Genomic DNA, 57,671 nt, shown 5'->3' with positions numbered 1-57,671 from the left:
TAACCGCAGCAACGTATGACACTTACCATGGTGAAGCAATGTCACTGGGTGAGCGCACGCCTGCAGCACTACTTAACTATGGCGCTTCAGCGCGTTTAGCAGTGGCAGAATCGTTAACGAATATTGCCTGTGCAAACATTGGCTCTCTTGAAAATATTAAGTTATCTGCAAACTGGATGGCCGCAGCGGGACACCCAGGAGAAGATGCCGGTTTATACGAAGCGGTAAAAGCGGTGGGTGAAGAGTTATGTCCGGCACTTGGGTTAACAATTCCTGTAGGTAAAGATTCTATGTCGATGAAAACGACATGGAAGAACGAAGATGATGCTACAGAGCAATCTGTAACATCACCGTTATCGCTTATTATCACTGCGTTTGGTCGTGTTGAAGACGTACGTAAAACAGTGACCCCACAGTTACGAACAGATAAAGGCGATACATCGCTTATTTTAGTTGACTTAGGCGCGGGCAAAAACCGACTGGGCGCATCAAGCCTTGCTCAGGTTTATAAGCAATTAGGTGATACAACACCTGATGTAGATAGCCCAGAGCTACTAAAAGGTTTTTACAACGCAATGCAAGCACTTGTCGCTGATAGTAAGTTACTTGCGTACCATGACCGTTCAGACGGTGGTTTATTTACCACTATCGCTGAAATGGCATTTACCGGTCATACCGGTGTTACCGTTGACTTAGCAGATTTAACCGGCTCTGATATTGAAGCGCTTTATAATGAAGAGCTAGGTGCGGTCATTCAAGTTGCAAACAGTGATTTAGAGGCTGTAAATGCGGTATTTGAGCAGCATGGTGTTGCCGCAATTAGTCATGTGATTGGCTCGCTTAATAACGACGATAACATCGTGTTTAATCGTGGTGAGCAAACAGTACTTAATCATACTCGTACTGAACTTCGTACAATTTGGGCCGAAACAACGTATCAAATGCAAGCGCGTCGTGATAACCCAGATTGTGCTAAGCAAGAGTTTGACGCTAAGTTTGACGCAAAAGATCCTGGCTTAAATGTAAAACTTAACTTTGATTTAAATGAAGATGTTGCAGCTCCATATATTGCAACTGGTGCTAAACCGCAAATGGCTATTTTACGTGAGCAAGGTGTAAACTCTCATTTAGAAATGGCAGCTGCATTTAACCGTGCGGGCTTTGCAGCGGTTGATGTGCACATGAGCGACATTTTAGAAGGGCGCTTAACACTTGAGCAATTTAAAGGCTTAGTGGCGTGTGGCGGTTTCTCTTACGGTGATGTGCTTGGTGCGGGTGAAGGTTGGGCTAAGTCAATACTGTTTAATGACATGGCACGCGATCAATTCCAAAGTTTCTTCCACCGTGAAGACACCTTTAGCTTAGGGGTATGTAACGGTTGTCAGATGCTATCAACATTAAAAGAGTTGATCCCAGGTACTGAGCATTGGCCACGCTTTGTAACGAACAAGTCAGAGCGTTTTGAAGCACGCTTTAGCTTAGTTGAAATACAAGAGAATCCATCGGTATTCTTTAATGGTATGGCGGGCTCGCGGATGCCAATTGCGGTATCTCATGGTGAAGGCCATGCAGAGTTTGCAAACGAAGCAGCAACAAAAGCAGCACTTGCAAGTGGTACTGTAGCGGTTAAATTTGTTGATAACTACGGCAACCCTACAACGCAATACCCAGCGAACCCGAACGGCTCGCCAGAAGGTATCACAGGTATTACATCAACAGATGGCCGTGCAACTGTAATGATGCCACATCCAGAGCGTGTATTTCGTACTGTTGCTAACTCTTGGCACCCAGATGAGTGGAAAGAGGATAGCCCATGGATGCGTATGTTCCGTAATGCGCGTAAAAATGTAGGTTAATATACACACTAGATTCATGATCTGGATGTAAAATAAAAAAGGCTGCCTTGTGCAGCCTTTTTTGATTATAGTGATTAAAAAACATGTAAGGATAATATGTTTAAGCGCATTGGTTTAATTGTTGGCACTCTTTTACTGAGTCTATTATTACTCGGGTATGTATTTCGCTTGCCTTTACTACAATGGGCCATTGCCCCTGAACTTAAAAAAGCAGGTGTCACATTAAGCTGCCTCGATTTTTCAATTACCTCAAAGTTAAATATACATGCCGACACTGTGTGTTTAAATTACCAAAACCAACAATTACAACTCTCTGATATTACTGCAAATACAAAGCATGTCAGTGTTCAAAGTGCAATATTAACGCTCAATCCATTACCTAAAAGTGATAACGCTAATCAACCGGCTAAACAGCTTGAGATAGCGCTACCTTCAAATCGCCCACTCATTAATATTAAACAGCTTGTAGTAAACAGTAATCAGCTCAGTAAACCATTAAAATTTAGTGTATTAGAACCTGCGCTAAATCAATTTAATGTAACGGGCGATATAAATGCGAGTGCGATTTTAACCACCAATAAAATAAGTGGTCAGCTAGCAGTTGATGACATTTTGTTAAAACAGGTAATAAACACTAAAAACACCTTACTCGATGCTGTTAACTTTAATACTCAACAAGTGTTTAGTTTTGACGGGATTGAGCTTAAGTTGAACGGGGGGATTAGCGCTCAATTTGCTCATACGTTTGAGCAATGCCAATTTAATTTATTAACCACTGGCCAGATGGCTACTCGCTTTAATTTAAATAACCAAGCGTTAATCCTAGATACCGGTTCACTTAATAACAAAATTAATTTAACCCCTCGCTGTACTGAGTTAATTCCACCAAGTAAGTACGCAGATTTTGTAAGCAAACAAGTTGCTTTAAATTGGCAGGTTAAGCTTTCTCAAGCTCTTCGCATAGAACAAGGGGAGCTGAGTATTCCAGTAATCAATTTGATGAGTGAAGGTAATAAGCACTTTGATATTTTAATAACAGATACCGCACTCCCTATTAACGCTTTGCTTGATAATATGCAGGCAAAGGTGTCTGCTCAAATAAACACGCCAGATATAAACAGCATTAATATAAGCGCTCAGCTAAATGGTACTAAAGTTAAAGGTGATTACAACGTTGAGCTTGAAAGGCTACCCGCATTTATCCCTGTTACTGCTAATATGCTTAATTTCAGTGGTTACTTTGAATTAAGTGAATTTATTGACTCAAAACCCGTCGGGTACACACAGAGTAAATTTTCCGTTGCTAGCTTTGAAGCTTTTGATGTAAAAGCAGTGCATTATCAAGGTGGTTTAACCGCGAAAATGGATAAACAACTAAATGCAGAAATTACATTAACTAATCAGTTAAAAAATGCGGCATATAAAGAATTTAAACTTACCAATATAAATAATAGTCTCACGGCAAAAGCAAACCTAGGTGTAGGTGAGTTATTTGCTCATTTAACTGCGAAAACGCAAATTAAGGCTCTTAATAGCGCTGATATAAGACTGAATAATATAAAAATAGACTCGAGTGGATTACAAAGCCGTGCACTTAAAGCGTCGCACCATGCGTTTATAGATGATATTGAGTTGGTGGTAAATCATCATATATCGTCACAGGCGCATCCGTTTGAGGTGATTGTGCCAGCGCAAAGTGTGTTGCCATTAAACACCTTTATTAATCAGTTTTATCCACTTGCTAAGCTGACAAAAGGTACTTTTAACGGCAATATTAGTGGCGATGTCAATTTACAAAGGGCATCCTTTGATATAGATATTCGCCAATTAAGTGGACTTTATAATGACTACCTTGCAAGTGATTTTAGTAGTGTATTTAGCGGGGAGTTTAATTCAGGTAGGCTTAATGTAAAACCGACTACCTTTCATTTAAATGAGTTTAGAGCGGGCGCAGTTATCAAAGGCCTTAAAGGGCAATGGCTCGTCAATAACAATAATGTGCTTGTTAGTAATGTTGAAGGTAATGTGCTTGGCGGTACATTTTTATTAGATAACTATACGCTTGGACAAGAAACCCAAGTTAGCACTGTAACGTTTAATAATATTGATGCAAGTAAGCTGATCACCCTTGATGATAAGTCGGGTATTACTTTAACAGGACGTTTGGCTGGTACACTGCCGGTGAGCGTTAATAAAAATGGTGTGCACATTAGCCAAGGCAGTCTGTTTAGCCAAGGTGAGGGCAATTTAAAAATTAGCAATAATGCTGCATTTGATTCTGTGATGCAGCAACAGCAAGAGTTGCAACCTGTACTGGGGTTATTGACTGATTTAGATATTCAAAAACTCAATAGCAGCGTTGTACTTAAAAATGATGGTTGGTTAAAGCTTGGAGTTAATTTACAAGGTTATAATCAGCAAGCGCAGCAGCAAGTTAACTTTAATTACAACCATGAAGAAAACATATTTACGCTTCTACGGGCACTGCGTTTAAGTGATGAAATTACACAAAAAGTTGAGCAACAATTTTCACAAAAAGGAAATGGGCAATGAGACAGTCGTTATCGATAAAAGTGCTGCTCGCGTTAGCAGCAATATCAGCACTAAGTGCGTGCACGCATCGTGTTGAGGTGTCGGCTAAAGAGCCAATCACTATTAATTTAAATGTTAAGGTTGATCATGAAATTCGTGTCAAAGTAGATAAAGAGCTCGATAATTTATTTAGCGATGACAGTGAGTTATTTTAAGGAGCTAGAATATGAATATTAAAAATAAATTAAATATAGTAACCCTAATTAGTGCCGTTTGTATGTCATTTTCAGTTTGGGCTATGAGTTTAGATGAAGCTAAAAGCCAAGGCTTAGTTGGTGAAAACAGCTCAGGCTACCTTGGATTAGTTGTACAAAATACAGAAGCAAAAGCGGTTGTTGATGACGTTAACGAAAAACGTAAGGCACAGTACTTAAAATTAGCTAAAAAGAATAACTTGTCACTTGCACAAGTTGAGGCATTGGCAGCGGCAAAAACAATCGAAAAAACGCAAAGCGGCCACTACATTGAAGTAAACGGTAGCTGGGTCAAAAAATAAAGTTAATGGGTTAACTAAAGGTATTAAAAGCCGAGCTTATACGCTCGGTTTTTTACAGTTTTCTAATAATTGTTGCCAAAAATCAATGCCTTTTCGGCGTGCTAAGTTTATATTATGCTCAGGAATAGACTCAGGTTCGTCATAATTTTCAAGTGCTTCACTCATACTTGCTTCACGAATTAGGTGCAAGGTAGGAAACGGCGCTCTATTTGTGTAGTTGGCCGCATCGGTTTCATCGCTATCGGCAAATACATAATCGGGGTGAAAATTTGCAATTTGATATTTACCTTCAAAGCCTTGTGCAACCAATAGCGCATTTGCTAAATCGACTAAATCTAAAAAGTCTTCAAAGTCACTAAAACCGTTATCGAACATGATTAGCGTGGTTTCTCGTTCTCTCTCGCGGTCAAGCTCGATACATTGCTCAAGCATATCCATTACAGCATCATCGATAGTATTGGCGTTACTTACAATGTAATGAATACAGTTGTTTTCGACTTCTTTACGGGCAAACGGGCAAAAGTTATATTTTACAATAACGGATGAAACCCATTCTCGGGTTTGGCTAATAGCTATGTTAGTCACTGTTTTGGCTCTAAGTATTGATTAATAATAGTGAGTGTTTTTTTTATGGCGCCTTGGTTTTTAGCAACACATTGCGCAGCTTTTGTGCCGAGCGTTTGGCATGCCTTTTTATTTTGGCTAAAAGTAATGAGTTGTTGTGCCAGTTCATCTGCATTTTCTACCACGCATGCCCCTTTAAGCTTTGTTAACTCAGGATAGACATGATCAAAGTTATAGGTATGAGGGCCTGTTATTACACCAATCGAAAATGCGGCTGACTCAAGCGGGTTATGACCACCACGACGAATCAAACTACCGCCAATATAACTAACACTAGCCGCGCCGTATAAACACTGTAATTCACCTAGCGTATCGGCAAGTAAAACGTGTTCGTTTTGGTAATTATTTTGGCTACGACGACTAAAGCTTAAAGTACTTTGTGTGAGTAGTTCAGCCACTTTATCAAATTGCTCGGGGTGTCGCGGGGCAATAATCAATAAAGCATCAGGCTGCTTTTTTAACAACTGCTGGTGGGCATCGAGTATTAATTCATGCTCTATAGGGTGAGTAGAGCCTGCCACCCATATAAAACGTTCTTGGCTATTATAGTGCTGTTTGAGTGCGCTCACCTTTGTTAGTTGCTCTTGAGTAGGGCTAATATCAAACTTGATTGAACCTGTAACATGGCTTTTTGAAGGCTCAAGCCCAAGTGCAATAAAACGCTCTGCATCTGTTTTGTTATGACTGGCTAACGCAGTAATAGAGTGCATAATACGGTGAGTTAACTGCGCAACCTTTTGATAACCCTGCTGCGACTTTTCAGAAAGTCTCGCATTAACAACCAATACCGGGATTTTTTTGTTATGCGCATTAGCCATAATATTTGGCCACAATTCAGTTTCTAAAATACACAGTAACTGCGGTTTTACGCGTTTTAAAAATCGAGCAGTGGCAAAAGGAAAATCGATAGGTAAATAACTAGTAGCGACGGTATCTTTAAATTGTGCTGTTATTTGTGCGCGGCCAGTCGGGGTATTACAAGTGATCAGAATATTGAGCTGCGGGTGCTCATTTTGCAACGCTTTAATTAATGGCGTAGCTGCTATTACCTCTCCTACAGAAGCACAATGAATAACAACAGGTTTAGTGTTATTAGAAAATAAACAGCGGCGTACAAAACCAAAACGTTCTCTAAAATGCGCGCGATAACCCGAATTTTTTTTACCACGTAATACATATAAATAAAATATGATTAAAGGGCTAATAATGATTAGTGCAAGTGAATAAAAAGTGCGTGCCATACTGAGCTTTGTTTAAGGTAATTGTAGCTAGTTTATCGTGAAACGGCTTATTTCTAAACATACAAAGTATAAAAGTTGGTTTGAGTTCATTTACTAGGGTATAAACTAAATCAATGTCATTCAAATCACGCTATTGCATCAGTTTCATGATTTTAGGAAATGCTTATGGTTACTTTTATAACAAAAACGATTTCCATGCAGTAAGCCTTTGATTTTAGTTTCTGTGAAACATCTAATTTAGTTATATAGAGGTGATTTGGCTATAAAATTATGGAATAATGAAATTAATTTTTCCTGCCATTTCAGTTCCAAGAGGAATATCTCATGTCAATTATAGATTCAGTGGCAACCAGCTACCTAGAAAGTTTAAACCGTCATCAAGTATTGTTTGAAACAATGGAGGCGTATCATCAAGAGGTAATGCAGTTGCTAGAAGCATGTCATAGTGCTTTACAAGCTGGTGGTAAGGTGGTTTGGTTTGGTAATGGCGGCAGTGCTGCCGATGCTCAGCATTTAGCTGCAGAGTTTGTGGTGCGTTATAAATTAGAGCGAGGCCCATTAGCGTCTATTGCTTTAACCACAGACACGTCTATTTTAACGGCGCACAGCAACGATTATCATTTTGATACTGTGTTTGAGCGCCAAGTACAGGCGCTATGTAAACCTGAAGATATCGTGATTGGTTTAACTACATCAGGTACCAGTAAAAATATCAATTTAGCATTAGAAGCTGCTAACAAAATAGGGGCATTCACGGTTGCATTTACTGGCCGTGACGGCGGGCAAGTAAAAGATATTGCAAAGTTACCTATTATTATTAAAAACGACGAAACCGCGCGTATTCAAGAAGCACACATGTTTATTGGCCATTGGTTATGTGAAGCCATGGATATGGTTGTTGCGGAGCAGCAGTAATGGATTTATCTTTACTAAAGAACTTATCAGCAGCACGTATTTTAGTGGTGGGCGACGTGATGCTCGATCGCTATTGGTATGGTGATTCAGGGCGTATCTCACCAGAAGCGCCAGTACCCGTTGTTAAAGTAAGTAAATTTGAAGACAAGGCTGGCGGTGCGGCTAATGTGGCTAAAAATATAGCCCGTTTAGATGGTAAAGTGGGGTTGTTAGGCCTTATTGGCGAGGATGAAAGTGGGCAAATTTTAGAAAATATTTTAGAAGGTGAAAAAATAAATTCACAGCTTGTCAGCGTGTGTGATTTACCGACTATTTCTAAAATGCGTGTAATTAGCCGTCATCAGCAAGTGGTACGTTTAGATTTAGAAGAAACTTTTAACGAATCACATAGCCAGCTTTTATTGAATCGATTAGAGCTTGTGCTAAATGATTACGACTTTATAGTGTTTTCTGATTACAACAAAGGCTCGCTATCGCTGATAAAAGAGATGATAAGTGTGGCCAAAAAAGCAGGTAAAACGGTACTTGTTGATCCTAAATCATCAGATTTACAGTTATATCGCGGTGCTGATTATATAACACCTAATTTAAATGAATTTAAATTAGCAGGCGGGCAAGTGGGCTCAGAAGAGACGCTTGCAAGTAGTGCACGAAACCTCATTAGTGATGCGGGTATAACGGCGATGTTACTTACCCGTTCAGAGCAAGGTATGTCGCTTATAAATGCCACTGAAAAATATGATTTTGCAGCTCAAGAGCTTGAGGTCAGTGACGTAACTGGCGCTGGGGATACTGTTATTGCAACCCTTGCCGTTATGTTAGGTGCGGGCATGACTGCCAAAGATGCAGTCGAAATTGCAAACTTAGCAGCCGGTATTGTGGTAAGTAAATTGGGCGCGGCTACAGTTTCTCCAGAAGAGTTAAGCCGAAAACTGGGGCAATATTTACAAGCAACTGGCGAGCATTATCAAACCCCGTTTGATGATGTATTGCAGCATATTGAATTTGCTAAGCAAAATGGTGAAACGATTGTATTTACTAATGGTTGCTTTGATATTTTGCATGCAGGGCATGTGCGTTATTTAGCGCAAGCTAAAGCCCGTGGGGACAGATTAGTGGTTGGTTTAAACAATGATGAATCTATTGCTCGTTTGAAAGGCCCTGAACGCCCAATAAACCCATTAGATGAGCGCGCCATGGTCCTCAGTGCACTTGCCTCCGTTGATTGGGTTATCCCGTTTGGGAGTGCTGATGAAAATGACACGCCAGCAAAACTTATCGAGCAAATAAGCCCTGATATTCTTGTCAAAGGCGGCGACTATACGGTAGAACAAATAGCCGGTGCGGAGCATGTGCTGCGCCATGGCGGAAAAGTCGAAGTGCTTGAGTTTTTAGATGGCTGTTCAACATCAAAAGTGATTAGCAAAATAAAAAGCTAGTTAGTGAAATCAAAAAAAGGGGATAAACTGCAGTTTATCCCCTTTTTTAATGTTATTAATGAAACTAAAAGTTGTATTCGAACTTAGCAAATGCAGACGTATCGTTTTCTGCTCCATCGTTATTAGAGGCAAGTCCGCCAAGGGTTAAGCGCCCTCCCATGGCAAGCATTCTATAACGTACTTCAAGCTGCTTAGAACTAAATGCGGTTTTTGTGATTGAGTTACCTAAATCTGGATTATTAGGGTAACGATCGCGGTTGTCGCTATTGAAGTCAATATCACGCAGTTTTACTTGCCAATCAGTTCCGTTAGAAAGTTGCCCAAGTACAGTAAGTACTAGTGACTGCGTATCATTATCATAAGTAGAGCCGATAGGACGGCCATGATAGCGATAGCCTGATTGATAATCTGTGTGCTCATAATAGCAGTTTTCGGTCGTTGACCCCGCAGAGCAAGAGACACCTGTATCAATATATTCTAAGTTGACTAGTAAATTCTGCTCGTAAACGCGATGTGTTGTTTGTAAGCCAAATAAATACGCTCTATCTGCTGGTTTAAATTGTGAGCTCGCATCTTCACCAATGGTACTTGCATAAATAGCATAAGGTTGATTGAACAACGTATCAGACCAGCGAATATCAATACCGGCTAATTGATTACCAATTTTTGACTGTAACTGGCTATCACAATTACTGGTGCCATCAACGCATTCTGTATCACCGGCAATCATATCGATAAAGTCACTAGCCGAGCTTGGTTGTCCTTTCCCTGCCCATTGTGCTGTCCAGCTTAATGCTATTTCTAATTGTTGAACGGGGCGAAAGTTAACACGAGTGCTCCATAATAACGCATCAGGAATAACGCGGTTTGATTCAAGTTTAGCCATTTTTGCAGTAAAGCTCCACTGACCAATCCAACTCAGCCAAGGTGTTTCAAATGCACTGCTTTGTTCTCTGCTGATACTTATTGCAGGAAGTGGTTTGGCGTTACCAGACATAATTAGACTGTTATCAACGCCTGGTCCCCAAAACTGTTCAACCGCACCGGCTCTAAATATCCAATTACCCAAACGATACGCTAAATAGCTATCATCAAGTGAGGTATCATTGCAGTCAGTCAGTGCTTGCTCATTGTTAACTATATCGTCTGTTGTTTTACCGTTGACTAAGCAGTTTTTGCCATCACTGCGGTGATTAAGCGCAATTTTAGCTGCAAAGTTATGTCCTAGGTAAGCATAGGCTGCTGTTAATTCTGACTCTTGGGTATTCGTTGCACCAAAGCTGGTGGTCGCTAATGGGTCTGAGCTGGCAAATGCAGAAAGTTGAACACTATGTGAACCACTGTTTTCTGACTTATAACGATGTTTTACACGCAATAACGCATCTTGTAAGCGAGGTGATAATTGCTCTAGTCCGGCATTATCGATATCAGCAATAAAGCTTTTCCACATTAACGGGTAAGTCGTTACCGGGGCTAAAATAACACCTGCATCGGCGAGTTGCTGGATATCCGCTCTTAACCCAAAATCATCAGGTTTAACCCAGGGTTCAGCATAAACAGGGGTACTCATTGCACAAAAAAGCGAAGAAAGTATAAAAATTTTGTTTCGCAAAGCTCAGATCCTTGTGATTGAAATTGCCGGTAAGTTTAGCAATCTAAGCATCTTATTGCAGTAATTAAATCTAAATTGGTATGTTAAATCATATAGAAAAATGCTTACCATCTATCGCTAAAAAGTTGCCATTGGTATACTGCAGGTCAAATAAGCCAGTGAGATTGTAATGAGCAAAAAACGACTTTTATTTATTCCTGTGTCATCACCAGAAGGTATTGGTGAATATATGCGCTCATTACAGCTGGCTCAAACTTTAAAGGCTGAGTATGGCAAGCAGTTAGATATTCATTTTATCTTAAATAAGCATACGGCTTATGCTAAAAGCTGCCCGTTTTCTAGCTTACTCTTAAACCAATCGGCAACAAAAGAAAATACGCACGTATGTCAGTTTATTGATCAATACAAACCAGATGCGGTGCTTTTTGATTGCGCAGGACGCGCTGAGCAAATGAAAGCGGCAAAAAAAGTGGGTGCTAAAGTTGTTTTTATTTCGCAGCATGCAAAAAAGCGGGCAAAAGGTTTAAAGCTTAATAGGACTGGTCTTATTGATACTCATTGGGTTGTACAACCGGATTACTGTATTGAACCTCTTTCGTGGTATGAAAAGCTAAAATTGAGCATGTTGCCTTTGGCCTATCCTGCTAATGTTGGGCCATTTACAGTATTTGCATCAGCGCAACAAAAATGCGATGCACTAAACCGTTATCACTTGAAAGAAAAAGAATTCTTTATTGTTAACGCGGGCTCTGGTGGTCATACAGTTAATGGCGTAAATTGCGCAGATATATATTTTCAAGCAGGGCTTGTTATTGCTAAACAAACAGGCTTGAAAGGCGTGGTGGTATTTGGCCCTAATTACACTAAGTCGCTACCTAAAACCAATGAGTTAATTTGTTTGCCAAGCCAAGAGGGAACTGAATTTTTAGCCTTACTCAGTCAGGCTAAAATTGCATTACTGAGCGCGGGTGATACTTTACTACAAGCTATTGCTTTGCAAACCCCAACCATTGCTTGTGCTATTTCAAAAGATCAGAGTGATCGAGTCGCACGTTGTGCAGCCACTGGCGTTGTTAAACAAACTGAGCTTGATATTTTAGACATCACTCAAAAAGTGCAAGAGCTACTTACTGAGCCAAATTATAACAATACACTCAGCCAATATATGTTGTTAGAAAATGTACATAGCTTTGATGTTATAACGAATGGTGTAAAAGTACTGTTGCAGGGGAATAAGCTATGAATATTGTCATTGTAATTGACTCTCTTGTTGGTGGTGGCGCTGAAAAGGTAATGCTTACATTAGCGCAAGAGATGGTATTAAAAGACCACAATGTGACTATCTTGTCATTGGCGCAAAATATTGAATATGACATTCCAACCACTTTGAACGTTGAAAGTTTATTTTCAGGTCGAGCAACAAAAGTAGATCGATTTTGGCAGATAAAAAAGAATATCAGAGTGTTAGAGACATGGTTTGAGCAAAAGTTACGGCAACTTGGGTCTATTGATATAGTACTTTCTAATTTAGATCGTAGTAATAACTTATTAGCGCAGAGTAAAATAAAAAATACCCATTTTGTTGTTCATAACTCAGTTAATGCAGAGCTCGCTAGGCAAAAAAAACTAGGCCCACTTTCATACTTATATCTTAAAAAGAGTAAACAAAATCTTAATGGTAAATCACTGATCTGCGTGTCCAAAGGGGTTGAAGAAGAAATACAACAAGGCAGCTTAATAACCCCAAGTGCTATTACCACTATTTATAATCCATTCAATTTTAAAACAATCAATGATAAAGCTAATGAGGTGAATACAAATATACCCGATTCTCCCTATCTTATTCATGTGGGACGTTTAGCTAAACAAAAACGCCATGATATTTTATTTTCTGCATTTGCCAAGTTAGATAAAAAATACAAATTAGTGCTGTTATGTAACAAAAAAGAAAAGGCATTAAAGTTAGCCAAAGAATATGGTATTGAAAATCAGCTTATTGTTCCGGGATTTGTACAAAACCCATATAACTGGATAAAGCAGGCAAAAGCTTTATTGTTAAGTTCAGACTTTGAAGGGTTTGGTAATGTGCTAGTCGAGGCTTTAGCAGTAGGTACGCCTGCTGTCAGTACTGAGTGCCCTCATGGTCCAAGTGAAATACTTACGGGTGAACTAAGTAAATATCTAGTACCTATTGGCCAAGGTGAGCTCCTAGCGCTCGCAGTTAAGCAAGTGCTCGCAGATAACCCAAATGTAACCAACGCAGCTATTTTAGAAAAGGTGTGTGCCGATAGAGTAACAGAGCAATACTTAGCGTTAGCAAACTAGTTTTTATTAGGTTAACCCATTATGGTAGTGTTTATTTAAACTTTGCCAATCGTTTTCTTGCCAATGAAAGCTGCTATTGCGGCTTTGCTCTTTTAAAAATGAGCGCTGTAGGCGAGACATGTTGCTTTGTTGCCATTTTTTATCGGGTGTTTTTATTTCGCCGCGGTCAAAATCGATAATAAAAACGTTGCCACTGTCATCAAATAAAATATTATTAATATTTAAATCAGCGTGATACACCCCTTTATTATGAAATAACGCAATTGTGCTGGCTATTTTTTTTATTTCAATATCATTCAATGCGCGTTCAATCAGTATATCTAATACGCTTTTAGCGCCGCTAACTGCTTCAGTAATAATATCACCTCGGTAAATAAAACCATGGCGGCTCACTTTAGCGGCAATAGGTTTTGGTACATTTAAACCTAGCTCTATTAATTGTGTCATCAAGCTAAACTCTTTATAAACACGGGTATGTTCAAGCCCCCAGTACAAATACTGATCACTGAGTAGCTTTCCTATCAGGCCGCCACGCCAATAATGGCGCAACACAGCCGTTAAATCTGTGTGTTTAAAAAACCATGCGGTTGCACGTCCCTTTTTAGCGCCAACAATTTTTTGCTGTTGCTGCCAAAAGTCGGGGCTAAACCAATCTAGCGATATCTGCGTGCTATATTGAGGATGGCTTAAAATGACATGGTTATTTTTGATGTGTTGATTAAACATAGCTCATAGGATTCACTTTAATATGTGCATATATTAACGTGTTTTCAGGCTAAGGATAAGTACTTGCAATGACGCGATTATAATTTAAGATCGGGTTTTATTATATTATGCCCAAGGATACGTGTGACTTCAGCGCCTACTTACACTTCAATTTGTATTTTACGTCTTTCTGCTATTGGTGATGTATGCCATGCAGTAAGTGCGGTACAAGCTATTCAAAAAGCACACCCAAATGCCAAAATTACATGGGTGATAGGGAAGGTCGAGGCGATGCTGTTAGCAGATTTGCCTGGCGTTGAGCTTGTTGTATTTGATAAAAAACAAGGTAAAGCGGCACTGAAACAGTTAAAGCAAACCTTTAAAGGGCAGTGTTTTGACGTACTGCTTAATATGCAAGTGGCTTTAAGAGCAGGTTTTGTTGCTCGCTGTATTCCTGCCAAAGTTAAAATTGGTTTTGACTGGGCTCGTTCAAAAGAGCTACATAGTTTATTTATTAATAAACGCATTAAAGCCCAATCTCAGGCGCATGTTTTAGAGGGATTTAAAGGCTTTGCCCAAGCGATTGGTGTTGATGATTATGTCCCTGTATGGAATATGCCCTTTACCAACAAAGATCAAGCTAAAGCTGATGAGCTGTTAGGTGACGATTATTTATCAAATAAGCTATTTGTTATTTCGCCAGCAGCAAGTAAAGCACAGCGTAACTGGTTAGCCGATCGCTATGCTGCGCTTGCGGATTATGCACATACACAGGGGTTTAAAATAGTATTAACTGGTGGACCGACTGAACTGGAAATTAATTTAGCAAATAACATCATTAAACACTCTGATTCACCCATTCTGAACTTGGTGGGTAAAACAAAACTCAAAGAATTATTGTGCGTACTTAAGCGTGCAGACTTAGTACTGGCACCTGACACTGGCCCAGCTCATATGGCGGTGACTGTGGGCACACCGGTTATTGGCTTATATGCGCATTCAAACCCAGCGCGAACGGGGCCTTATTTATACCAAGACTACGTGGTTGAGGTTTACCATCAAAACTTAGTAAAGCAAACAGGTAAAATCGCCGAGCAATTGCCTTGGGGTACTCGTGTTAAAGGCGATGATTTAATGAGTCAAATAACCACCGATGCAGTAAAAAAAATGTTTGATCATGTTGTTAAAAAAGAGTCGCTGTTATGAATCAAGAAAACACTAACAAGGCGCTTTTTTTAGATCGTGATGGCGTAGTAAATGTTGATCATGGTTATGTGTTTAAAAGCGAAGAGTTTGAATTTATAGACGGTGTGTTTTCAACATGCAAAGCGTTTTATGATGTGGGCTATAAAATAATTATAGTGACTAATCAGTCAGGCATTGGCCGTGGTTATTATTCTGAGAGCGAATTTTTAGCCCTTAGCGAGTGGATGAAAGCGCAGTTTAGCGCTCATCAAATTGAAATTACGGACGTTTATTTTTGTCCCCATCATCCTAAAAACGCATTACCAGATTATTTAAAAGAGTGCGATTGCAGAAAACCAGCGCCTGGCATGTTACTACAAGGGATCAAGGAGCATCATATCGACCCTGCGCTTAGCATTATGGTGGGTGACAAATTAGGTGACATGCACGCTGCCATTAGCGCTAATGTACGTACCAAAGTACTGGTACGTTCGGGGCAAAAATTTGATGACAAAGCTGTAAACTTTGCTGACTATGTTTGTGACTCAATCAACGACCTTCCGGCTTTGTTTGCTGATCTAACGTAGTACACACCTCAAGCCTGTAAACTGGCAGCTTTTCCTGCCAGTTAGGCAATTTGCGACGAATGACAAACAGTGCAATTTGGCGCTTAAACTTTTACAATACCCGCATTATAAATAGCAGCAACACGTCTGCTGTTTAACCCGTTCAACCAAATGGAGATCACAGATGAGAGCATCTGCTTTTTTTAGCCAATTACAACAGCAAATCGAAGACGTTAAAGCGGAAGGTTTGTACAAGAATGAACGTGTTATCACTTCGCAGCAGCAAGCTCAAATTGAAGTGGCATCAGGCGAAAAAGTTATTAATTTTTGTGCTAACAACTACTTAGGTTTAGCTAACAGCCCAGAGCTTATTAAAGCGGCGCAACAAGGCTTAGATGACCATGGATTTGGTGTGGCGTCTGTGCGTTTCATTTGTGGTACACAAGATATTCATAAAACGCTCGAGAAAAAAATCAGTCAATTTTTAGAAACTGAAGACACCATTTTGTACTCATCGTGTTTTGATGCCAATACGGGGTTGTTTGAAACCATATTAGGTGCAGACGATGCGATTATTTCTGATTCATTAAACCATGCTTCTATTATTGATGGCGTACGTTTATGTAAAGCGAAACGTTTCCGTTATGCAAATAACGATATGGCTGATTTAGAAAAGCAATTAATGGCAGCCGATGAAGCCGGTGCTAAAACTAAATTAATTGCAACCGATGGCGTGTTCTCAATGGATGGCGTTATTTGTAACTTAGAAGCCGTATGCGACTTAGCTGATAAATACGATGCACTTGTTATGGTTGATGACTCACATGCTGTTGGTTTTGTTGGCGAAAACGGTAAAGGTACACCTGAGTACTGCAACGTGCTTGATCGTGTTGATATTATTACTGGTACCTTAGGTAAAGCACTAGGTGGAGCCTCGGGTGGTTATACCTCAGGTAAAAAAGAAATTGTTGAATGGTTACGTCAGCGTTCTCGTCCTTACTTATTCTCAAATTCGTTAGCGCCTTCAATTGTAACGGCGTCAATTAAAGTGTTAGAAATGCTTGAAAATGGCGGTGAGCTTCGCGCTAAGCTATGGTCAAATGCTAAATACTTCCGTGAGCAAATGGAAGCGGCTGGTTTTACCTGTGCAGGTAAAGATCATGCGATTATTCCTGTGATGCTAGGAGACGCCAAAGTAGCGTCACTTATGGCTGATAAGTTATTGGCTGAAGGGATTTATGTAACCGGCTTTTCATTCCCTGTTGTACCAAAAGGGCAGGCGCGTATTCGTACCCAAATCTCTGCAGCGCACAGCAAAGAACAGCTTGATACAGCCATTGCAGCATTTACCCGTATTGGTAAAGAGATTGGTGTTATTTAATTTTCTTGTTAAATCGCGGCTAAAGTCGCGATTTTTTAATTGAGTGTGAATTATGAAAGCATTATCAAAGTTAAAAGCAGAGCCAGGCATTTGGATGACAGATGCACCAAAGCCTGAAGTGGGTCATAACGATCTGTTAATTAAGATTCGTAAAACGGCTATTTGTGGCACCGATGTGCATATTTATAAGTGGGATGAGTGGGCACAAAACACCATACCGACGCCTATGGTGGTTGGCCACGAATACGTGGGTGAAGTAATCGACATGGGACAAGAAGTTCGCGGTTTCGAAGTTGGCGACCGTGTATCAGGTGAAGGTCATATAACCTGTGGCCATTGTCGTAACTGTCGTGCTGGGCGCGTTCACTTATGTCGTAATACAACAGGGGTCGGTGTAAACCGCGAAGGCGCATTTGCAGAGTATTTAGTGATTCCTGCATTTAATGCGTTTAAAATCCCAGATAATATTAGCGATGAACTTGCCTCTATTTTTGACCCATTTGGCAATGCAGTACATACCGCATTATCGTTCGATTTAGTCGGTGAAGATGTCTTGATCACCGGTGCTGGCCCTATTGGTATTATGGCAGCAGCAGTGGCTAAGCATGTGGGTGCACGCCATGTGGTTATTACTGATGTAAATGAATACCGCCTAGACTTAGCACGTAAAATGGGCGCAACGCGTGCTGTAAACGTCGCGAATGAAAAGCTTGAAGATGTAGCTAAAGAGCTGGGCATGACTGAAGGCTTTGATATTGGCCTAGAGATGTCAGGTGTACCAAGTGCATTTAATGCCATGCTAAATAACATGAATCATGGCGGCAAAATTGCCATGTTGGGAATTCCACCTTCAGATATGGCGGTCGATTGGAATCAAGTTATTTTTAAAGGCTTAGTGATCAAAGGTATTTACGGTCGTGAGATGTTTGAAACTTGGTACAAAATGGCCAGTTTGATTCAATCAGGGCTTGATTTAAAACCAATTATTACTCATCAGTATTCAATAGATGACTTCCAAGCTGGCTTTGATATGATGATTTCAGGTCAGTCAGGCAAAGTTATTTTAAACTGGGATTAAACGTAAAACAGTAAAAATAACGGGAAGGCGGCTTTTGCCGCCTTTTATTTTATTTATTAAAGAGATTTCAATGGCATTTAAACATATATCAATCGCACAAACCCTTGAACTACTTGATAAAGAAGATGTAGTGATTGCTGATATTCGCGATCCTAATTCGTATCAAGCGGGTCATATTCCGGGTTCAGAGGCATTATCTAATGCGAATATTGCCCAATTTATGATGGAAAAGGAGTTTGACCAGCCGATTATTATTGTCTGTTATCACGGTATGAGCTCACAAGGCGCTGCCAGCTACTTAGTAGAGCAAGGCTTTGAAGATGTTTACAGTATGGATGGCGGTTTTACTGCATGGGAAGCCGCTTACAAGGATAAAATAGCACGATGATAGAGCTAGGCAGCCTAACTAACCCTCGCGCTGCACAGGGCTTTATAGATTATTTAAAAAGCCAAGGGTTTAGCGGGCAAATTCGTAATGAGGATGGCCATACGCTTGTCATTAGTGTGGCACCTGAGGACTTTCATGCGGTGCAACCGTTGTGGAATGAATTTGCTAAAAACCCTAATCATGAACGTTATCAACAAGCGTCATGGCAAGTAGGCAGCACGCAATCACCATTAAAATATCAAGGCCAGTCGCTTAATTTAGTCGCGCGGTTTAAAGCCTTAAGTTGGCTTAATCAAAGTGTTAGCATACTGAGTATTATTGTTTATATTGCCTTTTTATTGGGTGCGTTTGAACCTATTTACATGGCGTTGCAGTTTAACCCTGCGTCACCACTTACTTGGTTAACCCCGGCTATAGTGCATTTTAGCGCCATGCATATCGTGTTTAATCTAATTTGGTGGGTTTCACTGGGTGACAATATTGAAAAGCAATGTGGTAAGTCGAGTCTAATCGGACTCTTTTTAGTTACCGCTTTAATAAGTAATTGGGCACAGTACTTAATGGTCGGTCCTAACTTTGGTGGGCTTAGCGGTGTTGTATATGGGTTGTTAGGCTTTTGTTGGATTTACAGCACCCTTAACCCTAAACAGCCTGCACTGGTTACAACTGCAATTGTTGGATTTATGCTGGTATGGTTAGTACTTGGTTTTGCAGATGTATTATTTGTTGGAATGGCTAATTGGGCACACTTAGGTGGGCTCGTTAGCGGTATGGCTTTTGCCTATACCGCTCAGCTTTTTAAAACAAAAAGTGCCTAATGATATAAATATTTAGTAAATAAGAGATCACGGATGATCTCATGCCCTGTTTCTTCTTTAAGAAGGCTCTTTAGTTTTTCTGCGCTTTTAAGGCGTATTTGCTCGCGTCCTGTTAAAGACTTTATTTTGTTTTCAGGCTCTTTAGATAATATCTCAACTAACGCATCACGAAGTAACGGCGTGTGGTGTTCCACGATTGCAATATCTGATGTTTTATTAAGCATTAAATCAACAGTGACACGTACATAGCCCATTTTTTTACTCGATGGGCCAATGTAGTTGGTAATAATATCTGGCTCAAACCCAAAATAACCGACAGTAGACTCAGCACGTGCCGATAAGCTAGTTAAGCTGACTAGAAGAATAAAAAGGCCTGTAAATACTGTTTTTTTCATTTCAAAAGCGTTTCCGTAAACTGGTTACAAATAGTTTATACTTATTAGTAAATAAGATACAGCAAGATGCTGTTATTTGTTGAGTTATGTAAAGGCACTCTGTACTCAAGTTTGGGATAGGCAATAGCGAGAGTCAAATGTTGATTAGCTTTTTATAATAACAGGGTGTGCTTGGTAGTGAGTAAATCGCGCTTTTTCAAATCTCTTAGCAATGTTATGATCTTGCTGATTTTTATCAAGTAGAGCTATTGTGATTACGTTTCCTCTTTCTTTATCTGCTGATTGGCAGAGTACTTCTCAAGTCTGTGGCTTATCTAGCGCTGAGCAAGAGTGGCTATTTGAACCGCATTCTTTAACGGCTAAATTAAAAAGCCAGTCGCAGCGTTTTGCTGTAAAGGTGCTGAGCGAGCAAAAAGTTAACCTCTCGCAACCTCAGCAAGCTTTATTAAGTAATGAGGTGAACACCGTACTTAACCGTGAGGTTTTATTGTTGTGTGATGACAAACCGGTTGTATATGCTCAAAGCTGGTTGCCAATATCAAGTAACAATACAAACAATCAGCTGCATAATATGGGTGAACGTCCGTTGGGTGATGTCATATTTCAAGACCCTGCGTTAAAGCGTACCGATATTGAAATTGCTCGCTTTGATGATAACCACTCATTGCAATCACTGGTGAGCGAACTTAATTTACCGAATCGCTCTTTACTGGGCAGACGCAGCGTATTTTCTTTACATGACTATCAATTTTTGGTCTGTGAGGTTTTTTTACCAGGAGCCTATTTATACTCATGAAACTAGCCGCTTTGTCTGTTAATCATATTCCCTATTACATCCAGTTAATGCGAATTGATAAGCCCATAGGCACCTTATTGCTACTTTGGCCAACTTATTGGGCACTGTGGATAGCGAATGATGGCTTGCCTAGCTTAACAAATTTTATTGTGTTCACCCTTGGGGTAATAGTTATGCGTAGCGCAGGGTGCGTTATCAATGACTTTGCAGATAGAAAAATTGATGGCTCAGTAAAGCGCACTTGTCAGAGGCCGCTAGCAACCGGAGCGGTAAGCAGTGGGGAAGCAATTAGTTTGTTTTTATTACTCGTTGTCATCGCTTTTATATTAGTATTATTGCTTAATACCAATACTATTTTGTTATCGTTTGGTGCGCTTGGGCTCGCGTTTTGTTATCCCTTTATGAAACGTTACACGCAACTTCCTCAAGTTGTATTAGGCGCGGCTTTTGGCTGGGCAATCCCTATGGCTTTTATGGCATCAACAAACTCTCTACCCGTGCAGGCATGGTTGCTATTTATTGCCAACATTTGTTGGACGGTGGCTTACGACACTATGTACGCCATGGTTGATAGAGACGATGATTTAAAAATAGGAGTAAAATCAACCGCTATTTTATTCGCCAGTTATGATCGCCATATTATAGCGCTACTTAACTTCAGCTTTTTTGCGCTGATGGTTTTAATTGGATTGATGAATCAAATAGGATTTAGTTTTTGGTTGGGATTAGCTGTTGCAGCAATGTTACTTGTGTATCAACAGCGTTTGATTCATTTACGCCAGCGAGATAATTGCTTTAAAGCATTTTTAAATAACCATTACGTAGGACTGGCTATTTTTATTGGTTTATTATTTTCTTACCCCGTTTTTGCTTAACGGGGTGGGTCGATAATGCCACTAATTGACGCGTTTTTTCTGAACCAACCAGCAATCGAATAGCGGTTATCAACAGCAGGAAGTACTTCATGTACAAAGCGTTCGCTTTCAAATAATACCAAAGTGCCTGCCGTGGGTTTTATTACTATTTCTATGTCTTTACTTTTAGGCTTGTAAATAACTAGCTCTCCACCTTTCTCTGGAGAGTTCAAATATAATACCGTAGTAAAAACACGGTTTGAACGACCTTTAAATGCATCTACATGTTTTTTGTAAAAATCACCCTGCGTGTATTTTGCATAGTGACATTCATAATCAAACAAGCCCATGAAAAAGTTACGATTAAGGGTAGTGCGAACAGCTTCCATTATTTGTTGATAGCTAAGCTGTGCATTTGAGCTGCCATCAAACCAGTAGGTTTTATCTTTACGAACGGAATCATCAATTTGTAAATTGTTTAATCGTCCAATACCGGCAAGGCTAAAGTGAGGATTTATTCTATAGCAATCAGCCATCAACTCGGATATTAAGTCACTATCAATGGCGTTTTCAATAATGGCATAGCCATGCGTTTCAATGTGCTCTAGATAAATTTCAGCAGCTGTAAAGTTATTCATTAACGCTAGTCATAATATAAGGGAGCGTTAGTGTAGTGAAAAAAAACTTTAATGCCACTAATTTATAGTTGTTATAAAACGCATGGAGTCATTTTTTATGCTCTTGAAACTTTCTTAATTAGCGAGAGTAGGTGGTCAACATGCTCACCTGCCTCTATCTGCTTGCTTGTTTGCACCACAAGTTGTTCATGGCTAATATCGTTATTCGTTTTAAGCTGGATTAAGTTATGGTTTTCTGCCACAGAGCTGGTGTGTTCAATACCTGCAATAGCAAAATGATCTGACTTTTCAAGTCCAGCCATTACCTGCTCAATACTACCTACTTTAATAGTTGAAACTTTATTTAACGAGTCTATTACTTCATTAAGCATTGATTGCACTTGTTTTGACTGCGAAAAACAACTGAACATTGGATAGCTTTCGAGCTCTTTTTTACTAATATCGCTTTTATTTGCTAAAGGGTGTTGTTTTGAACAAAATAAAATAAGTTGATCAGGTAATTGTATATCGCTACCAATGCTATTGACTATTTGCGAGCATACACTAATGTCAATTTCCCCTTGAAGCAGTTTTCTATGAAGCTCAGTTTTATTTTGCAGCTGCATTTCAATTTTAATATGCGGGTACTGACTCAAAAATTCGCCGCATGTGATTGGTACTATGCTGCTGGTTGTTGTGGTGTAGCCAATCACTAATTTTTTTTCTTCTGTGCCATTAATTGATTGAAAAGCGCGATGCTTTATTTGTTCTAACTCATTGAGCGTATTTTTAGCAAAGTCGAGGAAAAGTTCGCCTGCTTGAGTTAACTTAACCGAGCGAGTAGAGCGGGTGACTAGTTCGTAGCCAAGCTCCGTTTCAAGAGTTTGAATGCTACGGGTTAATGCAGATGTGCTAATTTGGGTTTGTTCAGCAGCTTGCCTAAAATGACGAAGCAGGCCAAGTGCTACAAACTGTTCTAATTGTTCAAATCTCACTATATAGTCCTTTTTTATAGGTAAGCTAGGGGAATTACAGATTTAATACTGACTTTATATCCCTACAGATCAGTTGAAATAAGGTTTTTAACCACTTATTAAGATTAACTTTCTTTTAATCGTATTTAAAGAGAATAGTTGCAAAATGTTGTTATACCTTTGGGTAATGTTAAATTACTGTAGTGTTTTATTATTGACCAAATTTATGCAATTTTATAACAACTTTACTAAAGTCTCGTTTGGTTAATTGCTGTTTTTGCTTTTAGGATTAGGCTCAATAAAGTTTTTACTAACTCGGTTACTTAAAGGCTTATTTTCAATGTTTTGTAATTCAATTTCTATGGCATCACAAGAAATATGAATTTCAAATAATGAAGTAAGCAAAGATAAGCTCAAGCAGCTTAAACTGACACCAAATAAAATAATGCCCGTGGTATTAAATTCTATAAATAATGCAAACATAGATAACGTACATAATAAAAAAGAGGCCACTCCGTATACTTGCATGGTCCTTATTAGTTTTATTCGCTTTCTAAGATTAGTTATTTGCGCCACTACAACAGGACGAATAGACTCACCTTCACGGGCATTCAATTCTCGTATTAGTTGCGCAAGTACTAAAAATCGGTTTGTATAGGCAAGTAATAACAATGAGATGGCTGGAAAAAGTAAACCTGGGGTAGTTAGCGTCATAATGTGTCCTTAAATCATATTATTTGCTTTAGGTTACGCGGGCTTATTGTACACATAAAGTAAATGAGGTGGATATTGCAAAATACTAATAATAGCCAATCAAATGTAACATCATTTGATTGGGTGACGCTTTATAATGCAGAAAATAGTTTAGAGGCCAATATAATAAAAGGACTGATTCTTAATGCGGGAATTGAGTGCCAAATAAAAGGTGAAATACTGCAAGGCGCAATGGGCGAGATCCCATTTGAACAAACACAAGTAAGTGTGCAGGTTTATGCGATAAAAGAGCGCCATGCACGTGAAATATTGGTAAACTATCAGCAAGTAAAACAATCCGCTCCAGATTGGGTGTGCCCTAATTGTAATGAGCATAATGGATCAACATTTGATTTTTGTTGGTCATGTGGGACCTTAAAGAATGACAAAAGCGAATAATTTTCAGCGTATTAGAGAGTTAAATTATTTACAAAAAGCGGTATTGGCCAGTGCGTTAATAGAGCGTATGTTGCCTAATTATGGGCTGTTTAGTGAGGCTACCGGCTTTGGCGATGAGGTTATTTTACGCAATGCTTTAAATGTATGTTGGGAAAAAATACTCCTTCCTAAAAGTAAAATTGATTTAGAAAAGCAAGTTGAAAAAATAGAACCTAATGTTCCTGAACTTGCCGATTTTGATATGTTTGGTACCTATCCTGCAATCGATGCTGCCACCTCATTACTGAGTTTAATGCATGGCCTTTTAGCACAAGATGAGCAAGAGTTTGTTAATGTGAGTAAAATATCACAGGCCACCGTAGCTCGCTTTATTGAGTACCAAATGACGGTTGAAGGTGATGTTGCCGATAACAAAGCGGTGCGTGAACACCCACTGATGCAATACGAAATAGAGGTATTAGGTGAACTAATTGATTTTGTAGAAGCAATGGGGCGTATCACTGCTGAAAATGTGAAAACATTGAAAAAGCATGTCCTTGCTGATGGCCAAACTAACATTGGTTTAGCACTGTAAGTTATTTGTTTTAAACACCTTGTTAGGTGGCAGGAGAATTAACAATGCGAATTTTAGGCATTGAATCATCATGCGATGAAACTGGTATTGCTATTTATGATGACGAAAAAGGGCTGCTAGCCCATCAATTATATAGCCAAGTAAAAGTACATGCAGACTATGGTGGTGTAGTACCTGAACTTGCCTCGCGCGATCACGTACGTAAAACATTGCCTCTTATTGATGCGGCATTTGCGCAAGCGGGTTGTGGGCCTGAAGATTTAGATGGTATTGCTTATACGGCAGGGCCAGGTTTAGTAGGGGCTTTGTTAGTAGGTACCTCAATTGGTCGCTCTTTAGCATATGGCTGGGATATCCCAGCGGTTGCAGTGCACCATATGGAAGGGCATCTATTAGCGCCAATGCTTGAGGAAAACGTCCCCGAGTTCCCATTTATTGCCTTACTGGTTTCTGGCGGTCATACCATGATGGTAAAAGTTGCTGGTATTGGTCAATACGAAGTATTGGGTGAGTCGGTAGATGATGCTGCTGGTGAAGCATTTGATAAAACAGCCAAGTTACTTGGGCTTGATTATCCAGGTGGCCCTCGTTTGGCTAAAATGGCTGAACAAGGTGTTGCTAAGCGATTTGTTTTTCCGCGTCCAATGACAGACAAACCTGGCTTAGATTTTAGCTTTAGTGGCCTAAAAACCGCCGCTTCAATTGCTATTCGTGAAAACGACAGTGATGAGCAAACAAAAGCAGATATTGCTCATGCATTTCAAACGGCCGTTATTGATACTTTAGTAATTAAGTGCAAGCGCGCATTAAAACAAACCGGTATTAAGCGCTTAGTAATAGCCGGTGGCGTAAGTGCTAATACGCAATTACGTTTGCAATTAGAGCGTGTGATGCAAGGTATGAAGGGCGAAGTGTATTACCCTCGTACTGAGTTTTGTACTGATAATGGTGCAATGATAGCGTATGCCGGTATGCAGCGTTTAAAAGCGGGGCAGTTTGCTACGCTTGATATGAAAACTAAACCGCGCTGGCCAATCGATAGCTTAGAAGCAATATAGTTAACCAGAATTCAGGTTAGTTATTACTTCTTATCATCTGTAGGGGCTTGTTTAGTCCCTACTTTTGGTTCTTCCCCTTTAAATAAACGCACAATATTAGTGCGATGCCTAATAATGATCAGTAGCGTAATAAAGGTCACCGGTAAGGTATATAACGGTTTTATCCACCATGTGTATAAAGGGGCTAGCGTAACGGCCACTAACGCGGCAAGTGATGAGTAACGAGTAATCGCGACAATCAGCAACCAAGTACCAATCAATAACCCTCCTAAAGAAAGCCCTATCGGTAGTAACGAGCCAAATGCAGTTGCAACCGCCTTACCTCCCTTAAAACTAAAGAATAACGGGTACATATGCCCTAGGCATGCAGCAACGGCGATTAAACCAAGCTCTAATGGCTCGAGTTTTAAAAAATAAGCGCCCCAAACAGGGATTGTGCCCTTTAAAATATCGAAGACTAAAACTAAGCATGCAGGAAGTGACCCGCCTAAGCGGTAAACATTGGTTGCACCTGGATTATTGGAGCCATGCGTGCGTGGATCGGGGAGTTTGAATAGCCGCGACACTAAAATGGCCGATGAAATCGAGCCGAGCAAATAGGCTAAAACAAACATTAAAATGACTAACACGCGCTTCCTTATTTTTTAATCATTACTTTTAAGCTATTATTGGCGTCAAAATTTACGGGCTTCTTAAATTACTCGCAATTTTGTAACGATTCTATTGTAGAAGTAATTTTAGTATATTTAAACACTGATTAAAGTATATACAGTATTAATTTGATTGATACAATATGTAATTAACTCAGTGACTTGTTACAGTCATTTGGAGTATCAATGGACAAGGTATTTATATCACAATTGCATGTCGAAACGATTATCGGGGTGTATGATTTTGAAAAGAAAAGTAAACAAAGCCTGTACTTTGATATTGAAATGTTAAGCGACATCAAGCCCGCAGCGCAAAACGACGATATTAACTTGGCACTGGATTACGCTAAGGTAAGTGAGCGTGTTATCGAACACAGTACGGCTAAACCGGTAGAGCTTTTAGAAACACTGGTGGAGCAATTAGCGCAAATCATTTTAACCGAATTTAATACCCCACAAGTGACAATAAAAGTAAGTAAGCCCGCTGCAGTTGCACAAGCGCAAACCGTCGGTGTAGAAATAACGCGTAACAAGGCTCTTGCTTAAATGGCGCAAATATTTATTAGTTTAGGGTCAAATATTAATAAAGCAGAGCATATCAGGCGTGCTTTAGTGGCGTTAAATAAACACTTTAAAAATACACAACATTCTTCGGTATTTGAAAGTGAAGCGGTGGGTTTTGCCGGTAATAACTTTTACAACTCCGTACTCGCTGCCACTACCGAAATGGCGCTTGAAGATGTGTGTGCGTTATTAAAACAAATAGAGCGCGATAATGGTCGCAAAGCAAATGATAAAAAATTTAGCCCGCGCACCTTGGATCTCGATTTACTCTTTTACGATGATGTCATTTGCGAGAGCCCAGCTCAACTACCACGTGACGAAATTACCAAAAATGCCTTTGTATTACAGCCTTTAGCAGAGGTGGCTCCTGATTTTTATCACCCTGTAGCAAAAAAAACGATTGCCCAAATATGGAATGCATATAACAACCCTCAACAAAAACTATGGAAGGTGGAGTTTTCTAACCCATGAGTATTATAGAAATAATTGTTTTAGCCCTAATTCAGGGATTTACTGAATTTTTACCTATATCGAGTTCTGCACACTTAATTTTACCGTCGCAAATTTTAGGCTGGGAAGATCAAGGCTTGGCATTTGATGTTGCCGTTCATGTAGGAACGTTAATTGCTGTTGTTATTTATTTTCGTAAAGAAGTGGCCGATATACTCGGTGCTTGGTTTAAATCGTTTGGTGCGCAAGGTACAACAGATGACAGCAAACTAGGCTGGTGGATAATTTTAGGTACTGTGCCTGCCGCTATTTTAGGGCTATTGCTAAAAGATTTTGTTGAACTGTATTTGCGCAGTGCGTGGGTGATTGCAACCACAACCATCGTATTTGGTTTGTTGTTATGGTACGCCGATGCTAAAGGTAAGCAAATAAAAACAATTTATCAGCTTAACTGGAAAACCGCACTCATCATTGGCTTTGCGCAAGCCGTTGCGATGATCCCAGGGACTTCTCGCTCAGGTATTACCATGACCGCGGGTTTAATGCTGGGTATGAATAAGCAAAGTGCAGCCCGTTTTTCGTTTTTGCTGGCTATTCCGATTATTTCAATGATGGGCCTTTATTACACAGCAGAGCTAGCGCTTGGCGATCATATTGTTGATTGGACTGCTTTATTGTTGGGTGTAGTGCTGTCGTTTTTATCAGCTTATGCCTGTATTTTTATGTTTTTAAAAGTGATTGAACGAATGGGTATGCTGCCATTTGTTATTTATCGTTTGTTATTAGGCATCGGCTTAATATTCTTTTTAATGCTATAAGCCATTAATCTTTAAAAAGCCTCCCACCGTGGGAGGCTTTTTTATTTGCGCCAAACATCGCATCGGCGCTGTCTTGCCGAAATACCAAACATCTGCTGCAAATTTACCTAGAAAGCTCAACAGACCCTGATGGTAACTTGATCTAAATTTTGGCATTATAGCACCATTAAAGTTCGCCTTAGAGCACATTCCGCGCAGGATGAAAGGATAGTAAATGCATATACATATTTTGGGTATTTGTGGCACATTTATGGGTGGTATTGCCGCTATAGCTAAATCATTAGGTCATCACGTTACCGGGTCTGATCAAAACGTTTACCCACCAATGAGTACCCAATTAGAAGAGTTAGGAATCGAGCTAACCCAAGGCTATGATGTATCTCAACTAGAACCGGCACCCGACATAGTCGTCATAGGTAATGCTATGAGCCGAGGGAATCCGTGTGTTGAATATGTATTAGATAAAGGCTTGCCTTATACCTCAGGCCCAGAGTGGCTTAAGCATAATTTACTACAAAAATCATGGGTGCTGGCGGTGGCAGGAACCCATGGTAAAACAACGACTGCCAGTATGCTGGCATGGATATTAGAATATGCAGGTTTAAAACCAGGCTTTTTAATTGGCGGGATCGTGCAAAATTTTGGTCTTTCGGCTCGGGTTGGGCAAACGCCATTTTTTGTAATAGAAGCCGATGAATACGACACCGCCTTTTTCGATAAACGTAGTAAGTTTGTTCATTATTTACCGCGAACACTCATTTTAAACAATCTTGAATTTGATCATGCTGATATTTTTGAAGATTTAAATGCGATTAAAAAACAATTTCACCATTTGATACGTACACTACCGCAAAGCGGGAAAGTATTGTGGCCAAAAGATGATAAGGCTCTGAGCGATGTTATAGCAAAAGGGCTGTGGAGCGAGAGCGAAACATTAGGCGATGATTGGGATTATCAGCTACTTAAAGCGGATGGTTCTCAATTTAATGTGTTATTAAACACGCAACTGCAAGGTGTAGTTAACTGGCAGGCAATTGGTGAGCATAACGTTAAAAATGCCATGATGGCCATTGCAGCAGCGCGCCATGTAGGAATAGCTATTGAGCACAGTATTGCGGCTTTAGGCGAATTTATCAGCCCAAAAAGGCGTATGGAGCTTAAAGCGGATATAAATAACATTAAAGTGTATGATGATTTTGCCCATCATCCTACCGCGATACAAACAACGCTTGCGGGGCTGCGCGCCAAAGTGGGCAATGACAAAATTATTGCGATTTTAGAGCCGCGTTCTAACACCATGAAAATGGGAGTTCATCAATTTACATTGCTAGACTCATTACGCGATGCGGATGAGGTGCTACTGTTTGAACCAGAAAACTTAAGCTGGTCGCTCAAGGAGCAAGCAGAAAAAGCCGGTATGCAGTGTTTTGATTCTACAATCGCCATTATCGAAACAGTGCTTGAAAGTATTGAGCCAAATCAACATGTTTTAATTATGAGTAATGGTGGTTTTAATGGCCTTCATCAACAACTTGTTGATGGCTTGGCCAATAAATACAGCGGAGAATAATGTGCAATTTAAAGATAAAATCACCTTAGCATTTAGTGGTGCATCAGGCGCTCCATATGGATTGAGGTTGCTAGAAGTGTTGCTTGAGCAGCAGTTTCAAGTGTATGTGCTTATTTCAAGTGCCGCGCGGGTAGTCTTTGATACCGAATCAAATGTTAAACTATCAGCAAATGAAGACAAGGCCACAGAGCAATTAAGTCTGTTATATAACGCAAAACCTGGGCAGTTAAAGGTATTTGGTAAAGATAATTGGTTTAGTCCGGTAGCTTCGGGCTCTGCAGCGCCGAAAAAAATGGTAGTATGTCCATGTAGCGCAGGCTCTGTGTCTGCCATTGCAGTCGGCGCATCAGATAATTTATTAGAGCGCGCCGCCGATGTGGTGATAAAGGAGCGAGGCCAGCTTATTTTAGTGCCACGCGAAACGCCATTTAGTGAAATTCATTTAGAAAACATGCTTAAATTATCGCGTTTAGGTGTAACAATTATGCCTGCAGCACCTGGGTTTTATCATCAACCGCAAAGCATAGAAGACTTGGTTGACTTTATGGTTGCGCGAATTTTAGATCATTTAAATATTGAACATAATCTCACAAAGCGTTGGGGTTATGGTGAGGGTAAGAAATGAATAAGCAAAATATTGCTTTAAATATTGAAGGCCTTACCAAGGTTTACAAAAATGGGGTAGAGGCAGTAAAAGGGGTTGATTTACAAGTTCACGAAGGTGACTTTTTTGCATTACTTGGCCCGAATGGGGCGGGTAAATCAACCACTATTGGGGTAATTTCTTCACTGGTTAATAAGACCAAAGGCAAAGTTGAAGTATTTGGTCACGATATTGATACCGACCTTGAAGCGGCTAAAGCGAATTTAGGCCTAGTACCACAAGAGTTTAACTTTAGTCAGTTTGAAACGCTGAGCCAAATACTCGTTAATCAAGCAGGTTACTTCGGTGTACCGCGCGGCGAAGCACATAAACGTGCAGATAAATACTTAGCGCAGCTTGGATTAATCGAGAAAAAAGATAAGCAAGCGCGTACCTTATCTGGTGGTATGAAACGCCGTTTAATGATTGCACGTGCCTTAATGCATGAGCCCAAATTACTTATTTTAGATGAGCCGACAGCGGGGGTTGATATAGAGCTTCGCCGTTCAATGTGGGACTTTTTAAGGCAAATTAACGAACAAGGTGTGACCATTATTTTAACAACCCACTACCTTGAAGAAGCTGAACTGCTTTGTAAAAACATCGCCATTATTGATACCGGGCGAATTGTTGAAAACACCACGATTAAAGCCCTGCTTGCTAAATTAGACAAAGAAACCTTTGTATTGGATTTAAAACAACCGTCTAAACCCGTAACGCTAGATGGATACAAATTTACTATGGGGGATGACCACACCATTGAAGTTGAAGTGGCTAAATCTCAAGGATTAAACGCGGTGTTTACAGCATTGACTGAACAAGGTAATACCGTGCTGAGCATGCGAAACAAAGCGAATCGATTAGAAGAATTATTTGTAGGTTTATTAGAGCAAGGGCGGGGCGAATAAATGTTTAAATATGGCGTAGCCTTAAAAAGTATTTGGATTAAAGAGTGCATTCGCTTTTTGCGTATTTGGGTGCAAACCTTAGTACCGCCAGCGATTACGATGAGTTTATATTTTGTTATTTTTGGTAACCTAATTGGCTCGCGTATTGGTGACATGGGCGGTTTTAGCTATATGGAGTTTATTGTCCCTGGCCTTATTATGATGTCAGTTATAACTAACTCTTATTCAAATGTTGCCTCTAGCTTTTACTCAACTAAGTTTCAAAAAAGTATTGAAGAGTTATTAGTTGCACCTGTGCCTAATTACATCATTGTACTGGGTTATATGGGCGGAGGTATGACCCGTGGTATTATGGTTGGTTTTATCGTAACGTGCGTTTCTTTATTTTTTGTAGATATACAAATACATAATATTTTTGTGATTATAGCCACTGTTATTCTCACCTCGGCGGTGTTTGCCTTGGGCGGGTTAATTAACGCTATTTATGCAAACAGCTTTGATGACATAAGTATTATTCCGACCTTCATTTTAACGCCGTTGACCTATTTAGGCGGGGTGTTTTATTCAATCACTTTACTGCCTGATTTTTGGCAAATGGTGTCGCAAATAAACCCAATTATTTATATGGTTAATGCATTTAGATATGGGTTTTTAGGTGTTTCGGATGTAGATTTATCGGTCGCAATGGGTGTGTTGTTGGTGTTTATCAGCGTCCTATTTACTTTAGCACTGACGCTAATTAAAAAAGGTGTGGGGCTAAGACACTAATGAGCGATGCAAATTCACGTAGTATTGTATCTAATCAAGCGGGACTTCATGAAAAGCTTGATGAAATAGTTAATAAACACTTACAGGCTGAGTTTAAAAAGCCAATTACAACGCATACGCAAACCGCATTTGATGAAGTTAATGCTAAAGTGCAAGCCTTTAATGGGCCGCTTATTTTAGACTCCTGTTGTGGGGTCGGGGAGAGCACCGCTAATTTAGCAAAACGTCATCCTGAAGCGTTAGTCATAGGCATTGATAAGTCATCTCATCGACTTGATAAGCATGATGTTGAATATAAACAAAGTGAAAGTGGTCAATACATTTTAGTGCAAGCTGACTTAAATGACTTTTGGCGTTTAGCGGTGGCTGCTAATTGGCAGCCTACGCATCACTATTTGCTTTACCCTAACCCTTGGCCTAAGTCTAAACACATACAAAGGCGCTGGCATGGGGCGGCTATATTCCCGTTTATTGTAAAGTTAGGCGGTTTACTTGAGGTGCGCAGTAATTGGGATATTTATGTTAAAGAGTTTGCCAGAGCGCTTGAATTAGCGGGGCATCCATGTCAAACCGGATTGTTTGAGTCAGACGAAGCAATTACCCCTTTTGAACGTAAGTACTGGGCCAGTGGCCAGCAAAGCCACCGGCTTGTTATAAATCTTAAATAGCTAATTGTTGCTTAAAGTGAGTCACATGTGGCGTTGGTTTACCAAGGTAACTACCTTGCATCAGCGTCACATTTAGTTTATTGAGTAGCTCGGCAACCGTGTTATTTTCTACCGCTTCAACAACCAATTCAAGTTCAAGCTGCTGGGCTATATCAGCAATATAGGCGATAAATAGTGACGTATTTTCATCATTTACCAGTTGCTTGGTGATCGCACCATCGAGTTTAATACCATCTACCTCAATCTTTAACGTATTGAGCGTATTAATAAACTCATTACCCCAACAATGCATCACGATTTTTGCCCCTTTACTTTTCACCATCGCAATAAATGATTTTATTTCATAGTAGTGTGTAATGACCTGCGACTCTAATATTGAAATAGTAATGTTTTCAGGGTTGGGGTAGCGATGAAGCTCATACGCTATGTGATCATAAATAGTGGGATCTGCAATATTTTCAGCGCACACAGTTAACCCCCAGCTGATTGCTGATTTGCGAAAGCGCGAAATGCATTGAGTAAATAAGGTACGTGTTAACATCCCATCCATACGCAGCCTATTTACTGCATTAGAAAAGGTATCAGGGGTTAAAATCTCCCCATGTGAGGTCACTATTCTTGGTGAGCAGTCATACCTAATAATGGCATTGGTATTGGTATCTATAACAGGTTGAAAATAAGGAACAACGCGATGGGCATCAAACGCTTCACGAATTTCTTTTGCTATTTCTACATTGTATAAATACAGAGATTTAGCGTCGTTAATCGCTTCTGAGTAGTTAACTATGGGTTGAACACCTTGCCTTGATTGCAGCAAAGCAATGTGGGCATTCTTAAGCAGTAATGACTTATTCCCTCTTGCGACTCCAGCGTTGAGCGTAATATAAATAAATGGGTCTGTAATAAAAGGTGTATTTTTATTATGGGATTGAATAATGCTGTAAAGCTCATCAAAAGGTGTTTCTTTACTGGTTAAAATGGCCAGCTTGTTGGTCGCAATACGATAAATACGTGATTGCAGACGGTTTTGCTGCTTAAAGTGACTGAGTAGTTTTTTCATCACTTCATCGGCTGTTTTTGTGCCAAAAAAACGACTGATACTATCAATTTCGTTAACCAAAATAATCGCGATTTGTAGATGATGCTCATTACTTTTTTTTAGCTGCTTTTCCAAGGCAATATGATTTTCAAACCCCGTAGCATGATCCCTCATTAGTGAGCGGCGTACCCCAAAACAATAAAGAGTATAAACCAATAACAATATGAACAGTACGCAACTAAAATGAAGCAGGGCTTGATTCAAACGTGTTATTAAAGCCGTATTGATTTTATCGACGCTAATATCAGCTGCAGTTAAATAGGTTCTGCCATTTTTTGCTATATGAGGAATATACACCGTTTTAGAATGACCACGATGCGCCGTTGACACTTCAAAAATAGGGGCCGTTGATAAAAATGCCGCCATATTAATTGGCGTCGCTTCTGGGTAAAGATCTAAATACTGGGTAACTTTACCGTTATTTTGATCATCTTGGGTGTAACTGGAGGCAGTAAAATAAATATTTTCATCAATTAATATCATTGAATATAAATAATCTATATTTAAATCATTGGCTAAAGCAGAAAGCTGTTCGGCCTTATTTTGATAGCTTGCAAAGCTGATTTCTTGCGATGTTTTGTCGTGGTAATCACTACCTAAAATATACTTTACGCTGGTGGCTGCATTTATTAAGCGATTGTCAATGCTGCGCATTACATCACTTTGAATGGCAGAGTAAGTGTAGTAACCATAAATGATTAAGCTGACCAAAAAAAAGACGGTTCCAAGCGCCAACCGTGTTAATTTTAGATTTCCTTTGAGCATGTATTATCCTTATTTTTGTTGATTTTATTATACTTAAAAATTATAAATGCCCAATATTTTAATTACCCTTTGTACTAAATTTAAAAAATAGTGAAATGTTATCTATTTAGTATTGTCTTTTATGGCTTAAAACGAGACATTTTTGTCATATTGCAGTAAAGTTAGCGCAATTTTTTAGAAATGCCGTTGCTTAAAAAACACCTTATATTAGCGTGTTTTACAAACTAACAGGTGTTTTAGTCACACACTAGGTATGAAGATGGATCAAAAGCGTTGTGCCGTCGCCTCTAAAGAAAGCCTTAAACGGATATTCACCGTTCCAGAGGCGCCAGACTCAACTTTGAGCAAAATAGAGCTTGAAATTTCGAGTAATTTAGCAGGTTTCTTAAACGAAAATATCGCGGCAATTGAAAAACCATTACATGAAATAGAAAAAGATTTTCAATCGGCGGCAATCCCTGAAGAACCGACGTTTGTGTCTTGCTATGCTCAAGATATTATGGAGCAGCTGGTTGCTCATTCTGTTCATACCGCAGCGCCAAGCTTTATTGGCCATATGACATCGGCTCTGCCTCATTTTTTACTACCGTTATCGAAATTAATGGTTGGGTTAAATCAAAACCTAGTAAAAATTGAAACCTCGAAAGCGTTTACCCCATTAGAACGTCAAGTTTTAGGGATGATGCATCATTTAGCTTATAGCCAAAGTGATGGTTTTTATTCTAAATGGATGCACAGTGCAAAAACTTCGTTAGGGGCATTTTGCTCTGGCGGCACCGTGGCAAATATTACTGCACTTTGGATAGCTCGAAATCGCTTATTAAAAGCGGATGGCAATTTTAAAGGCATTGCTGCACAAGGTTTAGTTGCAGGAATGCTTCACTATGGTTACAAAGGGCTGGCAGTTTTAATTTCTGAACGAGGTCATTATTCGCTTGGTAAATCGGTTGATTTATTAGGTATTGGTCGTGAAAATTTAATTGGTATTAAAACTTCTGCCGATAATAAAGTCGATGTTAGTGCAATGCGAGAAAAAGCGTTAGAGCTTGAAGCACAAGGCATTAAAGTGATGGCAATTATTGGGGTCGCAGGAACCACTGAAACCGGTAATATTGATCCACTTGAAGATATGGCTAATTTAGCACAAGAGATTAATTGTCATTTTCATGTTGATGCAGCGTGGGGCGGAGCAACTTTACTGTCTAATACCCATAGGCATTTATTAAAAGGTATTGAGCATGCGGATTCAATTACCATTGATGCGCATAAGCAAATGTATGTGCCGATGGGGGCCGGTTTAGTCTTATTTAAAGACCCTGCTGCAACTGATGCCATCGAGCATCATGCTGAATATATTTTACGCAAAGGCTCTAAAGATTTAGGCAGCCATACGCTTGAGGGAAGTCGCCCTGGGATGGCGATGTTAGTGCATGCTTGCTTACGTGTTATTGGTCGTAAAGGCTATGAAATGCTTATCGATCGCAGTATTAAAAAAGCGCGTTATTTTGCTGATTTAATAAAAGCCGATGAAGATTTTGAGTTAATATCAGAGCCAGAACTTTGCTTACTGACCTATCGCTATGTACCAAAACAAATTAAACATGCGATAGCCCAAGCTGATGCACAAACCCGTTTAGACATTTTTGCCGCGCTTAATCGTTTTACTGCCAGCATGCAAAAACGCCAACGTGAATCGGGTCGCTCATTTGTATCGCGTACGCGTTTAACGCCAGTTCAATATGATAACCAACCAACCGTGGTATTTAGAGTGGTACTTGCGAACCCGCTTACCTCAGGTGCTATATTAAAAGAGATATTAGAAGAGCAGAAAGAACTGGCACAAACTGATCCGGTGTTTAAAAAGTATTTACGAAAATATATGTAATTACATCTACAAATACAATGACAAAAAAGACGCGATTAAGCGTCTTTTTTGTTACTGATTAAAAGCAACTCGCCTTTATAAGGTTGCTGATAATTTGTTGAGAAGGTTTGATTTTTTCCATTGCTAAAAACTCATCGGGCTGATGCGCTTGGTTAATAGAGCCTGGTCCCATTACGATGGTTTCACAACCGAGTTGCTGTATAAATGGCGCTTCGGTACAGTAGTTAACAGCCACTGCTTTTTGCCCTGCTATATTTTCGGCTAATTTGACTAACGCGCTATCTGTGCTTCCCGTAAATGCTGGAATTGGCTCATGCAAATCAATTACGCTCACAGAGTTAGGGTATTGCTGGTTTATATCGTAGGTTGCATCAAGTACCAGTGCTTGAAGCTCTTGCACGCTTAAACCGGGGAGAGGGCGCATATCAATGTGCATTTCACAGCAGCCACAAATTCGGTTGGCATTGTCACCCCCATGAATATTGCCTAAGTTGAGTGTTGGATAAGGAATTTCAAAGTGATTTATTGAATATTTATTCTTAAGTTGTTCTTTTAAGATCAGTAATTTTGTAATCACTTTATGCATTACTTCGATGGCATTAAGACCCCGTTCGGGATCAGAGCTATGTCCTGAGCGACCAACGACTCTGATTGCTGTAGTCATATGGCCTTTATGGGTAAATACTGGTGTCATATCAGTGGGTTCACCAATAATACAGCGATTTGGCTTTAAATTTGGGTGCTTACAAATTTGCTGTGCGCCAGCCATAGTGGTTTCTTCATCGGCGGTCGCTAATATTAAAATAGGTTGAGTTTGTTGCTTTTCATCAAGCTCACTAATAGCTTGCAGTACAAAAGCAAAAAAGCCTTTCATATCAATACTGCCTAAACCATATAATTTGTTATCAAGTTCAGTTAATTTAAATGGGTTTTGATTCCAGCGGCTATCATCAAATGGCACCGTATCGGTGTGCCCCGCAAGCATTAACCCGCCATCGCCTTGTCCGCGTTTTGCTAATAAGTTGTAGCGGCCTTTACCACCTTCTAACTCTATTATTTCACAGGTAAAACCTAAGCTTTCACACCACTGAGCGAGTAGTTCAATCACGCTTTTATTGCTCATACACAAATGCTCTTCAATAGCGCTAATAGAGGGGGCAGCAATCAATTGCTGATACATCGAGATAAATGACGGCAGAGACATAAAAAAATCCAAAATAAGTATTCAATTTAATTGCATAACAATATAAAAGTATTTATGATGAATATCAATTCACTTTTTAAGCATAAATATATTAAAGTTACGCCATGAAAATAATACGACGATAGTTATCACTCATTAATTTAATCAGTTTAGCTAGGTTGCAACCTAGTGTAAGTCAATAACATGGAATGTAGTCACTAATTTTAGATAAAGAGTAAATAATGAACGTAGTAATTATAGGTGCCAGCGGTTACAGCGGCGCAGAATTGGCTAGCTTAATTGCCAAACATCCAGCATTAACATTATCAGCATGTTATGTATCAGCGCAAAGCTTGGATAAACATAAACTGCTCAGTGAATTATACCCTGAGCACTTAGGGTTACTTGACTTACCTTTGCAACCACTTGATGAGAGTGCATTGAGTGATATAGCTCATTCAGCAGACTATGTGTGTTTATGCACTGACCATAAAGTAAGTGTTGATTTAGCCCCTCAGTTTTTAGCGATGGGCAAAAAGGTATTTGACTTATCTGGTGGTTACCGTCTTGAAAGTAATGAAGATTACGTCACTTATTATGGTTTTGAACACCAGCATCCAGAGCTCCTCAATGAAGCTGCATATGGCCTTGCAGAGTGGAATAGTGAGGCCATTGCAAAGGCGCAGTTAGTCGCTGTAGCTGGCTGCTACCCAACTGCCGCATTAAACGCATTAAAGCCTCTTCAGCAAGCTGGGTTACTTAGTGATGAGCGGATTATTATTAATGCTGTATCGGGAGTAACTGGGGCAGGTCGTAAAGCAAGTATTGGCACGCATTTTTGCGAAGTATCGCTTGCTGCTTATGGTTTGTTTAACCATCGTCATGGGCCTGAAATACAGCAGCATCTTGGCCATAACGTATTATTTACCCCTCATTTAGGTAATTTTCCTCGCGGTATTTTAGAAACCATTTATGTACAGCTAAAACTGGGTGTGACTAGTGAGCAAGTAACTAAAGCGTATCAAGTATTAGCGGATGAGCCGTTAATTCGATTGCTTGGTGGCAAAACTCCCTCAATTAAAGGGGTAGCAAAACAACCCTATGTTGATATTGCGTGGCAGCAGCAAGACTCACAATTAATAGTGATGGCAGCGATTGACAATTTACTAAAAGGGGCGGCTGGTCAGGCTCTGCAATGTATTAATTTGTCAATGGGCTTGCCCCACACTACAGGTCTAGTGGGAGCGTTTAAATGAGCAGTAAAACGTGGGTTATTAAACTCGGTGGCGCAGTACTCAATACTGAAAATGCCGCTAAAGCGCTTTTTGAGGTTCTTAATGAGCAACATGATGCACAGTTTGTCATTGTTCATGGCGGTGGCTCATTAGTTGATAGCTGGTTAAAAGAGGCGGGTTTTGCCAGTGCTAAACACCAAGGCTTGCGTATTAGCCCTAAAGAACAGATGCCTTATATTGTAGGAGCATTAGCGGGAACAGCAAACAAACAATTAATGGCGCAAGCAATGACTGCTGGGCACAAACCCGTTGGCTTGAGTTTATATGAAGCCGGAATAACAGCATCACAAAAATTAAAAGCGCTAGGGCAAGTAGGCCAATGCCATAGTAATGATGATTCTATTATTAATGAATTACTCAGTGGCGGGCGTTTACCTATAGTCAGCTCCATCGGTTTTGATGAACAAGGGCTTTGGTACAACGTCAATGCTGACGAAGCAGCAGCAGCGATTGCGAGTAATTTAAACGCCGAACTTATTTTTATGACAGATGTAGAAGCGGTGCTTGATGCGAATAAGCATCAACTACATCAACTTGACACAAAACACATTGATACTTTAATTGCAGAGGGAGTAATTGTGGGCGGGATGGAGGTCAAAGTTAAGACCAGTCTTCACGCTGCCCAACATTTACGACGCGGTGTGTACATTTCCAGCTGGCAAAAGCCAGAAAACTTAACGGCTTTGCTGCAAGGCGAGCACGTCGGAACTAAAGTGACACCATAGGTTGAATATGTTTAAAGATTTTATAACGGGTCTAGAATTAGACCAACAAGGCGCCCTTAATTTATTAAAATTAGCGCAAGATATTAAAGAAAGCCCTGCAAAGTATAGCCAAGTGTTAGCTGGTAAGTCAGTGGTTACTCTGTTCGAAAAGCAAAGTTTACGTACGCGTTTATCGTTTGATATTGGTATAAACCGTTTAGGCGGTCATGCGGTTTATCTAGATCAACAAAACGGCGCGATGGGAGCTCGTGAATCAATAAAAGATTTTGCCTTGAATATTTCAACTTGGGCTGATGGGATTGTTGCCCGGGTTAATCAGCACAGTACGTTAACTACCTTAGGTGAGTATTCGTCTGTTCCTGTGGTTAATAGTTTGTGTGATTTATATCACCCATGCCAAGCCTTAGCTGATTTTTTAACGCTTCAAGAAGTGCACGGTGATGTTAGTCAGCTAAAGTTGGCTTATTTAGGTGAAGGTAATAACGTAACGCATTCACTGATGTTACTTGCAGCAACTTTAGGTACTGATTTTGTTGCTGTGACGCCAAAAGGCAGTTCGCCCGATTCGCAAATTCTTAAAAAAGCGGAGCAAATTGCCGCAATGAATGGGGCGTCTGTGATGGTAAGTGACAGAGTTGAGGCTGCGGTAGGTGCTAACGCAGTTTACGCTGATACCTGGGTTTCTATGGGAGACACCACACCGCTTGAGCAAGTGAAAGAAAAATACATGCCTTATCAATTAAATCAGGCATTACTTAAAAAAACTGGGGCTACCACGGTATTACATTGCCAACCGGCACACCGTGAGTTTGAAATTACCTCTGAGGTAATGGATGGCCCCGCATCAAAAATTATTCAACAAGCAGAAAATCGTATGCATGCGCAAAATGCTCTGCTTGTTACATTATTAAATCCAAATTTTGTTAAGGAACACCTATGAGTTCAATTAAAAAAGTCGTTTTAGCCTATTCAGGTGGTCTTGATACATCGGCTATTGTGCCATGGTTAAAAGAAAACTACGGCTGTGAAGTTATTGCCTTTGTTGCCGATGTTGGCCAGGGCGCAGAAGAACTTGAAGGCGTAGAAGCAAAAGCCATTGCATCGGGGGCATCTGAATGTTACGTAGTTGATTTGAAAGATGAAATGGTAAGTGATTACATTTACCCAACACTTAAAACAGGCTCTATATACGAAGGAACCTACTTGCTAGGTACTTCTATGGCACGTCCAATCATCGCCAAAGCCCAAGTTGAAATTGCCCGTAAAGTGGGGGCAGATGCACTTTCTCATGGCTGTACGGGTAAAGGTAACGACCAAGTACGTTTTGAGTCATGTTTTGCAGCACTGGCTCCTGATTTAAAAGTGATTGCGCCATGGCGTGAGTGGGATTTATCAAGTCGTGAATCATTGCTTGATTACCTAGCCGAGCGTGATATTCCGTGTTCTGCATCAGCAACTAAAATTTACAGTCGTGATGCTAACGCATGGCATATCTCCCACGAAGGCGGCGAGCTTGAAGACCCTTGGTGTGAGCCAAGTGAGCAAGTATGGACATGGACTAATTCACCAGAGCAAGCGCCCGATAAAGCTGAGCATGTCACTTTATCAGTTGTAGAAGGTGAAGTGGTTGCTGTAAACGGCGAACAATTAAAGCCTTACGACTGTTTAGTTAAACTAAACAACATTGCAGCTCCGCATGGTGTTGGTCGTGTTGATATTGTAGAAAACCGTTTAGTGGGCATGAAATCACGCGGTTGTTACGAAACACCAGGCGGTACAGTGATCATGGCGGCGCTTCAAGCAATTGATGAGCTCGTACTTGATAAATCAAGCCGTAAATGGAAAGAGGTACTCGGTGGTGAATTTTCGCATTTAGTATACGACGGTCGTTGGTTTACGCCGCTTAAAGATTCTATTTTAGCCGGTGCAGAAGCGCTTTCTACGTTAGCGACAGGTGAAGTGGTACTTAAACTTTACAAAGGGCAAGTAACAGCGGTTCAGAAAAAATCACCTAACAGTTTATACAGCGAAGATTTTGCTACTTTTGGTGAAGACGATGTTTATGACCAATCGCATGCAGAAGGTTTTATTCGTTTATTCTCACTATCAAGCAGAATTTCAGCATTAGCTAAAAAGTAATTTTTTATGCCCCTTGGAATTAAGGGGCTATTATCGGGTTTGGAGAGATTTCATGGCATTATGGGGCGGGCGTTTTTCTACGGGTCCAGATGAAGCGTTTAAACAATTTAACGATTCACTTCCCTTCGATTATCAATTAGCAGAGCAAGATATTATTGGCTCTGTTGCATGGGCTGGCGCACTTGAACAAGTGAACGTGTTATCTAATGACGAACACCAAAAGCTGGTATCGGCATTATATGAATTACTTGAAGAGGTAAAAGCAGATCCACACGCTGTTGCCACCTCAGGTGCTGAGGATATTCACTCGCATGTTGAAGCCGCGCTAATTGAAAAAGTGGGTGATTTAGCTAAAAAATTACACACAGGCCGAAGCCGTAACGACCAAGTTGCTACCGACTTTAGATTATGGTGTCGCGATACTGCTGATCATATTTTAAAAGCGATTGCACAACTAAAAGCTGAATTTATTAGCTTGGCTGAACGTGAGCTTGGCACAATATTGCCAGGGTATACGCACTTACAGCGTGCACAGCCGGTGTTATTTAGTCACTGGTGTATGGCTTATGTAGAAATGTTAGAGCGTGATGAAAGCCGGTTGCAAGATGCCCAAGCACGAATGAACTATTGTCCACTCGGCAGTGGCGCTCTTGCGGGAACTGCCTATCCGATTGACCGTCATACACTTGCACAAGGGTTAGGGTTTACAGGCGCGACTAAAAACAGCCTTGATGGTGTATCTGATCGTGACTTTGTGGTTGAGCTATTAAGCTGTGCGTCTATTTCTATGATCCACTTATCGCGCATGTCTGAAGACTTGATTTTTTATAACTCAGGAGAAGCTGGGTTTATCGAACTGGCTGATAATGTTACATCGGGCTCATCTTTGATGCCGCAGAAAAAGAACCCAGATGCATTAGAGCTAATTCGTGGCAAAACAGGGCGGGTATTTGGTGCGTTTAGTGCAATGATGATGACTCTAAAAGCACTGCCGCTTGCCTACAATAAAGACATGCAAGAAGATAAAGAAGGCATTTTTGACGCTATGCCAACGTGGCTTGCGTGTATTCATATGGCGCAAGCGTGTATTAAGGGTGTAACAGTTAAAGCAGACAAAACCTTAGCAGCGGCAAAAGGTGGCCACGCAAATGCAACCGAGCTTGCTGATTATTTGGTAGCCAAAGGTGTACCGTTTAGAGAAGGGCATCATATTGTTGGCGTGTTGGTGCAATTAGCTATTAGTGAAGGTAAAACGTTAGAGGAGCTTTCACTTGAGCAGTATAAATCAGTAAACCCAGTGTTTGAAGATGATGTGTATCCGGTACTTGAAATTGATGCCTGTATTAAAGCACGTCAAGCACTTGGTGGAACCTCATTAGAACAAGTAAGTAAAGCGGTGAAAGACGCGAAAAAAAAACAGCAAATAACAGTTCGTGATGCAAACCTAGATGACGTGGAAGCAATCGCTAAACTCGTACAACACTGGGCAACAGTCGGCGAAAACTTACCGCGCGCTAAAAGTGACATGGTGCACTCAATTAATGAGTTTGCTGTAACCGAGATAAACGGTCAGGTATCAGGTTGTGCTTCATTATACATTTACGACACTGGATTAGCTGAAATACGCTCATTAGGTATTGACCCTAAAAGCGCAGTAACAGGCCAAGGGCGAGAGCTAGTAGAACATTTATTAGTAAAAGCCAAAAAATTGGCACTCAATCGTGTCATCGTTCTGACTCGTGTACCTGACTTTTTCGAAAATCAGCGGTTTAGTTTCTGTAATAAAGAGAGCCTACCTGAAAAAGTCATGAAAGATTGTGAGTTATGTTTACGTAAAGAAAACTGTGATGAAGTCGCAATGGAATATATGTTAAAGCCAAGTAATAGCATGGAGATCCCTTGTAAAAATGTGGCTTGAGCAATCCCTAGGATAAAAAACGCACGGTGACCCCGATGCGTTTTTTTTTGAGTAAAATAAAATAATTTTTAAATTAACATACTATTAATTTAAAGTTGGCATATCGGTTGCATTTATAGTTCTGTAGTGTGTTGTTGAGTCAATTAATCAACGAAGGCAATACGTTACCGCAGTTATTTAGTAACTGCTCCAGGTGGTGTGATTTAAATTTACGCCAATAATAAAAATTTAATACTCATAAGGATTAATCACATGCAAATTTCAGCTAATAGCCAAGTGCAAATGCAAGCATACAATAAAACGCAACAATTAAAGCCTGCAATGGAACAAACTGCTAGCCCTAAAACCCTACAATCTGATACAGTAAGTATCTCTAAAGAGGCTATGGCTGCCGCAAGCGGCGCAGATCTTCACCGCGTAGGTGGGATTGTTATACCTACAAGACCTAAATGATACTAAAGGTTATGGATGTTTTTAACTGAGTTTTTTGGTTTATTTTCTTTATCAGCTTTCTCTATGTGGGGATTTCTTATGGCGTTTTTTTTTAACGCCTTTGTGTACTCATTGAACACTAAAAGAAACTCCACTCTCTTTGTCAGCTCGTTTGTGATGATGGTCTCTTATACCATTTCAGATTACTTCCTCACATGGTTATCTATTCGAACAGCAAATTATCTCGATTGGGCACTTTATGATTTGGCTACTATAGCTGTATTATTTATTGCCTATTATTTCATTAAAAAGACCTCATCGTCATTTTTATATCTGATAGTTGGTTTGACGATAAACTCACTGCTCTTTCTACTAATGTATATAGATGTATTTTTATTGAATAATAGAACTGCATGGATATTCTGGGATATTTATACTTTTACGATCAATGTGGTTGATTTTATAATGATCATAGCTTTAATAGTAGACCGTGATTTCCTTGGCTTACACACCCTTAAAAATAAACTCATTTCATTATTCAAAACGTCTGAGCTTAACCAAATCCAATAAATGTATTATGTAGACTTATTTTTAGCAGATTATATTGATGCATTTATACAATGGGGCTTTTTAATGGTTTTGTTGTACACATTTGTATCGAGTATAAATACAGCTAATAAATTACTGGTCTATTTAGCTTCAATAATGTTCTTTTCTTACCTTATTGGTGACTTCCTTTTAGTTTTCAAAAACGTTTACCTTAACTGGATTTTTTTTGATTTCGCTACAGTTTGTATTATTTTTATAATAACAAAAGCTTCAAGCTTTGAAAGCGATGTGGCTAAAAACTATATTGTTAGTGGCTTATTGATTAATGCTTGTTTAACGTATGCTATTTACATAGATCTTTATATAAACTGGAACTCAGATCCTTGGTGGTTGTGGAGCCTGTACTCTATGGGGGTTAATGTTGTTGATTTACTAATGATTATTGCTATTTTTATCAATAAAGACTTTTTAGGGCTAATGAAACTTAAAGGTCGTTTATTTAGATCACGCGCTGAGTTTAAAAGCCTATAATGACAGATTTATTATGGCTACTTGTTAAAGTTGGCGAGAATTTAGGTAATTTTATATTGTGGTTATTTTTAATCGCTTTTCTATATAATCTTTCTTCGAGCATTAATAAACAAGATAAAAGCTTGCTGCATATTTCATTGATAATGATGATTTCTTATTTTCTAAGTGCATTTTTAAGCCTCGAAACTTCAACTTATAAAGATTATTTCATATTTGATCTCACAACTATTTTTACACTTTTTTTGTGGCGAAAAATCACGTTGCAAAATACACCTATTGCTTTTTATTACTTAATTCTGGGATTGGGTGTTAATACCTGTTTATTTTTGGGAATGCATTATGATGTTCAAGTTAAAGGAAACATTGATTATTGGTGGTTTTGGGCTGCATATGGGTTTGGCGTTATTCTATTTGATCTTATAATGGCATTGGCACTATTTATCAATAAAGATTTTTTGGGCTTAGTGAGGCTTAAGAACGTTCTGTTTCCATCAAGAGCGAAGCTACCTAGCGTAATGTAACGATACGCTAGGTGTTGTGTTTAATGCTTGGTTTTCCCGAGCCTTGATTGCAGCGCCTTCATTACTATGGTGTCAACAAACTCACTCACATCCCCGTTATGGCGTGCTACTTCTTTTACTAGTGTTGATGATATAAAGGTATTGCGCTCGGCGGGCGTTAAAAATACGCTTTCTAAATCAGGGTTTAAACGGCGGTTCATATTCGCGAGCTGAAACTCGTAATCAAAATCAGAAACCGCTCTTATGCCTCTGATCAGTACATTAGCATTATGGTCACGGGCTAAATCGGCGAGTAGCCCTGAAAAGCCAATGACTTTTACGTTATCTAAATGGCTTAAAATCTCATTTGCTAAATCAACGCGTTCTTCTAAAGTAAAACACGGTTTTTTACTTGGGTTATGAGCAATAGCCACAATAACGGTATCGAACATTTTAGCCGCACGCTGAATTAAATCAGTGTGGCCGTTGGTAAGAGGGTCAAATGTGCCTGGGTAGATTGCGGTCACTTTCATAATATTTACTGTGTTATTATTTTTAGCCGTAGTGTAGCAGTGTTTAGTGTGCAAAGCAGCCTTGTGAGTAAATTGTATATAACTGCAGCTGCGCAGTGTTACAAATGCAATGATTTGTTTATACTAGGCGGATTATTTTAATGCAGCATCGTATTTTCGAAAATTGAGTAATGAGTATATGAATACCAAGGATAAAATAATTCAAACTAGTATTTCATTGTTTAATGAACATGGTGAAAGAGCAATATCTACTAATCATATCGCATCGAGTTTAGGTATGAGTCCGGGTAATCTGTACTACCACTTTAAAAATAAAGAAGACATTATTCGCCATATATTTGCACTTTATCGTGACCATTTAAGTACTCATTTTAAGCCGGTCGATCAAGGCGACGATGCTTTTGAACACCTAGGTCCTTATTTAGATTCGCTATTTGAATTGATGTGGCGCTATCATTTTTTTTACGACAACCTTGGCGATATTCTCGCTCGCGATAGTCATTTAAAACAGGGTTACATTGATTTTCAGCAAGAGTTACTTGAGCAGGTGCGTAACATCATTTTGGCTTTACGCGACAGTGAAATTATTGCCATTGATGAACAAGATGCTATCGAACTTGCTCATACGTTAAAATTAACGGTCAGCTTTTGGACACCCTATATGAAAGCAAGAAGGCTTAGTGGTGTGCTGGTTGAGCAAGATATTTACCCTGGTATTGTAAAAGTACTGACTTTATTTAAAGCCTACAGCACCGAAAAAAGCGCAAATAAAATTAATCAGTTAAGAGACAAGTACGCACTTTTAGCAAATGCTGCTCCCCAGAATCCTTAAGCCCGTTAAGTTGGTTAGTTCCTAGGCGCTAAATTTTTTGCTATAATCCGCCGCGCCCAATACCTGGGTGCGCGAATTCCCGCAGTCTAAGAGTTAAACTATGCTTAAATTTATCGTCAAACTTCACCCTGAAATAGCCATTAAAAGCCGTTCAGTCCGTAAACGCTTTACTAAAGTGTTAGAAAATAACATTAAAATTGTATTGCGTCGTGTTGACGAAAAAGTACAGGTACGTAATAACTGGGATAACATTTCAGTTGTAACAAAACTTGACGATGCTCAAACTCGCCTTGATTTTATCGACAGCTTACAACGTATACCTGGCATCGTGCAGTTTATTGAAGTGACTGAAACAGACTTTAAAACGATTGATGACATTTATCAAAAAACTATTGAGCTAGTTGGTCACACTATTATTGGTAAAACCTTTTGTGTCCGTGCTAAGCGCATAGGTCAACATGATTTTACTTCAACTGAGCTAGAGCGTTACGTTGGTGGCGGGCTTAATCAACATGTTGAAGGGGCTCGAGTAAAGCTAAGTCGCCCAGAAGTAACGATTCGTTTAGAAATTAAAGACGAAAAAGCCTACATAGTAACGCAAACGCATTTAGGAATGGCGGGCTTTCCACTGCCAACACAAGACGATGTATTATCGCTTATGTCTGGTGGGTTTGATTCTGGCGTTGCCAGTTATCAAATGATCCGTAAAGGTGCTCGCACGCACTTTTTATTCTTTAATTTAGGTGGCGCTGCTCATGAAATTGGGGTTAAACAAGCGAGTTACTATCTATGGAAACAATACAGCTCTACTCACAAAGTTAAGTTTATTACTGTTGATTTTGAGCCAGTGGTTGCTGAAATCTTAGAAAACGTTGAGAACAGCCAAATGGGCGTTGTCCTTAAACGTATGATGATGCGAGCGGGTAGTGCCGTCGCTGAAAAACTAAATATTCAAGCATTGGTTACGGGTGAAAGTATAGGTCAGGTGTCTAGTCAAACCTTAGCTAACTTAAGTGTGATTGACCGCGTAACCGAAACGCTCATTTTACGCCCACTTATCCAACATGATAAGCAAGAAATCATCAATATAGCGCGCCAAATAGGCACTGCAGAAATGGCAGAGACGATGCCTGAATACTGCGGTGTGATCTCTAAAAAGCCGACAGTTAAAGCCAAAATTGAAGTAATTAAAGCAGAAGAAGAAAAGTTTGACTTTGATGTGTTAGATACCGTTATTGATAACGCCCGTGTTATGGATGTGCGCGATATTGATGTTGAGGCTAAGCAAGAGCTTAAAGAGGCAGAATCAGTTACAGAGTTACCAGAGGGGGCGGTTGTTGTTGATATTCGCTCGCCTGAAGAAGAAGATGCGGCGCCGCTGGAAATTGAAGGTATTGAAGTTATCCACTTACCGTTTTTCCGCTTAGCAACAAAGTTTGGCGATTTACCTAAAGGTAAAGATTATTACTTATATTGCCAAAAAGGAGTAATGAGCCAATTACAAGCGCTTATTCTTCACGAAGAAGGCTTTACCACTGTTAGAGTATATCGTCCTTAATGGCTTAATATATTAGATGCGCGGATTTAGTCCGCGCTTTTTTTTGCCAAAATTTCAGTAAGTAAGGCGTCATTATAAGGTGTTGCAATATGGTGCAGTTTTCCTTGCTCACTTATATAGCCACAAATCGCCATGATCTCTGTTTGTCTATTGTGCATTACATCTTGATGCATCGAAGAGTAATTTTCGGCAGTTAAACTCATTACTTTGTAAGCCCGCTCTAGGGCATCTATAAGCTTAATATTGAGTTTTAGCGCGGTTGCAATGTGGCATGCCTCAGCTAATAAATTAATAATTGCACTACTGTATTGCGGTGCACGTAACTGACCATTTTTTATATTGTGGTGAGCGGTTAATGGATTTATTGCAATATTAACCAGTAGCTTTTCAAACCGTAGTTGTTCAATATTGTTACTGACAATTAACTGCGGAATAGTGTGTAATTGCGCACTAAGCTGTTGAATATTTTGAATAGCTAGTTGATTACAGCCCCCTAATACACTTTGCCCGTTTCCGGTATGTTGCACAATATTAGGGTTTGACTTAAATCCAGCCATGCTGGTGGTTAAAAAGTACAATGACTGCTGCTTTGTTAGTTGTTCATTTAATTGTTCAACATTACCCATGCCATTATGACTCAGTATAATATGGGTATTATTGCCTAGATAAGGTTTTACTTGAGCATAGGCTTGTTGCACTGCAAACGCTTTTACCGTGAATAAAACAATATCAAATTCAGGAGTTTGAGATAACTGCTCTTGTGAGATAAAAGTGGCGTTAATTTTTTCAGACGCAGCGTTACTGTGGCTGTAAAAGCGAGTATTAACTGTGCCTTTTCGAGTAAGTATATATATAGCGTGATGCTTGGCTAAAAAATGGCTAAATAACAAGCCAATAGCGCCATCACCTACAACAAGTATGTTAGCCATAATGCTTCTTTTTACGCAGTGTTAACAGGGCTTTAGCTAAAAAGTAGCTCGCTGCACCAATAAAATCGGCAACAAAATCGGCCAGTGATGCTTGTCTGTAAGGAAGGCTATCTTGCATAATTTCTATTGCTGCACCGTAACCAGCGAGTAATAGTATTTGTGCATATAATGGGAGTTTAAACGCTTTATCCATAATAATGGCAAGTAAAAAGAAGATACCAAAATGCGCTACTTTATCAACATGCGGAAATAAGTTTGCCGCGCCCTTTACCTCTTTAGCAAATAAGAAGGTAAACGCAACAATACTAATTAAAAAAATTGCTTGGTAAACACGCCTTGTCACGAAAATTCCTAAAATCGTATAAAAAAGAAGCCTCAGTATATCAAACTAATTTAGTATCGCACCTGAACAAAATGCAGAAAAATGTAAAGATTTATCATTTTAACGTTATAATTGCGGCATAAAATTAAGATTAGATAGTTAGGAGAACGCTATGCCTTCATTTGATATTGTATCTGAAGTAGAAATGAACGAAGCAAAAAATGCGGTTGATAACGCCAACCGTGAACTAGAAACGCGATTTGATTTTAGAGGCGTTGATGCATCAATAGAGCTAAACGATAAAACAATTAAATTAAAAGCTGAAGCAGATGCTCAGGTAATGCAGTTATTTGATATTTTAGCGAGTAAAATCTCTAAACGTGGGATGGATGTTGCAAGCTTAGAGCTACAAGATATTTCTCGTGCGGGCAAAAATGTTTTTCGTAACGTTGCACTTAAACAGGGTATCGAAAAAGACATGGCTAAAAAAGTAGTAAAAGCCATCAAAGACTCTAAAGTAAAAGTACAAGCGGCCATTCAAGGTGAAGAAGTTCGCGTAACAGGTAAAAAGCGTGATGACTTACAAGCGGCTATGCAAGTTGTACGCACTGCTGATTTAGGTCAACCATTTCAGTTTAAAAACTTCCGCGATTAATTTATTGCCTCGAGCTCGGCACTATAGGCGCTGAGCTCAAAGCAACATGTATTTAGCCAAACACGTTATATTGTTTGGCTTTTTATTTTTGGATCTATGATAATTATCGAACCCCGAACCCCGAACCCCGAACCCCGAACCCCGAACCCCGAACCCCGAACCCCGAACCCCGTATCCTGAATCTTGAATCTTGAACCTTTGGATTTTTAGATGTTTAGACGTCCGTTGACTTTTTTTAGTAAACAGATAACAATAGCAGCCTATTTTCAAGGTGCTTGCTAAACACTTCAATGGTGTGATTTTTTTAGTAGGATAATCGGGAAGTTGGTGCGTTTTCATTGATGAAGTCAATCCCAACACTGCCCCCGCAACGGTAAAGTTATGCTGTATTAAATTATGGTAACTGAGTCCGGAGACCGGCCTTGATTTAATCTTACTTACTAACATCTTTGCGGTGGGCAAAGATAGGGGACATGATGTTAAATAAAACCGCACTGGGTGTGGCCATTTCGGCTGCACTCTCTATTTCTGTATCTGCTGCAGAACAAACCATTGAAAAAATAACCGTTACTGCGAATAAGTTCGAACAACCTATAAATGATGTATTAGCAAGTGTGGCAGTTATCGACCGCGCTGATATTGAAAAAGCGAATTATCGAGACTTACCTGCAATATTAAATACCATAGCTGGGATAGATATTGTCCGTAACGGCGGTTTAGGTCAAAAGGCAGATATATTTGTTCGCGGGGCCAGCGCTAAATATACCTTAGTACTGGTTGATGGCGTAAGAGTGAGCGATGCAAGTTCAGGTAGTGTGTCACTGACGAATATTCCAGTTAACAGTATCGAGCGTGTTGAAGTTATTAAAGGGGCAAGAGCTGCTATTTATGGCTCTGATGCGGTAGCCGGAGTAATTAATATTATCACCCGTAAAGCCTCAAATAACTCGCTTTCGGCTACTTTAGGCAGCCATAGCTACAGTAATTATCAGCTTGCTGGTGGGCTTGTAAAAGAGGGGCTTAGCTTTAATTATAATTTAGGCTACGAAGAGACGGATGGTTTTGATGTTACTGGCAAAGATCCAGCGGCTGAGTACACAAAAGATCATGATGATGATGGCTACAAAAATAAAAACATTGGCTTTAATTTAGCTTATGAGCTTGCTGAACTAGGCCAATTGAGCCTGCAATCTCAGTATAGTGAAGGCGAAGCACAATATGATAATGCATGGGGTAACGATGCCTACGACTTTGAAAATTACACCGCTAAGCTAGGCTGGAACAAAGCCTCAGATATATATAGCCAAAGTACTTCGGTGAGCGTTTCGCAAGAAGAAAATACCCAAACAGGTACCGATGTGCAGCAAGTGTATAGCACAGAGCGTGTTGAGTTTGAATATCGAGGGCTTTATACCCTTACTGAAGAACTTGATATATCGGGTGGCTTTAATTATTTATCTGAGGATTTATCAAACTCGTCAGCAACGTCATCAGAAGAAAAACGCGATAATAAGGCGTTGTTTATAGGCGCGTTTTATAGCCATAACAAATGGTTAGCAAATGCGGTTGTTAGAACCGATGATTATGACTTCCATGGCCGTGCAAACACTTACAGTACAGGACTTGGTTACAAAGCAAATAACTATGTAACACTACGTTTAAATCACGGTACTGCATTTAGAGCTCCTTCGTTAATTAATGCGTTTGTGACTAACAGCCCGTACTATTTACCAAACAATAATATTAAACCTGAAGAAGCCTTAAATAATGAGCTTGGTATAACTTTAGAAACCCAATGGGGCCGTTATGATATTGCTATTTTCGATAACCGTATCAATAATTTGATTAGTAATAATTATGATGCAGACTCAGGTAAATATATTGCCACTAACATAGATAAAGTATCTATGCAGGGATTTGAGCTGTCGGCAGAGTTTTCAGCGCTAGGCTTTGAACACTCGGTTAATTTTAGCTTTTTAGACGCTACAGATGAAAAAACGAATACCGATTTACCACGTAGACCTTCTGAATCGTTTAATTATCAACTCGCTAAAACATGGGGTGATTTTGATGCCAGCTTGGATATGCAATATCGCTCATCGCGTCCTTCGATTGCGTATTATGACTCGGAGCTCGCTGCTTATACGGTATTTAATATAGCAGCCAATTACCAGTTGCTAGATAATTTGTCGTTAGCTGCTCGAATAGAGAATATTACTGATAAAGAATATTTTACTGCTGCGACGGGCTTTGCTGCCAGTGGTAAGCTATTAGGTTATAACAGCGCAGGAAGAACTTTCTTTGTAGGGGCAAATTATCAGTTTTAGTCACTTATCCTAGTTGCCAGGAACAAATAGCCCAGCTTATTGCTGGGCTATTTATTAAAAGCACTTTATTCTGATAAAAACTCGCTAAATTCGGTTTCAAACTTATGTAATTTGGGTGCAATTAAAATACTGCAATAGCCCTGCTCAGGATTTTCATTGTAATAGTCCTGATGGTAGTGCTCTGCGGGGTAAAAAGTGGTTGCTGGGCTCACCTCAGTCACTATAGGTTCGCTAACATGACTTTGCAGCTCTGCAATAACTGCCTGTGTTTGTACTTGTTGTTGCTCATTATGATAATACACAACGCTGCGGTATTGAGTGCCTATATCGTTACCTTGGCGATTTAGTTGTGTGGCATCGTGTAGGGTAAAAAACATCGCGAGTAAGGTTTCAAAGCTGATAACACTGGCATCAAATTCAACCTTAATAACCTCTGCATGGCCACTGTTGCCAGTGCAAATAGTTTTGTATGTTGGGTTATCAGTATGTCCACCAGTATAACCAGAGCAAACACTGAGTACACCTTTTACACGCCTAAATGCTGCATCAATACACCAAAAACAGCCGCCGCCGAGTGTTGCTACTTGTGTGGTCGAACTCATAAGTACTTCCTCAATTGTTAGGGATATGTGCACTGAATAAAGCGCCGTAACAGCTAGTTACGACGCTCTAAGTGACTTAGATCTCTTTAAGCGGTTTTTCAGCGGCTTGCTTATCAAGTTTTTGTTGTAAAAACTCAGGTGATTGTGTGTTTCGCGCTAGTGCGTAATAAGCGGCTGGCACCACAAACAGAGTTAGTATGGTTGCCACCGTTACGCCAGTAAATACTACCACACCAATTACCATTCTACTTTCCGAGCCTGGACCGGAAGCCAACACCAAAGGTACGGCACTCATAACCGTTGTTAGGGAAGTCATAATAATAGGGCGCAAACGCTGTGTAGCCGCTTGTAAAATGGCCTCACTAAATTCTACGCCTTTATCACGTAACTGGTTGGTAAATTCAACAATCAGTATACCGTTTTTAGCACTTAACCCTATGAGCATAACAATACCTATTTGGCTGTATATATTAAGCGTTAACCCCATACTCCACAGCCCAAACATGGCACCCATTAAACCAAGTGGCACAGTTAACATAATAACAAATGGATGCATAAAACTTTCAAACTGAGCTGCCAGTACTAAAAAGGTCACGGTTAATGCCAGCATAAACACATAGGTCATGGCTGAGGCACCTTCATAAAACAATTGCGACTCACCTTTATAGTCAATGGCACCATCTATGTCGTTTTCCTCTGCGGCAACCTTGTTTAAAAAGTTTAGAGCTTGTTCTAGCGTGTAACCATCAGCGAGGTTGGCACTTAAAGTAATTGCACGCATTCGGTTATAGCGGTTTAAACGCGAGGCGGTGGCTTCTTCTTTTAAGCTAATAAGGCTATCAAGAGGAACAAGTTCTCCGCTACGTGATTTTAGGTAAATATTTGAAATATCAGTCGGGTTGGCAAAGTCTTGTTTTGTGCCCTTTAAAATTACATCGTATTCTTCACCGCGGTCAATAAAGGTGGTTACACGGCGTTGGCCAAGCATGGTTTCAAGTGTACGACCCACATCAGAGACTGATACGCCTAAATCAGCGGCTTTATTTTTATCAATACTGACTAAAAACTGAGGGAAGGTTTCTTTATAATCATGATCAATACGCACTAATCCAGGGTTTTTCTCAGCGCGTTTAATAATTCTATCCCGCCAATCGGCAAGTTGAGCATAATCATTACCTTGCAAAACAAATTCAATAGGGCGAGATGAACCACCTCCGCCAATACCACGGCGCATAATAGCAAATGCACGAACGTCGGTGACCTCTTGCATTTTGCCGCTTATTTCATCCATGACTTCCCATGTTGAGCGTTTGCGCTTATCCCAATCAGCCATACCAACAATAGCCACGCCGCCACTGCCACCCCAACCTGGGACTCGAACAAGCACTCGACTTAGTTCGCCAGATTCAGAATAAGGCATCAAGCGCTCTTCAATTTTTGCCATATTAGCTGCGTTATTTTCATAACTTGCCCCTTCAGGGCCATTCATAAGCACAAAGAAGGTGCCACGATCTTCTTTTGGCGTGAGCTCTGAGGGTATTTGTAAAAATAATGAATAACTAACAAACCCAGCCAAAACTAAGCTCAGCATTAAGCCCCATTTACGGGTCATGTTTGACGCTAAAGCGTTACGGTATCCATTTTCTAATTTAGTAAAAAAACGGTCCATAACTTGGCTAAACTTACTTTCTTTTTCAGAGGCCTTTAACACTTTTGAACACAGCGCCGGAGAGAGTGTCAACGCAGTGATACTAGAGAAAAACACGGCAGCACTTACTGCCATAGCAAACTCTGTAAATAGTGCGCCAATTCGTCCTTCCATAAACACTAATGGTACAAACACGGATATAAGCACTAAGGTGGTGGCTATAATTGCAAAGCCCACCTCACGTGCGCCGCGATAAGCTGCCAATAAAGGCGGTTCACCAAGTTCAATACGGCGGTGAATATTCTCTAGCATTACAATGGCATCATCGACCACTAAGCCTATTGCTAACACCAGTGCTAGTAGAGTTAATAAGTTAATTGAATAACCCATTGCTAATAAAAACATGAAACTACTGACTAGGGCGACCGGTACTGTGACCGCGGGAATAAGAGTGGCGCGAATGTTACCTAAAAATATAAAGATAATAAGCACGACTAACCCCATAGAAATTGCTAAAGTTTTATAAACCTCATTAATTGACTCTTTAATAAATACCGAAGAATCATAACTGTCTTCTATGGTGGTGCCTTCAGGTAAATTACGTTTTATTTTTTCCAGTTCACTGCGGGCGTTATCAACCACAGTTAGGGTATTGGCTTTGGCTTGTTTAACAATACCCATACCAATCATATTACGGCCATTTCCTCGGAATAAACTTTCATCATCGGCGGCTTCTAGTTTTACGTCAGCCACTTCGCCTAGACGCACTAAATAACCATCTTCACCTCGTTTAATAACTAGGTTTTGAAAATCACGTTGGTTTTTATAGCTGCGGGCAGTGCGAACGGTAAAATCACGATCAACTGATTCAATTTCACCGGCCGGAAGTTCTACATTTTCACTACGCAGTGTTTGCTCAATATCACTAGAGGTAATACCACGGGCGGCCATCGCTTGGCGGTTAAGCCATACTTTCATGGCATACTTTCGCTCCCCCCCAATGCGCACATTCGATACGCCATCAACAACGGCTAATCGATCTACAATAAAACGCTGTGCATAATCAGAAAGTTGCAATGAATCCATGGTTTCGCTGTTAAGTACAAACCACGCGATAGGGCTTTCGTCACTATTTGATTTTGATACTTCAGGAGGACGCACTTGTTCGGGTAGGCTATCAAGTGCACGCGCTACACGTTCACGCACATCGTTGGAGGCATCGTCTATGTCACGGCTAATATTAAACTCAATGGTAATGTTTGAGCGGCCATTACGACTCGATGAGTTAATACTTTTAATACCTTCAATGCCCGAAATACGATTTTCAATAACTTGCGTTATTTTTGTTTCAATAATTTCGGCAGATGCACCGGTATATTCAGTACTAATATTTACAATCGGTGTTTCAATATCTGGATACTCTCGCAAAGGCAACATGCTAAAAGCAACTAAGCCAAATGTGAGTAACAGTAAGTTAATAACAATCGCAAAAACGGGGCGTTTGACGCTAGTATCGGTAATTTTCACGTGTTACCCCTTAACGCTTACTTTACTACCTGAGCGAATTTTAATTATTCCCTCGGTAACAATTTGCTCGCCATTACTTAACCCTTTGTCTATCGCAACCCAGCCATTATTTCTACTTGCAACATGTACTTCTTTACGGTTTGCTATGCCATCTTCAATTTGAAAAACGTAATGCTTATCTTGCAGAGGAATAATGGCCTTTTCAGGCACCATCAGCGCTTGGTTACTGCTTAGCTCTAGTGCAGTTTTAAGCAACATACCTGGGCGAAGTAAACCCGATTTATTAGCAAAACTGGCTGTTACTTCTACACTGCGAGTGATTGAGTCGATACGTGAGCTTATATGGGTTACTTTACCGCTGAAGGTTTGATCAGGGTAAGCATCGTTTTGAGTGCGAACAATCATTCCGTTTTTCAATTGAGCTAAATACTTTTCAGGCACTTTAAAATCAACTTTTATAATACTAATGTCATCGAGGGTTGTGATCACAGTACTATTATTAATATACGCACCCACCGATATTTCGCGTTTCCCCAGTAACCCAGAAAAAGGCGCGGTGATGGCCATTTCATTGAGTTTGGTTTTAGCACTTTCAAGTTGTGCTTCGCTGGCATCAACGCGAGCGAGTTGTTCTTCAAGCAATGACTTGGCCGTCGCTTGCGAGCGAGAAAGCTCGGTCAGTCTGGCTAATTGACGTTTTTCTTCTTGTAAATTAATGCTAAGTTCTTTTACTGCAAATTGTTCTTGTTGGTTTTGCAGTTGTACTAATTTTTGTCCTTTGCTGACCAAGTCGCCATCTTCAAAGTAAATGCTAGTGACATAATCGTTTTGGGCGCTTTTAATGTAGATAGCCTGATTAGCACGAGCACTGCCAATGGCTTCAATCATAATTGCGTTTTCTTGCGATCTTACCGTGTGGGCAGAGACTTGCGTTGTCATTGCCGAGTAATTGGCTTGCTCGCCCTGTGATGCGGGAAAATACAAATAAACGCTAAAAATTATTAGTAACGAAATAATAAATGGAAATAAGGCTTTAC

57 protein-coding genes and 1 riboswitch (2 of these 58 only partly in view) are annotated in these 57,671 nt (G+C 39.9%); of the genes, 40 read left to right on the top strand and 17 right to left on the bottom strand.

The window, feature by feature from the left end; translation table 11 throughout:
* From purL to BM380_RS10115, 4 genes are all read left to right on the top strand, one after another.
* Positions 1 to 1,856: the 3' portion of a phosphoribosylformylglycinamidine synthase gene (gene purL, locus BM380_RS10130; protein ID WP_090494246.1), read on the top strand. It extends 2,035 nt beyond the left edge of the window; the window shows 1,856 of its 3,891 coding nt (coding positions 2,036-3,891); its start codon lies beyond the left edge, outside the window; it ends in the stop codon at positions 1,854 to 1,856.
* A 96-nt stretch (positions 1,857 to 1,952) separates the two neighbouring features.
* Positions 1,953 to 4,409: an intermembrane phospholipid transport YdbH family protein gene (locus tag BM380_RS10125; RefSeq protein ID WP_090494229.1), complete on the top strand. Its 2,457-nt coding sequence runs from the start codon at positions 1,953 to 1,955 to the stop codon at positions 4,407 to 4,409.
* Complete coding sequence (locus tag BM380_RS10120; protein WP_028835526.1) at positions 4,406 to 4,603, top strand: YnbE family lipoprotein; 198 nt, start codon at positions 4,406 to 4,408, stop codon at positions 4,601 to 4,603. Before BM380_RS10125 ends, BM380_RS10120 begins: the two co-directional genes overlap by 4 nt.
* A gap of 11 nt (positions 4,604 to 4,614) precedes the next feature.
* Positions 4,615 to 4,944, top strand: a complete 330-nt coding sequence (locus BM380_RS10115) for a YdbL family probable chaperone protein (protein WP_008468219.1) — start codon at positions 4,615 to 4,617, stop codon at positions 4,942 to 4,944.
* A 36-nt stretch (positions 4,945 to 4,980) separates the two neighbouring features.
* Here the strand turns inward: BM380_RS10115 and BM380_RS10110 are convergent, their stop codons facing one another.
* Together BM380_RS10110 and waaA are read right to left on the bottom strand one after the other, a co-directional pair.
* Positions 4,981 to 5,529, bottom strand: a complete 549-nt coding sequence (locus tag BM380_RS10110) for a DUF1415 domain-containing protein (protein WP_033104011.1) — start codon at positions 5,527 to 5,529, stop codon at positions 4,981 to 4,983.
* Positions 5,526 to 6,809 (bottom strand): lipid IV(A) 3-deoxy-D-manno-octulosonic acid transferase, encoded by a 1,284-nt coding sequence (gene waaA / locus BM380_RS10105; protein WP_090494227.1) that lies wholly within the window; start codon positions 6,807 to 6,809, stop codon positions 5,526 to 5,528. Before waaA ends, BM380_RS10110 begins: the two co-directional genes overlap by 4 nt.
* 324 nt (positions 6,810 to 7,133) lie before the next feature.
* Here waaA and BM380_RS10100 point away from each other — a divergent pair, with 324 nt between their 5' ends.
* On the top strand, positions 7,134 to 7,724 hold the full coding sequence (locus tag BM380_RS10100; RefSeq protein ID WP_028835523.1) for a D-sedoheptulose-7-phosphate isomerase: 591 nt from the start codon (positions 7,134 to 7,136) through the stop codon (positions 7,722 to 7,724).
* Positions 7,724 to 9,163, top strand: a complete 1,440-nt coding sequence (hldE, locus tag BM380_RS10095; protein ID WP_090494225.1) for a bifunctional D-glycero-beta-D-manno-heptose-7-phosphate kinase/D-glycero-beta-D-manno-heptose 1-phosphate adenylyltransferase HldE — start codon at positions 7,724 to 7,726, stop codon at positions 9,161 to 9,163. Before BM380_RS10100 ends, hldE begins: the two co-directional genes overlap by 1 nt.
* 64 nt (positions 9,164 to 9,227) lie before the next feature.
* Here hldE and BM380_RS10090 read toward each other — a convergent pair whose 3' ends face one another.
* Entirely contained in the window at positions 9,228 to 10,775 is a 1,548-nt protein-coding gene (locus BM380_RS10090) for a capsule assembly Wzi family protein (protein ID WP_090494222.1), read from the bottom strand.
* Positions 10,776 to 10,944: 169 nt separating this feature from the next.
* Here BM380_RS10090 and BM380_RS10085 point away from each other — a divergent pair, with 169 nt between their 5' ends.
* Entirely contained in the window at positions 10,945 to 12,018 is a 1,074-nt protein-coding gene (locus tag BM380_RS10085) for a hypothetical protein (protein ID WP_090494220.1), read from the top strand.
* A complete protein-coding gene (locus BM380_RS10080; protein ID WP_090494218.1) occupies positions 12,015 to 13,100 on the top strand; it encodes a glycosyltransferase in 1,086 nt (361 codons plus the stop codon). Before BM380_RS10085 ends, BM380_RS10080 begins: the two co-directional genes overlap by 4 nt.
* Before the next feature lie 6 nt (positions 13,101 to 13,106).
* Here BM380_RS10080 and BM380_RS10075 read toward each other — a convergent pair whose 3' ends face one another.
* Positions 13,107 to 13,826, bottom strand: coding sequence for a 3-deoxy-D-manno-octulosonic acid kinase (locus BM380_RS10075; RefSeq protein WP_090494215.1), 720 nt, complete (start codon positions 13,824 to 13,826; stop codon positions 13,107 to 13,109).
* A gap of 123 nt (positions 13,827 to 13,949) precedes the next feature.
* Between BM380_RS10075 and BM380_RS10070 the strand changes: the two genes are divergently transcribed.
* The 6 genes from BM380_RS10070 (at position 13,950) to glpG (ending at position 19,221) form a co-directional block, all read left to right on the top strand.
* Positions 13,950 to 15,011, top strand: a complete 1,062-nt coding sequence (locus BM380_RS10070; protein ID WP_090494212.1) for a glycosyltransferase family 9 protein — start codon at positions 13,950 to 13,952, stop codon at positions 15,009 to 15,011.
* A complete protein-coding gene (gene gmhB / locus BM380_RS10065; RefSeq protein ID WP_090494210.1) occupies positions 15,008 to 15,577 on the top strand; it encodes a D-glycero-beta-D-manno-heptose 1,7-bisphosphate 7-phosphatase in 570 nt (189 codons plus the stop codon). The genes BM380_RS10070 and gmhB overlap by 4 nt, the downstream gene beginning before the upstream one ends.
* A 163-nt stretch (positions 15,578 to 15,740) precedes the next feature.
* Positions 15,741 to 16,937 carry a glycine C-acetyltransferase gene (locus tag BM380_RS10060; RefSeq protein WP_058154271.1) on the top strand — a complete coding sequence of 399 codons (1,197 nt, stop codon included), beginning with the start codon at positions 15,741 to 15,743 and terminating at the stop codon, positions 16,935 to 16,937.
* Positions 16,938 to 16,989: 52 nt separating this feature from the next.
* The gene (gene tdh / locus BM380_RS10055; protein ID WP_010390995.1) at positions 16,990 to 18,015 is read left to right on the top strand and encodes an L-threonine 3-dehydrogenase; all 1,026 of its coding nucleotides are present in this window, start codon (positions 16,990 to 16,992) and stop codon (positions 18,013 to 18,015) included.
* A gap of 70 nt (positions 18,016 to 18,085) precedes the next feature.
* Entirely contained in the window at positions 18,086 to 18,403 is a 318-nt protein-coding gene (gene glpE, locus BM380_RS10050; RefSeq protein ID WP_028835516.1) for a thiosulfate sulfurtransferase GlpE, read from the top strand.
* On the top strand, positions 18,400 to 19,221 hold the full coding sequence (gene glpG, locus BM380_RS10045; protein WP_090494208.1) for a rhomboid family intramembrane serine protease GlpG: 822 nt from the start codon (positions 18,400 to 18,402) through the stop codon (positions 19,219 to 19,221). Before glpE ends, glpG begins: the two co-directional genes overlap by 4 nt.
* On the opposite strand, the gene BM380_RS10040 is transcribed toward glpG, so the two are convergent.
* Complete coding sequence (locus BM380_RS10040; RefSeq protein ID WP_008468199.1) at positions 19,218 to 19,616, bottom strand: flagellar basal body-associated protein FliL; 399 nt, start codon at positions 19,614 to 19,616, stop codon at positions 19,218 to 19,220. The genes glpG and BM380_RS10040 overlap by 4 nt on opposite strands.
* A gap of 250 nt (positions 19,617 to 19,866) precedes the next feature.
* Between BM380_RS10040 and BM380_RS10035 the strand changes: the two genes are divergently transcribed.
* Together BM380_RS10035 and ubiA are read left to right on the top strand one after the other, a co-directional pair.
* The gene (locus BM380_RS10035; protein ID WP_090494206.1) at positions 19,867 to 20,412 is read left to right on the top strand and encodes a chorismate--pyruvate lyase family protein; all 546 of its coding nucleotides are present in this window, start codon (positions 19,867 to 19,869) and stop codon (positions 20,410 to 20,412) included.
* Entirely contained in the window at positions 20,409 to 21,287 is an 879-nt protein-coding gene (ubiA, locus tag BM380_RS10030) for a 4-hydroxybenzoate octaprenyltransferase (protein WP_090494203.1), read from the top strand. The genes BM380_RS10035 and ubiA overlap by 4 nt, the downstream gene beginning before the upstream one ends.
* Here the strand turns inward: ubiA and BM380_RS10025 are convergent.
* From BM380_RS10025 to BM380_RS10015, 3 genes are all read right to left on the bottom strand, one after another.
* Positions 21,284 to 21,904, bottom strand: a complete 621-nt coding sequence (locus BM380_RS10025) for a 2OG-Fe(II) oxygenase (protein ID WP_090494201.1) — start codon at positions 21,902 to 21,904, stop codon at positions 21,284 to 21,286. The genes ubiA and BM380_RS10025 overlap by 4 nt on opposite strands.
* Positions 21,905 to 21,999: 95 nt before the next feature.
* On the bottom strand, positions 22,000 to 22,878 hold the full coding sequence (locus BM380_RS10020) for a LysR family transcriptional regulator (protein WP_064662950.1): 879 nt from the start codon (positions 22,876 to 22,878) through the stop codon (positions 22,000 to 22,002).
* A 243-nt stretch (positions 22,879 to 23,121) separates the two neighbouring features.
* A complete protein-coding gene (locus tag BM380_RS10015; protein WP_008466063.1) occupies positions 23,122 to 23,571 on the bottom strand; it encodes a DUF2721 domain-containing protein in 450 nt (149 codons plus the stop codon).
* Between the two features lie 75 nt (positions 23,572 to 23,646).
* Here BM380_RS10015 and BM380_RS10010 point away from each other — a divergent pair, with 75 nt between their 5' ends.
* From BM380_RS10010 to tsaD, 3 genes are read left to right on the top strand one after another with little or no spacing between them, the layout of a single operon-like run.
* Entirely contained in the window at positions 23,647 to 24,009 is a 363-nt protein-coding gene (locus BM380_RS10010; protein ID WP_008466062.1) for a putative signal transducing protein, read from the top strand.
* Positions 23,993 to 24,583: a YjaG family protein gene (locus BM380_RS10005; RefSeq protein WP_090494199.1), complete on the top strand. Its 591-nt coding sequence runs from the start codon at positions 23,993 to 23,995 to the stop codon at positions 24,581 to 24,583. The genes BM380_RS10010 and BM380_RS10005 overlap by 17 nt, the downstream gene beginning before the upstream one ends.
* Positions 24,584 to 24,627: 44 nt before the next feature.
* A complete protein-coding gene (tsaD, locus tag BM380_RS10000; protein WP_008115610.1) occupies positions 24,628 to 25,641 on the top strand; it encodes a tRNA (adenosine(37)-N6)-threonylcarbamoyltransferase complex transferase subunit TsaD in 1,014 nt (337 codons plus the stop codon).
* A gap of 23 nt (positions 25,642 to 25,664) precedes the next feature.
* Here tsaD and plsY read toward each other — a convergent pair whose 3' ends face one another.
* Positions 25,665 to 26,270: a glycerol-3-phosphate 1-O-acyltransferase PlsY gene (gene plsY, locus BM380_RS09995; RefSeq protein ID WP_008466051.1), complete on the bottom strand. Its 606-nt coding sequence runs from the start codon at positions 26,268 to 26,270 to the stop codon at positions 25,665 to 25,667.
* A 207-nt stretch (positions 26,271 to 26,477) separates the two neighbouring features.
* Between plsY and folB the strand changes: the two genes are divergently transcribed.
* The 8 genes from folB (at position 26,478) to BM380_RS09955 (ending at position 32,680) form a co-directional block, all read left to right on the top strand.
* Entirely contained in the window at positions 26,478 to 26,837 is a 360-nt protein-coding gene (gene folB, locus BM380_RS09990; RefSeq protein WP_013464292.1) for a dihydroneopterin aldolase, read from the top strand.
* The gene (gene folK, locus BM380_RS09985) at positions 26,838 to 27,326 is read left to right on the top strand and encodes a 2-amino-4-hydroxy-6-hydroxymethyldihydropteridine diphosphokinase (RefSeq protein WP_013464293.1); all 489 of its coding nucleotides are present in this window, start codon (positions 26,838 to 26,840) and stop codon (positions 27,324 to 27,326) included.
* Entirely contained in the window at positions 27,323 to 28,123 is an 801-nt protein-coding gene (locus BM380_RS09980) for an undecaprenyl-diphosphate phosphatase (protein WP_024601856.1), read from the top strand. The genes folK and BM380_RS09980 overlap by 4 nt, the downstream gene beginning before the upstream one ends.
* 214 nt (positions 28,124 to 28,337) lie before the next feature.
* Positions 28,338 to 29,693 (top strand): UDP-N-acetylmuramate:L-alanyl-gamma-D-glutamyl-meso-diaminopimelate ligase, encoded by a 1,356-nt coding sequence (gene mpl / locus BM380_RS09975; protein ID WP_090494196.1) that lies wholly within the window; start codon positions 28,338 to 28,340, stop codon positions 29,691 to 29,693.
* Between the two features lies 1 nt (position 29,694).
* On the top strand, positions 29,695 to 30,318 hold the full coding sequence (locus BM380_RS09970) for a flavin prenyltransferase UbiX (RefSeq protein ID WP_024601858.1): 624 nt from the start codon (positions 29,695 to 29,697) through the stop codon (positions 30,316 to 30,318).
* The gene (locus BM380_RS09965) at positions 30,315 to 31,244 is read left to right on the top strand and encodes an ABC transporter ATP-binding protein (protein ID WP_090494194.1); all 930 of its coding nucleotides are present in this window, start codon (positions 30,315 to 30,317) and stop codon (positions 31,242 to 31,244) included. The genes BM380_RS09970 and BM380_RS09965 overlap by 4 nt, the downstream gene beginning before the upstream one ends.
* Positions 31,245 to 32,012 carry an ABC transporter permease gene (locus BM380_RS09960; protein ID WP_008466038.1) on the top strand — a complete coding sequence of 256 codons (768 nt, stop codon included), beginning with the start codon at positions 31,245 to 31,247 and terminating at the stop codon, positions 32,010 to 32,012.
* Positions 32,012 to 32,680 carry a tRNA (guanine(46)-N(7))-methyltransferase TrmB gene (locus BM380_RS09955; RefSeq protein WP_090494192.1) on the top strand — a complete coding sequence of 223 codons (669 nt, stop codon included), beginning with the start codon at positions 32,012 to 32,014 and terminating at the stop codon, positions 32,678 to 32,680. Before BM380_RS09960 ends, BM380_RS09955 begins: the two co-directional genes overlap by 1 nt.
* Here BM380_RS09955 and BM380_RS09950 read toward each other — a convergent pair.
* On the bottom strand, positions 32,673 to 34,544 hold the full coding sequence (locus BM380_RS09950) for a GGDEF domain-containing protein (RefSeq protein ID WP_090494190.1): 1,872 nt from the start codon (positions 34,542 to 34,544) through the stop codon (positions 32,673 to 32,675). The two genes, BM380_RS09955 and BM380_RS09950, sit on opposite strands and share 8 nt — an antisense overlap.
* 259 nt (positions 34,545 to 34,803) lie before the next feature.
* Here BM380_RS09950 and panP point away from each other — a divergent pair, with 259 nt between their 5' ends.
* Positions 34,804 to 36,429: a pyridoxal-dependent aspartate 1-decarboxylase PanP gene (panP, locus tag BM380_RS09945; RefSeq protein WP_028835508.1), complete on the top strand. Its 1,626-nt coding sequence runs from the start codon at positions 34,804 to 34,806 to the stop codon at positions 36,427 to 36,429.
* Between the two features lie 58 nt (positions 36,430 to 36,487).
* Here the strand turns inward: panP and argE are convergent, their stop codons facing one another.
* Complete coding sequence (gene argE, locus BM380_RS09940) at positions 36,488 to 37,633, bottom strand: acetylornithine deacetylase (RefSeq protein WP_064662957.1); 1,146 nt, start codon at positions 37,631 to 37,633, stop codon at positions 36,488 to 36,490.
* 221 nt (positions 37,634 to 37,854) lie between these two features.
* On the opposite strand from argE, the gene argC reads away from it, so the two are divergent.
* The 8 genes from argC (at position 37,855) to BM380_RS09895 (ending at position 45,722) form a co-directional block, all read left to right on the top strand.
* Positions 37,855 to 38,868, top strand: a complete 1,014-nt coding sequence (gene argC, locus BM380_RS09935; protein WP_090494188.1) for an N-acetyl-gamma-glutamyl-phosphate reductase — start codon at positions 37,855 to 37,857, stop codon at positions 38,866 to 38,868.
* A complete protein-coding gene (gene argB / locus BM380_RS09930; RefSeq protein ID WP_090494186.1) occupies positions 38,865 to 39,632 on the top strand; it encodes an acetylglutamate kinase in 768 nt (255 codons plus the stop codon). The genes argC and argB overlap by 4 nt, the downstream gene beginning before the upstream one ends.
* A 7-nt stretch (positions 39,633 to 39,639) precedes the next feature.
* Positions 39,640 to 40,572: an ornithine carbamoyltransferase gene (locus BM380_RS09925; RefSeq protein WP_016900252.1), complete on the top strand. Its 933-nt coding sequence runs from the start codon at positions 39,640 to 39,642 to the stop codon at positions 40,570 to 40,572.
* Entirely contained in the window at positions 40,569 to 41,771 is a 1,203-nt protein-coding gene (locus BM380_RS09920) for an argininosuccinate synthase (protein ID WP_090494184.1), read from the top strand. The genes BM380_RS09925 and BM380_RS09920 overlap by 4 nt, the downstream gene beginning before the upstream one ends.
* 52 nt (positions 41,772 to 41,823) lie before the next feature.
* Positions 41,824 to 43,689, top strand: a complete 1,866-nt coding sequence (gene argH, locus BM380_RS09915; RefSeq protein WP_090494182.1) for an argininosuccinate lyase — start codon at positions 41,824 to 41,826, stop codon at positions 43,687 to 43,689.
* A gap of 252 nt (positions 43,690 to 43,941) precedes the next feature.
* A complete protein-coding gene (locus BM380_RS09910) occupies positions 43,942 to 44,142 on the top strand; it encodes a hypothetical protein (protein WP_090494180.1) in 201 nt (66 codons plus the stop codon).
* A gap of 816 nt (positions 44,143 to 44,958) precedes the next feature.
* Complete coding sequence (locus tag BM380_RS18425; protein ID WP_235190292.1) at positions 44,959 to 45,201, top strand: hypothetical protein; 243 nt, start codon at positions 44,959 to 44,961, stop codon at positions 45,199 to 45,201.
* Complete coding sequence (locus BM380_RS09895; protein ID WP_013464310.1) at positions 45,201 to 45,722, top strand: hypothetical protein; 522 nt, start codon at positions 45,201 to 45,203, stop codon at positions 45,720 to 45,722. Before BM380_RS18425 ends, BM380_RS09895 begins: the two co-directional genes overlap by 1 nt.
* Positions 45,723 to 45,742: 20 nt before the next feature.
* On the opposite strand, the gene coaD is transcribed toward BM380_RS09895, so the two are convergent.
* A complete protein-coding gene (coaD, locus tag BM380_RS09890; RefSeq protein ID WP_024601870.1) occupies positions 45,743 to 46,234 on the bottom strand; it encodes a pantetheine-phosphate adenylyltransferase in 492 nt (163 codons plus the stop codon).
* Positions 46,235 to 46,412: 178 nt separating this feature from the next.
* Here coaD and BM380_RS09885 point away from each other — a divergent pair, with 178 nt between their 5' ends.
* Positions 46,413 to 47,066, top strand: a complete 654-nt coding sequence (locus BM380_RS09885; protein ID WP_013464311.1) for a TetR/AcrR family transcriptional regulator — start codon at positions 46,413 to 46,415, stop codon at positions 47,064 to 47,066.
* 100 nt (positions 47,067 to 47,166) lie between these two features.
* Positions 47,167 to 48,624, top strand: coding sequence for a tRNA uracil 4-sulfurtransferase ThiI (gene thiI, locus BM380_RS09880; protein ID WP_016900261.1), 1,458 nt, complete (start codon positions 47,167 to 47,169; stop codon positions 48,622 to 48,624).
* A gap of 26 nt (positions 48,625 to 48,650) precedes the next feature.
* On the opposite strand, the gene BM380_RS09875 is transcribed toward thiI, so the two are convergent.
* Entirely contained in the window at positions 48,651 to 49,553 is a 903-nt protein-coding gene (locus BM380_RS09875; RefSeq protein ID WP_058154285.1) for a ketopantoate reductase family protein, read from the bottom strand.
* A complete protein-coding gene (locus BM380_RS09870) occupies positions 49,546 to 49,896 on the bottom strand; it encodes a VanZ family protein (RefSeq protein ID WP_008466003.1) in 351 nt (116 codons plus the stop codon). Before BM380_RS09870 ends, BM380_RS09875 begins: the two co-directional genes overlap by 8 nt.
* A gap of 151 nt (positions 49,897 to 50,047) precedes the next feature.
* Between BM380_RS09870 and BM380_RS09865 the strand changes: the two genes are divergently transcribed.
* Together BM380_RS09865 and BM380_RS09860 are read left to right on the top strand one after the other, a co-directional pair.
* Positions 50,048 to 50,530 carry a YajQ family cyclic di-GMP-binding protein gene (locus BM380_RS09865; protein WP_013464315.1) on the top strand — a complete coding sequence of 161 codons (483 nt, stop codon included), beginning with the start codon at positions 50,048 to 50,050 and terminating at the stop codon, positions 50,528 to 50,530.
* Between the two features lie 274 nt (positions 50,531 to 50,804).
* Positions 50,805 to 50,970: riboswitch (cobalamin riboswitch) on the top strand.
* A gap of 36 nt (positions 50,971 to 51,006) precedes the next feature.
* On the top strand, positions 51,007 to 52,857 hold the full coding sequence (locus tag BM380_RS09860; protein WP_090494174.1) for a TonB-dependent receptor domain-containing protein: 1,851 nt from the start codon (positions 51,007 to 51,009) through the stop codon (positions 52,855 to 52,857).
* A gap of 65 nt (positions 52,858 to 52,922) precedes the next feature.
* On the opposite strand, the gene msrA is transcribed toward BM380_RS09860, so the two are convergent.
* The 3 genes from msrA to BM380_RS09845 all read right to left on the bottom strand — a co-directional run.
* Positions 52,923 to 53,459, bottom strand: coding sequence for a peptide-methionine (S)-S-oxide reductase MsrA (msrA, locus tag BM380_RS09855; RefSeq protein ID WP_013464317.1), 537 nt, complete (start codon positions 53,457 to 53,459; stop codon positions 52,923 to 52,925).
* 76 nt (positions 53,460 to 53,535) lie between these two features.
* Complete coding sequence (locus BM380_RS09850) at positions 53,536 to 56,634, bottom strand: efflux RND transporter permease subunit (RefSeq protein WP_090494172.1); 3,099 nt, start codon at positions 56,632 to 56,634, stop codon at positions 53,536 to 53,538.
* Positions 56,635 to 56,637: 3 nt separating this feature from the next.
* Positions 56,638 to 57,671, bottom strand: partial view of an efflux RND transporter periplasmic adaptor subunit gene (locus tag BM380_RS09845; protein ID WP_008465994.1) — the 3' portion only. 19 nt of this gene lie beyond the right edge of the window; 1,034 of the gene's 1,053 nt are visible here — the last part of the coding sequence; the start codon falls outside the window, past its right edge; the stop codon is at positions 56,638 to 56,640.

Origin of the sequence: Pseudoalteromonas sp. DSM 26666, from assembly GCF_900116475.1 — a bacterium.
Taxonomy (GTDB): Bacteria; Pseudomonadota; Gammaproteobacteria; order Enterobacterales; family Alteromonadaceae; genus Pseudoalteromonas; species Pseudoalteromonas tetraodonis.
This window is presented reverse-complemented; position numbering and strand designations above follow the sequence as displayed.

Excerpts from the sequence above, each read along its gene's own strand:
- BM380_RS10125 (WP_090494229.1), top strand. The coding sequence starts at position 1,953 with ATGTTTAAGCGCATTGGTTTAATTGTTGGCACTCTTTTACTGAGTCTA.
- BM380_RS10120 (WP_028835526.1), top strand. The coding sequence starts at position 4,406 with ATGAGACAGTCGTTATCGATAAAAGTGCTGCTCGCGTTAGCAGCAATA.
- BM380_RS10115 (WP_008468219.1), top strand. The coding sequence starts at position 4,615 with ATGAATATTAAAAATAAATTAAATATAGTAACCCTAATTAGTGCCGTT.
- waaA (WP_090494227.1), bottom strand. The coding sequence starts at position 6,809 with ATGGCACGCACTTTTTATTCACTTGCACTAATCATTATTAGCCCTTTA.
- BM380_RS10100 (WP_028835523.1), top strand. The coding sequence starts at position 7,134 with ATGTCAATTATAGATTCAGTGGCAACCAGCTACCTAGAAAGTTTAAAC.
- hldE (WP_090494225.1), top strand. The coding sequence starts at position 7,724 with ATGGATTTATCTTTACTAAAGAACTTATCAGCAGCACGTATTTTAGTG.
- BM380_RS10085 (WP_090494220.1), top strand. The coding sequence starts at position 10,945 with ATGAGCAAAAAACGACTTTTATTTATTCCTGTGTCATCACCAGAAGGT.
- BM380_RS10080 (WP_090494218.1), top strand. The coding sequence starts at position 12,015 with ATGAATATTGTCATTGTAATTGACTCTCTTGTTGGTGGTGGCGCTGAA.
- BM380_RS10075 (WP_090494215.1), bottom strand. The coding sequence starts at position 13,826 with ATGTTTAATCAACACATCAAAAATAACCATGTCATTTTAAGCCATCCT.
- gmhB (WP_090494210.1), top strand. The coding sequence starts at position 15,008 with ATGAATCAAGAAAACACTAACAAGGCGCTTTTTTTAGATCGTGATGGC.
- BM380_RS10060 (WP_058154271.1), top strand. The coding sequence starts at position 15,741 with ATGAGAGCATCTGCTTTTTTTAGCCAATTACAACAGCAAATCGAAGAC.
- tdh (WP_010390995.1), top strand. The coding sequence starts at position 16,990 with ATGAAAGCATTATCAAAGTTAAAAGCAGAGCCAGGCATTTGGATGACA.
- glpE (WP_028835516.1), top strand. The coding sequence starts at position 18,086 with ATGGCATTTAAACATATATCAATCGCACAAACCCTTGAACTACTTGAT.
- glpG (WP_090494208.1), top strand. The coding sequence starts at position 18,400 with ATGATAGAGCTAGGCAGCCTAACTAACCCTCGCGCTGCACAGGGCTTT.
- BM380_RS10040 (WP_008468199.1), bottom strand. The coding sequence starts at position 19,616 with ATGAAAAAAACAGTATTTACAGGCCTTTTTATTCTTCTAGTCAGCTTA.
- ubiA (WP_090494203.1), top strand. The coding sequence starts at position 20,409 with ATGAAACTAGCCGCTTTGTCTGTTAATCATATTCCCTATTACATCCAG.
- BM380_RS10025 (WP_090494201.1), bottom strand. The coding sequence starts at position 21,904 with ATGAATAACTTTACAGCTGCTGAAATTTATCTAGAGCACATTGAAACG.
- BM380_RS10015 (WP_008466063.1), bottom strand. The coding sequence starts at position 23,571 with ATGACGCTAACTACCCCAGGTTTACTTTTTCCAGCCATCTCATTGTTA.
- BM380_RS10005 (WP_090494199.1), top strand. The coding sequence starts at position 23,993 with ATGACAAAAGCGAATAATTTTCAGCGTATTAGAGAGTTAAATTATTTA.
- tsaD (WP_008115610.1), top strand. The coding sequence starts at position 24,628 with ATGCGAATTTTAGGCATTGAATCATCATGCGATGAAACTGGTATTGCT.
- folB (WP_013464292.1), top strand. The coding sequence starts at position 26,478 with ATGGACAAGGTATTTATATCACAATTGCATGTCGAAACGATTATCGGG.
- folK (WP_013464293.1), top strand. The coding sequence starts at position 26,838 with ATGGCGCAAATATTTATTAGTTTAGGGTCAAATATTAATAAAGCAGAG.
- BM380_RS09980 (WP_024601856.1), top strand. The coding sequence starts at position 27,323 with ATGAGTATTATAGAAATAATTGTTTTAGCCCTAATTCAGGGATTTACT.
- mpl (WP_090494196.1), top strand. The coding sequence starts at position 28,338 with ATGCATATACATATTTTGGGTATTTGTGGCACATTTATGGGTGGTATT.
- BM380_RS09965 (WP_090494194.1), top strand. The coding sequence starts at position 30,315 with ATGAATAAGCAAAATATTGCTTTAAATATTGAAGGCCTTACCAAGGTT.
- BM380_RS09960 (WP_008466038.1), top strand. The coding sequence starts at position 31,245 with ATGTTTAAATATGGCGTAGCCTTAAAAAGTATTTGGATTAAAGAGTGC.
- BM380_RS09955 (WP_090494192.1), top strand. The coding sequence starts at position 32,012 with ATGAGCGATGCAAATTCACGTAGTATTGTATCTAATCAAGCGGGACTT.
- BM380_RS09950 (WP_090494190.1), bottom strand. The coding sequence starts at position 34,544 with ATGCTCAAAGGAAATCTAAAATTAACACGGTTGGCGCTTGGAACCGTC.
- panP (WP_028835508.1), top strand. The coding sequence starts at position 34,804 with ATGGATCAAAAGCGTTGTGCCGTCGCCTCTAAAGAAAGCCTTAAACGG.
- argE (WP_064662957.1), bottom strand. The coding sequence starts at position 37,633 with ATGTCTCTGCCGTCATTTATCTCGATGTATCAGCAATTGATTGCTGCC.
- argC (WP_090494188.1), top strand. The coding sequence starts at position 37,855 with ATGAACGTAGTAATTATAGGTGCCAGCGGTTACAGCGGCGCAGAATTG.
- argB (WP_090494186.1), top strand. The coding sequence starts at position 38,865 with ATGAGCAGTAAAACGTGGGTTATTAAACTCGGTGGCGCAGTACTCAAT.
- BM380_RS09925 (WP_016900252.1), top strand. The coding sequence starts at position 39,640 with ATGTTTAAAGATTTTATAACGGGTCTAGAATTAGACCAACAAGGCGCC.
- BM380_RS09920 (WP_090494184.1), top strand. The coding sequence starts at position 40,569 with ATGAGTTCAATTAAAAAAGTCGTTTTAGCCTATTCAGGTGGTCTTGAT.
- argH (WP_090494182.1), top strand. The coding sequence starts at position 41,824 with ATGGCATTATGGGGCGGGCGTTTTTCTACGGGTCCAGATGAAGCGTTT.
- BM380_RS09910 (WP_090494180.1), top strand. The coding sequence starts at position 43,942 with ATGCAAATTTCAGCTAATAGCCAAGTGCAAATGCAAGCATACAATAAA.
- BM380_RS09895 (WP_013464310.1), top strand. The coding sequence starts at position 45,201 with ATGACAGATTTATTATGGCTACTTGTTAAAGTTGGCGAGAATTTAGGT.
- coaD (WP_024601870.1), bottom strand. The coding sequence starts at position 46,234 with ATGAAAGTGACCGCAATCTACCCAGGCACATTTGACCCTCTTACCAAC.
- BM380_RS09885 (WP_013464311.1), top strand. The coding sequence starts at position 46,413 with ATGAATACCAAGGATAAAATAATTCAAACTAGTATTTCATTGTTTAAT.
- thiI (WP_016900261.1), top strand. The coding sequence starts at position 47,167 with ATGCTTAAATTTATCGTCAAACTTCACCCTGAAATAGCCATTAAAAGC.
- BM380_RS09875 (WP_058154285.1), bottom strand. The coding sequence starts at position 49,553 with ATGGCTAACATACTTGTTGTAGGTGATGGCGCTATTGGCTTGTTATTT.
- BM380_RS09865 (WP_013464315.1), top strand. The coding sequence starts at position 50,048 with ATGCCTTCATTTGATATTGTATCTGAAGTAGAAATGAACGAAGCAAAA.
- BM380_RS09860 (WP_090494174.1), top strand. The coding sequence starts at position 51,007 with ATGTTAAATAAAACCGCACTGGGTGTGGCCATTTCGGCTGCACTCTCT.
- msrA (WP_013464317.1), bottom strand. The coding sequence starts at position 53,459 with ATGAGTTCGACCACACAAGTAGCAACACTCGGCGGCGGCTGTTTTTGG.